Source organism: Sphingopyxis sp. P8, assembly GCF_020622175.1.
In the GTDB taxonomy this organism is placed as follows: domain Bacteria; phylum Pseudomonadota; class Alphaproteobacteria; order Sphingomonadales; family Sphingomonadaceae; genus Sphingopyxis; species Sphingopyxis jiangsuensis.
In genome coordinates this window covers 1,660,001-1,707,918 of sequence record NZ_JACNMK010000001.1, presented here as the reverse complement: position 1 = coordinate 1,707,918, position 47,918 = coordinate 1,660,001, and the positions used below count along the sequence as shown (strand labels likewise).

At 65.7% G+C, this 47,918-nt stretch carries 41 protein-coding genes (1 of these 41 cut by a window edge); 24 read left to right on the top strand and 17 right to left on the bottom strand.

Annotated elements, in window-relative coordinates; translation table 11 throughout:
• Positions 1 to 216: transposase (locus H7692_RS08425; RefSeq protein WP_227340029.1), on the bottom strand; the 216-nt coding region annotated here is incomplete at its 3' end.
• A 188-nt stretch (positions 217 to 404) separates the two neighbouring features.
• Here H7692_RS08425 and H7692_RS08420 point away from each other — a divergent pair.
• The 7 genes from H7692_RS08420 to H7692_RS08390 all read left to right on the top strand — a co-directional run bounded on the left by H7692_RS08420 (position 405) and on the right by H7692_RS08390 (position 14,635).
• A complete protein-coding gene (locus H7692_RS08420; RefSeq protein WP_201928776.1) occupies positions 405 to 1,016 on the top strand; it encodes a TetR/AcrR family transcriptional regulator in 612 nt (203 codons plus the stop codon).
• 376 nt (positions 1,017 to 1,392) lie between these two features.
• Positions 1,393 to 2,661: an efflux RND transporter periplasmic adaptor subunit gene (locus H7692_RS08415; RefSeq protein ID WP_222135380.1), complete on the top strand. Its 1,269-nt coding sequence runs from the start codon at positions 1,393 to 1,395 to the stop codon at positions 2,659 to 2,661.
• Between the two features lie 130 nt (positions 2,662 to 2,791).
• Entirely contained in the window at positions 2,792 to 5,974 is a 3,183-nt protein-coding gene (locus tag H7692_RS08410) for an efflux RND transporter permease subunit (protein WP_222135381.1), read from the top strand.
• 11 nt (positions 5,975 to 5,985) lie between these two features.
• Positions 5,986 to 7,395, top strand: coding sequence for an efflux transporter outer membrane subunit (locus tag H7692_RS08405; protein ID WP_227340028.1), 1,410 nt, complete (start codon positions 5,986 to 5,988; stop codon positions 7,393 to 7,395).
• A gap of 144 nt (positions 7,396 to 7,539) precedes the next feature.
• Positions 7,540 to 8,898: a hypothetical protein gene (locus H7692_RS08400; protein WP_222136335.1), complete on the top strand. Its 1,359-nt coding sequence runs from the start codon at positions 7,540 to 7,542 to the stop codon at positions 8,896 to 8,898.
• 163 nt (positions 8,899 to 9,061) lie between these two features.
• The gene (locus H7692_RS08395; protein ID WP_222135383.1) at positions 9,062 to 13,777 is read left to right on the top strand and encodes an NAD-glutamate dehydrogenase; all 4,716 of its coding nucleotides are present in this window, start codon (positions 9,062 to 9,064) and stop codon (positions 13,775 to 13,777) included.
• Complete coding sequence (locus tag H7692_RS08390; RefSeq protein ID WP_222135384.1) at positions 13,778 to 14,635, top strand: ATP-grasp domain-containing protein; 858 nt, start codon at positions 13,778 to 13,780, stop codon at positions 14,633 to 14,635.
• On the opposite strand, the gene H7692_RS08385 is transcribed toward H7692_RS08390, so the two are convergent.
• The 8 genes from H7692_RS08385 to H7692_RS08350 all read right to left on the bottom strand — a co-directional run bounded on the left by H7692_RS08385 (position 14,620) and on the right by H7692_RS08350 (position 22,742).
• Positions 14,620 to 14,925, bottom strand: coding sequence for a ribbon-helix-helix domain-containing protein (locus tag H7692_RS08385; protein ID WP_201928783.1), 306 nt, complete (start codon positions 14,923 to 14,925; stop codon positions 14,620 to 14,622). The genes H7692_RS08390 and H7692_RS08385 overlap by 16 nt on opposite strands.
• Complete coding sequence (phbB, locus tag H7692_RS08380; protein ID WP_201928784.1) at positions 14,867 to 15,589, bottom strand: acetoacetyl-CoA reductase; 723 nt, start codon at positions 15,587 to 15,589, stop codon at positions 14,867 to 14,869. The genes H7692_RS08385 and phbB overlap by 59 nt, the downstream gene beginning before the upstream one ends.
• An 83-nt stretch (positions 15,590 to 15,672) precedes the next feature.
• A complete protein-coding gene (locus tag H7692_RS08375) occupies positions 15,673 to 17,325 on the bottom strand; it encodes a DUF1963 domain-containing protein (protein WP_222135385.1) in 1,653 nt (550 codons plus the stop codon).
• A gap of 96 nt (positions 17,326 to 17,421) precedes the next feature.
• Positions 17,422 to 18,417 (bottom strand): ferrochelatase, encoded by a 996-nt coding sequence (gene hemH, locus H7692_RS08370; RefSeq protein ID WP_222135386.1) that lies wholly within the window; start codon positions 18,415 to 18,417, stop codon positions 17,422 to 17,424.
• The gene (locus H7692_RS08365; protein ID WP_222135387.1) at positions 18,414 to 20,702 is read right to left on the bottom strand and encodes a xanthine dehydrogenase family protein molybdopterin-binding subunit; all 2,289 of its coding nucleotides are present in this window, start codon (positions 20,700 to 20,702) and stop codon (positions 18,414 to 18,416) included. Before H7692_RS08365 ends, hemH begins: the two co-directional genes overlap by 4 nt.
• 47 nt (positions 20,703 to 20,749) lie before the next feature.
• Complete coding sequence (locus tag H7692_RS08360; protein ID WP_222135388.1) at positions 20,750 to 21,346, bottom strand: hypothetical protein; 597 nt, start codon at positions 21,344 to 21,346, stop codon at positions 20,750 to 20,752.
• A complete protein-coding gene (locus H7692_RS08355) occupies positions 21,343 to 21,765 on the bottom strand; it encodes a CoA-binding protein (protein ID WP_222135389.1) in 423 nt (140 codons plus the stop codon). Before H7692_RS08355 ends, H7692_RS08360 begins: the two co-directional genes overlap by 4 nt.
• Positions 21,766 to 21,767: 2 nt before the next feature.
• Entirely contained in the window at positions 21,768 to 22,742 is a 975-nt protein-coding gene (locus tag H7692_RS08350; RefSeq protein ID WP_314816677.1) for an Mrp/NBP35 family ATP-binding protein, read from the bottom strand.
• A gap of 90 nt (positions 22,743 to 22,832) precedes the next feature.
• Between H7692_RS08350 and hflK the strand changes: the two genes are divergently transcribed.
• The 6 genes from hflK to H7692_RS08320 all read left to right on the top strand — a co-directional run bounded on the left by hflK (position 22,833) and on the right by H7692_RS08320 (position 29,097).
• Complete coding sequence (gene hflK / locus H7692_RS08345) at positions 22,833 to 23,993, top strand: protease modulator HflK (RefSeq protein ID WP_222135390.1); 1,161 nt, start codon at positions 22,833 to 22,835, stop codon at positions 23,991 to 23,993.
• A complete protein-coding gene (gene hflC / locus H7692_RS08340) occupies positions 23,993 to 24,844 on the top strand; it encodes a protease modulator HflC (protein WP_201928791.1) in 852 nt (283 codons plus the stop codon). Before hflK ends, hflC begins: the two co-directional genes overlap by 1 nt.
• 134 nt (positions 24,845 to 24,978) lie before the next feature.
• Positions 24,979 to 26,475, top strand: a complete 1,497-nt coding sequence (locus H7692_RS08335) for a trypsin-like peptidase domain-containing protein (protein WP_227340026.1) — start codon at positions 24,979 to 24,981, stop codon at positions 26,473 to 26,475.
• A 116-nt stretch (positions 26,476 to 26,591) separates the two neighbouring features.
• A complete protein-coding gene (locus H7692_RS08330) occupies positions 26,592 to 26,960 on the top strand; it encodes a VOC family protein (protein ID WP_201929083.1) in 369 nt (122 codons plus the stop codon).
• Positions 26,961 to 27,032: 72 nt separating this feature from the next.
• Positions 27,033 to 28,637 (top strand): helicase HerA-like domain-containing protein, encoded by a 1,605-nt coding sequence (locus H7692_RS08325; RefSeq protein ID WP_201928793.1) that lies wholly within the window; start codon positions 27,033 to 27,035, stop codon positions 28,635 to 28,637.
• Between the two features lie 10 nt (positions 28,638 to 28,647).
• On the top strand, positions 28,648 to 29,097 hold the full coding sequence (locus H7692_RS08320) for a hypothetical protein (protein ID WP_222135394.1): 450 nt from the start codon (positions 28,648 to 28,650) through the stop codon (positions 29,095 to 29,097).
• Positions 29,098 to 29,163: 66 nt separating this feature from the next.
• Here the strand turns inward: H7692_RS08320 and H7692_RS08315 are convergent, their stop codons facing one another.
• Both H7692_RS08315 and queF read right to left on the bottom strand, forming a co-directional pair.
• Positions 29,164 to 29,574 (bottom strand): acyl-CoA thioesterase, encoded by a 411-nt coding sequence (locus tag H7692_RS08315; protein ID WP_201928795.1) that lies wholly within the window; start codon positions 29,572 to 29,574, stop codon positions 29,164 to 29,166.
• Between the two features lie 45 nt (positions 29,575 to 29,619).
• Positions 29,620 to 30,090 carry a preQ(1) synthase gene (gene queF, locus H7692_RS08310; protein ID WP_201928796.1) on the bottom strand — a complete coding sequence of 157 codons (471 nt, stop codon included), beginning with the start codon at positions 30,088 to 30,090 and terminating at the stop codon, positions 29,620 to 29,622.
• A gap of 127 nt (positions 30,091 to 30,217) precedes the next feature.
• Between queF and H7692_RS08305 the strand changes: the two genes are divergently transcribed.
• The 4 genes from H7692_RS08305 (at position 30,218) to H7692_RS08290 (ending at position 35,171) form a co-directional block, all read left to right on the top strand.
• A complete protein-coding gene (locus H7692_RS08305) occupies positions 30,218 to 31,537 on the top strand; it encodes a hypothetical protein (protein ID WP_227340025.1) in 1,320 nt (439 codons plus the stop codon).
• Positions 31,538 to 31,741: 204 nt separating this feature from the next.
• Positions 31,742 to 32,584 (top strand): 3-mercaptopyruvate sulfurtransferase, encoded by an 843-nt coding sequence (gene sseA, locus H7692_RS08300; RefSeq protein WP_201928798.1) that lies wholly within the window; start codon positions 31,742 to 31,744, stop codon positions 32,582 to 32,584.
• Positions 32,585 to 32,646: 62 nt separating this feature from the next.
• Positions 32,647 to 33,858: a cystathionine beta-lyase gene (gene metC / locus H7692_RS08295; RefSeq protein ID WP_227340024.1), complete on the top strand. Its 1,212-nt coding sequence runs from the start codon at positions 32,647 to 32,649 to the stop codon at positions 33,856 to 33,858.
• On the top strand, positions 33,858 to 35,171 hold the full coding sequence (locus H7692_RS08290; protein ID WP_227340023.1) for a mechanosensitive ion channel family protein: 1,314 nt from the start codon (positions 33,858 to 33,860) through the stop codon (positions 35,169 to 35,171). The genes metC and H7692_RS08290 overlap by 1 nt, the downstream gene beginning before the upstream one ends.
• A 15-nt stretch (positions 35,172 to 35,186) precedes the next feature.
• On the opposite strand, the gene ppa is transcribed toward H7692_RS08290, so the two are convergent.
• Both ppa and H7692_RS08280 read right to left on the bottom strand, forming a co-directional pair.
• Entirely contained in the window at positions 35,187 to 35,723 is a 537-nt protein-coding gene (gene ppa, locus H7692_RS08285; RefSeq protein ID WP_201928801.1) for an inorganic diphosphatase, read from the bottom strand.
• Between the two features lie 99 nt (positions 35,724 to 35,822).
• Positions 35,823 to 37,751, bottom strand: a complete 1,929-nt coding sequence (locus H7692_RS08280) for a M61 family metallopeptidase (protein ID WP_227340022.1) — start codon at positions 37,749 to 37,751, stop codon at positions 35,823 to 35,825.
• 94 nt (positions 37,752 to 37,845) lie between these two features.
• Between H7692_RS08280 and hisS the strand changes: the two genes are divergently transcribed.
• Positions 37,846 to 39,126: a histidine--tRNA ligase gene (hisS, locus tag H7692_RS08275; protein ID WP_227340021.1), complete on the top strand. Its 1,281-nt coding sequence runs from the start codon at positions 37,846 to 37,848 to the stop codon at positions 39,124 to 39,126.
• A 35-nt stretch (positions 39,127 to 39,161) separates the two neighbouring features.
• Here hisS and H7692_RS08270 read toward each other — a convergent pair whose 3' ends face one another.
• Complete coding sequence (locus tag H7692_RS08270) at positions 39,162 to 39,485, bottom strand: GIY-YIG nuclease family protein (RefSeq protein ID WP_227340020.1); 324 nt, start codon at positions 39,483 to 39,485, stop codon at positions 39,162 to 39,164.
• A gap of 71 nt (positions 39,486 to 39,556) precedes the next feature.
• Between H7692_RS08270 and prfA the strand changes: the two genes are divergently transcribed.
• The 5 genes from prfA (at position 39,557) to H7692_RS08245 (ending at position 45,696) form a co-directional block, all read left to right on the top strand.
• Positions 39,557 to 40,624 carry a peptide chain release factor 1 gene (gene prfA, locus H7692_RS08265; protein WP_227340019.1) on the top strand — a complete coding sequence of 356 codons (1,068 nt, stop codon included), beginning with the start codon at positions 39,557 to 39,559 and terminating at the stop codon, positions 40,622 to 40,624.
• 124 nt (positions 40,625 to 40,748) lie between these two features.
• Positions 40,749 to 41,564, top strand: a complete 816-nt coding sequence (prmC, locus tag H7692_RS08260) for a peptide chain release factor N(5)-glutamine methyltransferase (protein WP_227340018.1) — start codon at positions 40,749 to 40,751, stop codon at positions 41,562 to 41,564.
• A 255-nt stretch (positions 41,565 to 41,819) separates the two neighbouring features.
• On the top strand, positions 41,820 to 42,626 hold the full coding sequence (locus H7692_RS08255) for a DUF4167 domain-containing protein (protein ID WP_222135399.1): 807 nt from the start codon (positions 41,820 to 41,822) through the stop codon (positions 42,624 to 42,626).
• 77 nt (positions 42,627 to 42,703) lie between these two features.
• Entirely contained in the window at positions 42,704 to 44,122 is a 1,419-nt protein-coding gene (locus tag H7692_RS08250; RefSeq protein WP_222135400.1) for a DUF4139 domain-containing protein, read from the top strand.
• A gap of 59 nt (positions 44,123 to 44,181) precedes the next feature.
• A complete protein-coding gene (locus tag H7692_RS08245) occupies positions 44,182 to 45,696 on the top strand; it encodes a DUF4139 domain-containing protein (protein ID WP_222135401.1) in 1,515 nt (504 codons plus the stop codon).
• A 9-nt stretch (positions 45,697 to 45,705) separates the two neighbouring features.
• Here H7692_RS08245 and H7692_RS08240 read toward each other — a convergent pair whose 3' ends face one another.
• Together H7692_RS08240 and H7692_RS08235 are read right to left on the bottom strand one after the other, a co-directional pair.
• Positions 45,706 to 46,101 carry an acyl-CoA thioesterase gene (locus H7692_RS08240; protein WP_201928808.1) on the bottom strand — a complete coding sequence of 132 codons (396 nt, stop codon included), beginning with the start codon at positions 46,099 to 46,101 and terminating at the stop codon, positions 45,706 to 45,708.
• Positions 46,091 to 46,399, bottom strand: coding sequence for a hypothetical protein (locus H7692_RS08235; RefSeq protein WP_201928809.1), 309 nt, complete (start codon positions 46,397 to 46,399; stop codon positions 46,091 to 46,093). The genes H7692_RS08240 and H7692_RS08235 overlap by 11 nt, the downstream gene beginning before the upstream one ends.
• Before the next feature lie 127 nt (positions 46,400 to 46,526).
• On the opposite strand from H7692_RS08235, the gene H7692_RS08230 reads away from it, so the two are divergent.
• Positions 46,527 to 46,952: a CBS domain-containing protein gene (locus H7692_RS08230; RefSeq protein ID WP_201928810.1), complete on the top strand. Its 426-nt coding sequence runs from the start codon at positions 46,527 to 46,529 to the stop codon at positions 46,950 to 46,952.
• On the opposite strand, the gene H7692_RS08225 is transcribed toward H7692_RS08230, so the two are convergent.
• Positions 46,937 to 47,918 carry the 3' portion of a lipopolysaccharide biosynthesis protein gene (locus H7692_RS08225; protein ID WP_222135403.1) on the bottom strand. Its footprint extends 536 nt past the window's final position, so the window shows 982 of its 1,518 coding nt (coding positions 537-1,518); its start codon lies beyond the right edge, outside the window; the stop codon is at positions 46,937 to 46,939. The two genes, H7692_RS08230 and H7692_RS08225, sit on opposite strands and share 16 nt — an antisense overlap.

Genomic DNA, 47,918 nt, shown 5'->3' with positions numbered 1-47,918 from the left:
GATGCCTTTGTCGCTCCACCGCTTCCAGCGATTATAAAGCGTCTTCGCCGGGCCATACTCCCTCGGCGCATCGCGCCACCTGAGCCCATTGCGGTTGACGAAGATGATCCCGCTCAAAACCCGTCGATTATCGACCCGCTCGCGGCCATGGCGTTTCGGGAAATACGGCTGAAGACGCGCCATCTGCTCGTCCGTCAGCCAGAATAAATCGCTCAAATTCAGGCTCCTTCGTGGCCGCCTGAATCACAGCGGCCTGATCAAATCAATGGGTCCTGACCCTAAAATGCTGAATTAAAACATATCTGTCCGATGAATGTGATTCCGGCTCGGGTGCGTGAGTGCCGCGCGGGCGCGTGGTCTGTCCACTGGACAATCGCGGGCACCCTACATATATACCACCCGTTATGGAAGTAGAAGCTCCTGCCATTCCCAAGGGTCGGCCGCGCGAATTCTGCGTTGACGCAGCGCTGGCTGCGGCGCTGCGCGTGTTCTGGACCAAGGGGTATGAGGGCACGTCGATGAACGACCTGACCGAGGCGATGGGGATTACCAAGCCCAGCCTCTATGCGGCGTTCGGAAACAAGGAAGCGCTCTTCAACAAGGCGCTCGACCTTTATGAGCGCGAAAAGGCCGATTATATGCGCGCGGCGCTCGAGGCTCCGACCGCGCGTGGTGTCGCCGAGCGGTTGATGTACGGCGCGCTCGACATGCATTGCTGCCCCGACAATCCCGGCGGCTGTTTGGGCGTTATCGCCTCGGTCGCCTGCGGGTCGGAGGCCGAATGTATTCGCGATGCCGTGCTTGCGCGCGGTGCCGCCGCGAAGCGCGCGATGCTCGATCGCTTCGAACAGGCCAAGGCAGACGGCGACCTGCCGCCCGACGTCGAGCCCGAAGGGCTCGCCGCGCTGCTTACGGCGATCAACCAGGGCATGGCGGTGCAGGCGGGCGCCGGCGCGACACGCGCCGAACTCGAACGACTCGTCGAAACCTGCCTCAAGCTGTGGCCGGGACGCTAGAAGAAAAATTTTTACCGCTCGGTATGAAATGCCCTTGACGGTTTCGCTCCCCGTTAATATACCATCCAGTACATAAAGGCTCTCCCCCCGGCTGGCCGTCTTGTGTTTTGAAACGCAAGGCGGCCGGCGAAGGTCTGCCTCGACAATATTGCCTGTGAAGACGTTGCTCGCCGGTTCGCGGACATGCGTCTTTGCCTGCGGCCAATACAGACAGCCCGGGGCAACCGGGCGACGTTCGGGCAGGGCGCGCCCTGTCCGCCATCAAAGAGGATTGCCGACAAGGAATGGGATCGGGGGCGTGCGCCTTCGGTGTTTGAAGCGTGCGCGCCGTGCGGTGTGCGCGACGTGAATCGACAGACAGTGAAGAGGCATCGCCATGACCGTCCATACGCCGATCGAAAAAGTCGACCCCGCCGACGCGCAGGTCCGCCGCGACCTTCGCGACCTGCTCCACCCGCATCGCAAGCGGCGGGCGCTGTGGTTCGGCGCTTTGCTGGTTGTCGCTGCGGGCGCGTGGTGGCTGCTGCGTGCTGCGCCGCCGCCGGCTGTCGCAATGCCCGCACCCGTACTGACCGTCGCTACGCCGCTGTCGCGCGAGGTGACGTTGTGGGACGACTATATCGGCCGTTTCGAGGCCAGCAATTCGGTCGAGGTGCGCCCGCGGGTGTCGGGCGCCGTCACTGCCATCCATTTCACCGACGGACAGATCGTCCGCAAGGGCCAGCCGCTCTTTACTATCGACCCGCGTCCGTTCCGCGCCGCACTTGCCGAAGCGAATGCCGCGGCCGCCAGTGCGCGCAGCGACCTTGCGCTTGCGCGGCTCGAACTGGAGCGCGCGAGTCGTCTCGTCGACGTCGAGGCGGTGTCGCAGAGCGAGATCGACCGGCTGCGCGCGCGTGTGCAGGCGGCTAATGCTGCACTTGCTGCGGCGAATGCACGCATCGCAGCGCGCGCGCTCGATGTCGAATTTGCGACCGTGCGTGCGCCGATGAGCGGCCGCATTTCCGACCGTCTGGTCGATTCGGGCAACCTCGTCTCGGCGGGCGATGCGGGGGGTACCTTGCTCACCACGATCAATGCGCTCGACCCCATCTATTTCACCTTCCAGGGTTCCGAAGCCTTGTTCCTCAAGACCAAGCGCGAGGGCGGCGACAGGAATGCGACGGTCGAGGTGCGGCTTCAGGACGAAAACGACTATCGCTGGAAGGGCCGCCTCGATTTCACCGACAACGGACTCGACCCGCGCTCGGGGACGATCCGCGCTCGCGCGCGCTTCGACAATCCCGACCTTTTCCTGACCCCCGGCATGTTCGGCAACATGCGGCTGTCGACCGGCCAGACCACGCGTGCGCTGCTCGTTCCCGCCGCCGCCGTGCAGACCGACCAGGCGCGCAAGATCGTCTATGCTGTCGGCAAGGACGGAACGGTCGCGGCCAAGCCGGTCGAGACCGGACCCGACATCGATGGGCTGCGGGTTATTCGCTCGGGTCTGACGCCAACCGACCGGGTGGTTATCGCCGGCTATCAGTTTGCGCAGCCCGGTACGAAGGCGGCGACAAAGGCCGGAAAGATCGTAGCAGCGGCACCGAAGCAGGTGGCCGATGCCAGCGAGCCGGTGTCGTCGCAGGCAACGTTTGCGAGGTAGTCATTCGTCATCCCGGCGAAGGCCGGGATCTCAACGGAGCATTGATCGTCCACGTCCAGATCCCGGCCCTCGCCGGGGTGACGGGAGGATTTGAGGCGCCAACTTTCGAATATCAGACAGGGGCTCTCCCATGCGCCTATCACGCTTCTTCATCGACCGGCCGATCTTTGCGGCCGTCATCGCGGTGATCATCACCATCGTCGGCGCGGTCGCCTATATCGGGCTTCCGGTGTCGCAATATCCCGACATCGTCCCGCCCACGGTGACGGTGCAGGCGAGCTATCCGGGCGCTTCGGCCGAGACGGTTGCCGACACGGTCGCAGCGCCGATCGAGCAGGAAATCAACGGCGTCGACAATATGCTCTATATGAGCAGCCAGTCGACCGGCGACGGCAATGTCACGATCACGGTCACCTTCAAGACGGGGACCGACCTCGATGCGGCGCAGGTGCTCGTGCAGAACCGCGTCGCGATCGCGACGCCGCGGCTGCCCGAAACAGTGCAGCGGCTGGGCGTGGTAACGCGCAAGACTTCGCCCGACTTCCTGCTGATTGTCAACCTGGTGTCGCCCGACAAGTCGCTCGATCGCGCCTATATCTCCAATTACGCCCTCACCCAGCTCCGCGACCGGCTCGCGCGCCTCGACGGCGTCGGCGACGTGCGGCTTTTCGGGTCGCGCGACTATGCGATGCGCGTGTGGATCGACCCCGGCCGCGCCGCCGCGCTCGACCTGACCGCAGGTGAGATCGTCGCGGCATTGCGGCGCGAGAATGTCCAGGTCGCGGCGGGCACGTTGGGCCAGCCGCCCTTTGCGGGCGGCAGCGACTTCCAGCTCAACGTCGAAACGCAGGGGCGCCTAGCCGATCCCGCCGAATTCGCCAATGTCGTGATCCGCAGCGATGCCGATGGGCGACAGGTGCGCGTATCCGACGTTGCACGCGTCGAACTCGGCGCGGCGGATTATAACAGCAATACCTATTTGTCGGGCGATCCGACCGTGATCCTCGCGACCTTCCAGCGGCCGGGGTCGAACGCGCTTGCCGCCGCGCAGGCGGTCGAGGCCGAAATGGAAGCGGCGTCGAAAAGCTTTCCCAAGGGCCTCGAATATCGCGTCATCTATAACCCCACGGAGTTTATCGCCCAGTCGATCGACGCGGTGATGGACACGCTGGTCGAGGCGGTATTCCTCGTCGTCATCGTCATTTTGGTTTTCCTGCAAAAATGGCGCGCGGCGATCATCCCGGTGCTCGCCATTCCCGTGTCGCTGATCGGGACCTTCGCAGTGCTTGCGGCGGTCGGCTATAGCCTGAACAACCTTTCGCTTTTCGGGTTGGTGCTTGCGATCGGGATTGTCGTCGACGATGCGATCGTCGTCGTTGAAAATGTCGAGCGCAATCTGGAAAAGGGCATGTCGGCGCTCGAGGCGGCGCGCACCTCGATGGACGAGGTGTCGGCGGCGCTTGTCGCGATCGTGCTCGTGCTCTGCGCGGTGTTCGTGCCGACGCTGTTCCTCACCGGCCTGTCGGGCGCTTTCTATCAGCAGTTTGCGGTGACGATCTCGACCGCGACGATCATCTCGCTGATCCTCTCGCTCACCCTGTCGCCGGCGCTTGCCGCCATCCTTCTGAAGCCGCACGCTGCGCCGAAAGAGGAAAATGCGATGCTGCGCGCCGTCCACCGCGCGGGCGATGCGTTCAATCGCGGCTTCGAACGGACGGCCGCGGCCTATGCGCGCCTGACCGCGCGGCTCGTGCGCGCGCCGAAGAAGGTGATGGCGGCCTATGCTGCGCTGATCGCCGCGACGGCGGGGCTGTTCTGGGCGACGCCGACGGGGTTCATCCCGGCGCAGGACCAAGGCTATTTCCTGGTCGTCGCCAAGCTTCCCTCGGGCGCGTCGGTCGAACGCACCGACGCGGTGCTGCAGAAGGTGGCGCAGCGTGTGCTTCCGGTCGAAGGCGTGCTGGGATCGGTGATGCTCGCGGGCTTCGACGGCCCGTCGCAGACGCTCGCGCCCAATTCGGCCGCCGCCTATTTCCCGCTCAAAAGCTTTGAGGAGCGCAGGAAGCTCGGCGTGACGCTTGACGAGATCATCGGTCAGGCGCGGGCGAACACTGCCGACATTACCGAGGCGCAGATCGTCATCATCCCGCCGCCGCTGATCCAGGGGATCGGCTCGGCGGGTGGCTATCGCATGGTCGTGCAGGACCGCGGCGGGCACGGATATGCCGAACTCGCCAAGGTGTCTGGCGACCTTATCGGCAAGGCGAACGGAACGCCGGGGCTGATGAACGTCTTCACCTTCTTCGACCCGACCAACCCGCGTGTCTATGCCGACATTGATCGCGCCAAGGCGAACATGCTCGGCGTTCCGCCCGAACGGGTATTCGAGGCGCTGCAAGTCTATCTGGGCTCGGCGTTCGTCAACGACTTCAACCTGCTCGGGCGCACCTATCGCGTTACCGCACAGGCCGACGCACCCTATCGCCAGACGGTGTCCGACATCGCCAATCTCCATACCCGGTCAAATTCGGGCGCGATGGTGCCGATCGGTTCGGTCGCCAATTTCGAGGACCGCACGGGGCCGTATCGCGTGACGCGCTATAACCTCTTCCCCGCGGTCGAGATCGACGGTGACACCGCCCCCGGTTCGTCGTCGGGCGCCTCGCTCACGTCGATGGAAAAGCTTGCGTCGGAAACACTGCCCGCGGGCTTTGGCACCGAATGGACCGGTATCGCCTTCCAGCAGAAGGCGGCGGCGAATACGGCGGGGATCGTGTTTGCCTTGGCGGTCTTGTTTGTCTTCCTCGTGCTCGCGGCCCAATATGAAAGCCTCGTGCTGCCGCTCGCGATCATCCTGATCGTGCCAATGTGCCTGCTCGCGGCGATGATCGGCGTGAATCTGCGCGGCATGGACAATAATGTCCTGACGCAGATCGGGCTCGTCGTCCTGATCGCGCTGGCGGCGAAGAATGCGATCCTGATCGTCGAGTTCGCCAAGCAGGCCGAGGAGCAGGACGGGCTGTCGCCGATCGAAGCGGCGGTGCGCGCGGCCCGCGACCGCCTGCGCCCGATCCTGATGACGAGCTTTGCTTTCATCCTCGGCGCGGTGCCGCTGCTCATCGCGAGCGGAGCGGGCGCCGAGCTGCGGCAGGCGCTCGGCACCGCGGTCTTCTTCGGGATGCTCGGCGTGACCGCGTTCGGGCTGATCTTCACCCCGACCTTCTATGTCGTCTGCCGCGCGCTCGGCGACTGGATCGCGCAGCGGCGCGGCGGACGCGGCAGCTCGGCCGCACTTCCGGTCGCGGCCGAATAAGGAGAATGACGATGACCCTCCGCACTCTCGCCGCCGCCGCTTCGGCGCTCGCGCTCGCCGCCTGCGCGGTCGGTCCCGACTATAAGGCACCGCAATCGGCCTCTGCCCCCGCCGCAACCGGGTCGTTCGTTGCGGCGAGCAGCCCGGCGGTGTCGCTGGCGCCGGTCGCAGCCGACTGGTGGCGTCTCTACGACGACCCCGTGCTCGACGGCCTCGTCCGCGACGCGCTCGCCGCGAATACCGACGTGCGCGTCGCGGTCGCCAACATCGCGCGCGCGCGCGCTGGATTGCGCGGCGCCGGTGCCGACCGCCTGCCGCAGGGCCAAATTGGCGCTGGCGCGCAATATGGCCGCAGTCCCGAAGCCCAGCGCGCGCCGGGCGCGCCGCGCGAGGATTGGGCGGTCGATGTCGGCATCGGCGTGTCGTATGAGGTCGATCTCTTCGGTCGCGTGAGCCGCTCGGTCGAGGCCGCGCGCAGCGACCTTGCCGCTGCCGAAGCCGATGCCGAGGCGGTGCGCGTCGTCGTCGTCTCCGACACGACGCAGGCCTATGCCGATGCGGCGTCGGGCGCGGCGCGGCTCGGCGTCGCGCGCCGCATCGTCGACCTGCTCGACCAGCAGGTGAACCTTACCGATCGTCGGAAGGAGGCGGGCCTTGCCACCGGGCTCGACCTTGCGCGCATCGCGACGTTGCGCGACCAGCGCGCTGCCGACATTCCGGCGATCGAGGCCGAGCGCCAGGCCGCGCTCTTCCGCCTTGCGACCTTGACCGGCCGCACGCCGTCCGAACTGCCCGCTATCGCCGGCGAACGGGCGATCGGCCTCGAGATCACCGACCCGATCCCAGTCGGTGACGGGGCGGCGCTGTTGAAGCGTCGCCCCGACGTCCGCGCCGCCGAACGCCGCCTCGCCGCCGATACCGCGCGCATCGGCGTTGCGACCGCCGATCTTTATCCGCGCATCACGCTCGGCGCGTCGGCGGGATCGACCGGATCGGGCTTCGGCGACGTGTTCGGCGGCGGACCGCTGCGCTGGTTGCTCGGCCCGCTCATCAACTGGGCCTTCCCCAATCAGGAACCCGCGCGAGCGCGCATCGCGGCGGCGGAGGCGGGGACGCAGGCGTCGCTTGCGCGCTTCGACGGGACGGTGCTGCGCGCGCTCGAAGAGACCGAGACGGCACTCTCCTCCTATGCCCGGTCGCTCGAACAGCGGCAGGCGCTACGCGCCGCGCGCGACCAGTCCGAACGCGCGGCGCGCATCGTGCGCGCCAAGCGGGCAGAGGGCGCAGCCGACTCGCTCGAATGGCTCGATGCCGAACGCACCTTTGCCGAGGCGGAGGCGGTGCTCGCTGCGCAGGACGCGCAAATCTCGCGGCGCCAGATCGCTTTGTTCCGCGCACTTGCCGGCGGCTGGTCGAGCTGATCGCCAGCGCTTCGACAGTCCGCGCTTAATCGCCGCGACGCGCGCGCTACTCGCGGGCTGAGCGACCTCGCGGGTCATCGTTTACGCCAACTTTACCACTCCTGTTGCATGACATTTGCGAATGTTTGCGACTGGGGATGAATGATGGACAGCATGCGCGGGCTGGTTTCGGGCAGCCACGGCCAGGAGGACGCAGCCATCGACGCCCCGCCGATGGTGGGAGTCGACGAACGGCGGATGCAGGTTCGCGCCTATAATTATTGGGCGTCGCTGCTGGGCGATCGCGCCTATCCCTCGGTCGAGGACCTCGACCTCGAAGGCGCCGATTTCGGCGGCAATGCCGTGCTGCTCGATTTCACGCAGGGCATCGAAAATCCGGGAATATCCTTCCTCGGCTACCGGCTTCGCGACGAATCGCAAATCGACGAAGACGTCAATTACATCAACCAGATACCCGGGCGCTCGCTGCTGTCGCGGCTGACCGACCATTATCTCCAGATCATCGCGAACCGCGCGCCGATCGGATTCGAAGCCGAATTCGTCAACGATCGCGGCACCACCATCATGTATCGCGGCATCCTGCTGCCCTTTTCGTCCGACGACGATACGATCGATTTCATCATGGGCGTCATCAACTGGAAGGAAGCCGTCGCTTCCGACGTCGATGCCGAACTGCAATTGTCGGTCGAACAGGCGCTACGCGCCGCGGCGCCGCTCTCTGCCCCCGTTCCGGTGTGGGCCGACGGCCCCGACTCCGAACATATCGACGATGACGCGGGGCCCGGTTTCGCCGCGCTCGCCGACGATAGCGATGCCGACGAAGCCATGCTGCTGACCGAAACCGCCGAAGATGCGGTTGCAGAACCGGTGGCGGACGATGCGGAAACCGAACCCGGCGACGACGCCGGCCTTGCCGACTGGCTTGCCGCGGCGCGCGAAACCGCCGAGCGCGCGGTCGCCGCCGACAGCCGCAGCCGCACCGCGCTCTATCGCGCGATCGGCATGGCTTGGGATTTCGCGCTGGTCGCCGAACGGCGTCCCGACGACTATGCCGAACTGCTCGACGATGCGGGATTGAAAGCACAGGACCGCGCGCCGATGACGCCGATCGTCAAGCTCGTCTTTGGCCCCTCCTATGACAAGACGCGCCTTGCCGAATATGCCTGCGTGCTCGGCCATGCAAAAGACGAGGGCGTCGGGCGCGGCGAACTGGCGTCCTATCTCGACAGCTATCCGGGCGGACTCAAGGGCGTCGTCAAGGATGTTCGCGCGCGCCGCAAACCGTCCGACGCCAAGGTCGACGACGAAGCCGTCCTCGATGCGCTTCGCAGCGCACAGCCGGCGTTGATCCTCGAACATGAGGCGGGCGAGGCCGAGTTTGTGGTGCTGATTGCGCGCGCGATGCCCGGCGGCCATATCGGAATCGTCGCGAAGGCGGCCGACGACAAGGCGCTCGTCGCGCGGCTTGCGAAGAAGGCGATCCCGATCGCCCCCGCGCCCTGACGCGACCGCGTAACAGACAATCCTAAAGTTGAAATATTTTTACGCGGTGTCGCTCGCAGGGACTTGAGCCGCGCGCGTAGCAGGAGCATAGGGGCCAGACCGAACGGGGCTGCCGATCGTCGGTAAAAGCCCCGTCACACCTTGGTTCGGGATGCGTCACCCTATGCCCCAGAATGAGTCCGATACCGCCGAAGTCGAAGCCTCGGCGCCAGCCACCGATGTTCCCGCAAAAATTGCCAAAGCCTTTGAAGCCGCGCTGAAAGGCAGCGCGCTGCCCGGCGAAGGCGACGACCTCGGCAAGACGGCGCTCGCCGAAGCCGGTGTTTTCGTTGCGCGTGCTTCGCTTGCTCGGGCAAAGGGGCAACCGTCGCTCCTCCTTGAACCGATCGAGGCTGAGGGGACCGACCGCCGGATGCGCCTTGCCGTCGTGAACGACGACATGCCCTTCCTTGTCGATTCGACCTCGCAGATTGCCGGCGCGCAGGGGCTGGTCGTGCATCGCATCCTCCACCCTGTCGTTTCGGTATCGCGCGACGACGCCGGGCGATTGGTCGATGTCGACGCGAAGAAGATGTCCGATCCTGCCCGCGAATCGGTGATCTATATGGAGCTTGAGCGCGGTGACGCGCGCGCGCGACGGCGTCTCCTCAATGCGCTTCAATCGGCACTTGCAGATGTCCGCGCGGCCGTGTCCGACTGGAAGGCTATGCGGGCCGCGATGCTCGCCGACGCTGCGATGCGCTGCGAGGACGAAGGGGCAGAGTTGCTGCGCTGGTTCGAAGGCGGGGCGATGACCCAACTCGGCCACGAATGGCGGACGCGGGACGGCGAGGCGCAGGATGCGCTCGGCGTGGCGGCGTCGGCCGACGGCGAACTTCTGTCGCCGGCCGGGCTCGAGGCGGCATTTAAATGGTTTGAAAAAGGCGGGAAGGCTCCGCTGCTCATCAAGTCCAATCGTCTGTCGTCGGTCCATCGGCGCGTCCTGCTCGATCTGGTCATCGTCCCCGAAATGAAGGGGAAGGCGATCGAACGTCTGTCGATTCACGCAGGCCTGTGGACCAGCGCCGCGTTGTCGGCGCGTCCCGACAAGGTGCCCGTGCTGCGTGCCGCGCTCGACGCGCTGATGGCCAAGTTCGACTTTGATCCGACCGGCCACGCGGGCAAGGCGCTGGCGCACGCGCTCACCGCGCTGCCGCACGACCTCCTTATTGCCTTCGACGCCAAGTCGCTCGAGGATCTCGCGCTGACGTCGATGTCGATTACCGACCGGCCGCGCCCGAAGCTGGTGACGGTGCGCAGCGCGCTCGGCCGCCATTTGTTCGTCTTTGTCTGGTTGCCGCGCGACGAGGTGTCCACCGGCCGCCGCCTTGCGGTCGAATCGATGCTGGTGCGCGAGGCGCGCGCGGGCGTGATCGGCTGGACGATGGTGCTCGAGGACGGAGGCGCGGCGCTGCTCCGCTTCACGCTCGACCTCAGGAGCGGCGGGGTCGTCCCCGACGCCGATGCGCTCAACCTGCAACTCGAACAGATGGTGCGCGGCTGGCAGCCAGAGGTCGAGGGCGCGCTCGCGCGGCGCGGCGATCCGGCGCGTGCGGCGGCGCTTGCGTCGCGATTTGCGCCGCTGTTTCCGCCCAATTACCGCAACCTGTATAACCCTGAGGAAGCGGCACGCGACATTTTGCGGCTGCGCGATCTCGACGCCGACAAGCCGCGCACGGTACGGCTTGCGCGCAAGAGCCTCGACGGCGACGACCGTCTGCGGCTCAAAGTCTATAGCGCGGTCGGCCCGCTCGCCTTGTCCGACGTCGTCCCCGCGCTCGAACATTTCGGCTTCGAGGTGCTCGAGGAGATCCCGACCGTCCTCGGCACCGGACGTCCTGCGGGCGACGACGCCGACAGCGAGCCCCCGATCGTCATTCATGACTTCACGCTGCGTATTCCGGCGTCGGTCGACGAAAAGGCGTTGCTGCCGCACGCCGAGGTTATCGAGCAGGCAATCGTCGCGGTGCTCGATGGCGCGGCAGAGAATGACGCGTTCAACGAGCTGGTGCTCGTCACGCAGACCGAGCCGCAGGCGATCGTCTGGCTGCGCGCCTGGTTCCGTTACCTGCGTCAGGGCGGTTCGGCCTATGGGATGGACACCGTCGTCGCCGCGTTGCGCCACGCGCCCGCGCTGACGAACGCGATGATCGCGCGGTTTCGCGCATTGCATGACCCGGAAGCGCACGACCAGGCTCGCGCCGCGGCGCTCGAGGCTGAAATCCAGACGGGCTTTGCGGGCATCAAGGCGATCGATGACGACCGTATCCTGCGGTTGTTCAACGCGGTCATCGGCGCGACGCTGCGCACCAACGCCTTTGCGCCCGCCGCCGCCGAGGCGCTCGCCTTCAAGATCGACTCGAGCCAGATTCCCGGCCTGCCTAAGCCGCTTCCGTGGCGCGAAGTGTGGGTCTATTCGCCGCGCGTCGAGGGCGTTCACCTGCGCGCCGGCCCGGTCGCGCGCGGCGGGCTGCGCTGGTCCGACCGGCGTGACGACTTCCGTACCGAAATCCTCGGGCTGATGAAGGCGCAGCGCGTCAAGAACGCCGTCATCGTGCCGACCGGCGCGAAGGGCGGCTTCTATCCCAAGGCGCTGCCCAGCGTGGTCGAAAATCGCGATGCCTGGTTCGCCGAGGGGACCGAATGCTATCGCATCTTCATCCGTTCGCTGCTGTCGATCACCGACAATATCGTCGGCGGCAAGGTCGTGCATCCCGCGGGCGTGACGATCCTCGACGGCGACGATCCCTATTTCGTGGTCGCCGCCGACAAGGGAACCGCGACCTTCTCCGACGTCGCGAACGGTCTTGCGATGGAACGCGACTTCTGGCTCGGCGACGCCTTCGCAAGCGGCGGGTCGAAGGGCTATGACCACAAGGCGATGGGCATCACCGCCAAGGGCGCGTGGGTTTCGGTCCAGCGCCACTTCGCCGAAATGGGCATCGATGTGCAGAGCGACACGATCCGCGTCGCGGGCTGCGGCGACATGTCGGGCGACGTGTTCGGCAACGGCATGCTGCTGTCGAAGGCGATCAAGCTCGTCGCGGCGTTCGACCACCGCCATATCTTCCTCGACCCCGACCCCGATCCGGCGAAAAGCTGGAAGGAACGCGCGCGCATGTTCGCGCTGCCGCGGTCGAGCTGGGACGATTATGACAAGAAGCTGATCTCGAAAGGCGGCGGGGTGTTTCCGCGCAGCCAGAAAAGCATTCCGCTGACCCCCGAAGTCAAGGCAATGCTGGGGGTCGACGTCGATGCGACGGACCCGAGCACGCTGATCTCCGCCATCCTCAAGGCACCGGTCGACCTCCTCTGGTTCGGCGGTATCGGCACCTATGTGAAGGCGGCGAGCCAGAATAATGCCGAGGTCGGCGACCCCGCAAACGATGCGCTGCGCGTCGATGCCGAGGATCTGCAAGTCAAGGCGATCGGCGAGGGCGCGAACCTTGGCGTCACGCAGGCGGCGCGCATCGCCTTTGCGGCGAAGGGCGGGCGGATCAACACCGACTTCATCGACAATAGCGCCGGCGTCGATTGTTCGGACAATGAGGTCAATATCAAGATCGCACTGAATCGCGAGATGGTCGAAGGGCGTCTCGGTCAGGAGGATCGCGACGCGCTGCTGGTGCGGATGACCGACGATGTGTCGGCGCTCGTACTCGAGGATAACAGGCTTCAGGCGCTCGCGTTGTCGATTGCCGAAAAGGGCGGCGCGGCGGCGGTTCCGTCGCTCGTGCGGATCATGGAGACGTTCGAGGCAGCGGGTCGGCTCGACCGCAAGGTCGAGGGGCTCGCGGTCAACGACGATCTGCTCCGCCGCTCGCAGGAAGGCCGCGGGCTGACGCGCCCCGAACTCGCGGTGCTGCTCTCGACCGCCAAGCTCGCGCTGCAGGACGCGATCGAAGCCAGCGACCTTCCCGACGATCCCGCTCTTGCAGCCGACCTCGCCGCTGCTTTCCCTGCGGAAATGCAGCGCGACTTTGCCGGGGCGATCGAGGGCCACCAGCTACGCCGCGAAATCATCGCGACCAAGCTGGCGAACCGTATCGTCAACCGCATGGGTATCGTCCATCCGTTCGAACTGGTCGAAGAGGAAGGCTGCGCGCTCGGCGACGTCGCTTCTGCCTTTGTCGCGGTCGAGCGGCTGATGGGGATGCAGGCCATCTGGTCAGCACTCGACGCCGCGGCGATCGACGAGGCGATCCGCCTGTCGCTTTTCGGCCAGGCCGCTTCGGCGATGGCCTCGCAAATGGCCGACCTGCTGCGCGTTGCGCCCAGCGGCGCCCAGCCTGGACCGCTCGTTGCGCGGCTCGCACCGGGGGTCGAGCGTCTCACCGCGCGAGTCGACAGCCTGCTCGGCGAATCGGTGCGCCGCCAGTGGGAGGTGCTCACCCAGCAATTGCTCGAAGCGGGGGCGCCGGACGCGCTCGCGGCGTCGGTCGTGCGGCTGTTCAAGCTCGACGGCGCGATCGGCATCGTCGATCTTGCCGAACGGCGCGGCGACGACGAGGTTTCGGTGACGCACGCCTTCACCCACCTCGGCGAAGCTTTGGGGCTCGACTGGGCGCAGACGCTGGCCGCGCATATGAGCCCGAGCGACCCGTGGGAGCGGCTGCTGGTCAACAGCCTTGCGCGCGACTTCCAGCAGATGCGGCTGACCTTCCTCGGCAGTTTACCTGGGGGTGAACTCGACGCGGCGGTAACGCAGTGGCTTGCCGAACACGCCCCGCGCGTCGCGCAGTTCCGCGGTACGATCGACCGTGCGCGCACGATCGCCAGCCCCAATGGCGCGATGCTTTCGCACATTGCGGGGCAGGCGCGCGGGTTGCTGGGGCGGTAGGTGCCCTACCAGCCGCGCGTCGCGATCCTCGTCCCGGCGCCTGACTATCCCGAGAACTGGCGTCCGGCCTTTGCGCGCAAGGCCGCGGCGCTGAACGGCGCAGGGCTGGCGGTCGACGAGCACGTCTGGACCGCGCCGGGCGATCTGGCGGGTTTCGACCTTGTCCTGCCGCTTTTCGCCTGGGGTTACCAGCGCGATGTCGCGCGCTGGTATGAACTTCTCGGCGATTTCGAGGCTTCTGCGCGGCACGTTATCAACCCTGTCGCGCTCCTCCGATGGAATAGCGACAAGGCCTATCTGCGCGATCTGGAAGCCAAAGGCGTCGCAATCGTTCCCACGGTCGAGGTCGCAGCGCTCGACGATGCGGCGCTCGACGCCGCGCGTGTGGTGTTGGGTGGGGAGGAGGTCGTGATCAAGCCCGCGATCTCGGGCGGCGCCGACGGGACGCACCGCCTCGGCCCCGGCACTCCGATTCCGGTCGATGCGACGGGACAGCGCAGGCTCGTCCAGCCGATGATGCGCGGCGTGCTCGACAGCGGCGAGTTTTCGCTTTTCTATTTCGGCGGGCGCTTCAGCCACGCGGTCGTCAAAAGGCCTGCCACCGGCGATTTTCGTGTTCAGGAACAATTTGGCGGTCGCGAAACGGCATGGGAGGCGAGCGCCGAAGCGCACGCGCTCGCCGACGCCGCGCTCGCTGCCGCACCCGTCGCCCCGGTTTATGCGCGGGTCGACATGGTCGCCGACGGTGCGGGCAGGCTTCACATCATGGAGCTCGAACTGATCGAGCCCTCGCTTTTCCTGCATCATGCGCCCGACAAGGGCGCGGCCTTTGCCCGCGCGATCTACGCCGCGCTCTGACCGGCGCGGCGCTGCCACAGCCATTGGCGGATTGCCGAGGTGAGGTTGGGCGGCACGTCGGCGTCCATGCGGTCGACATCGATCCTCGCGACGAGTGCGTTGACTGGCAGGCCGAGCCGCTCGGCCTCTACCTCCAACGCACTCCAGAACATCGGCTCAAGACTGATCGAGGTCGGATGCCCGGCAATGGTGACCGAGCGCTTTACCGGGGGGTGAAGGCCGCCCGGCACCTCAATACATATGCTGCCCACCGTTGATCGACATCGTCGATCCGGTGACGAAGCCCGCATCCTCGCTGCACAGAAAGGCGACGCCGCGCGCGATTTCCTCGGCGTGGCCAAGGCGGCCGACCGGGATTTTCGCGACGATCTTTTCGAGCACTGCAGCGGGCACCGCTGCGACCATGTCGGTGTCGATATAGCCCGGCGCGATTGCGTTGACGGTAACGCCCTTCTTCGCGCCTTCCTGCGCGAGCGCCTTGGTGAAACCGTGGATGCCCGATTTTGCGGCGGCATAGTTGACCTGGCCGTACTGCCCCGCCTGCCCGTTGATCGACCCGATGTTGACGATGCGCCCCCAACCGCGCTCGACCATGCCAGGGAAACAGGCTTTCGCCATGTTGAAACAGCCGCCGAGGTTGACGCGCATCACGTCGTCCCAATCGGAATGGCTCATCCGCGCGAGCGTGCCGTCGCGGGTGATGCCAGCATTGTTTACGACGATGTCGACCGGGCCGACCTCTTCGGTCACCCGCGCGCAGCCGTCGAGGCACGCCTGATGGTCGCCGACGTCCCATTTAAACGCCTTGATCCCGGTGCGCTCGGAAAACTCGCGCGCCTTTTCGTCATTGCCGCCATAGTTGGCGACGACGGTGACTCCCATGTCCTTGAGTGCGAGGCTGATCGCCTCTCCGATCCCGCGGCTGCCCCCGGTGACAATTGCAACGCGTGTCATGAATCAATCTCTCCCAGTCCGTTTCATCCTGATTAGGACGGGGCCAAGGGAGCAGCAAGTTGACCGGAACGTCAACCGCAATGCTATTCAGCGCGGCGCAGCATCCTGACGCGGGAAAAATTGCCCGCAGCCAGGTCGGATTTTCGGATCGCGACGATTGCGCCATTCCCTGTCGCAGCGCTGCGGTTGAAAAGTGCGCTGGCGGGAAGATGCAACAGAATGGCGTCGAAGTCGGCATCGAAACTGGGAACAAAGCCGCCGGCTCTTCCGCCCAGCACGACCGTCTCGGCCGCGACCATTCGCTGCCATTCGGGCTCGAGTGCGGCGCGCAGCGGTTCGGGGAGTCGATTGCGATCGGCGCACCAGGCGTGTTTCGCATGATCGGCTAGCAGCGCCCGCCAGTCGTCGACCCACAGATCGGCGGCCGGATGGTGACGCGTGAGCGGCAGTTCGAGCGTTTCGACCAGATCCTCGCCGGTTTCTGGGTCGGTGTGCGTGACGACCTCGTTCCAGCGGATCGTCTGCAGCCCCTCCATCACCGCCGTAGCCCCCGCGGCGGTGAAGCTGCCCTGTCCAGCGCTTTCGCGCACGACGGCGATGATTTCGCGGATGCGCGCGTCGGCGGACCGGTTGGCGACCGCGGCGTCTGCGACCGCCTGCGCCAGCTCGTCGCTGGCATCGGCGGGCGCCACGCCATCGACGTCAAGCCGGTCGCGCCGGCTTTCGAGAAGGCCGATCATCGCCGTCAGGCTGTCCCAGTCGAAAGGGTGGAAGGCAGGATCGGCAACGTCATAGGCTTCGGTGCTTGCGTCGGCGACGTCCGAACACAGCGCCACGTGTCCGTTGACCTGATCGATGGGCCATTCGGGGAATGCGCGGCGTGCAAAGCCCCCAAGGCCGGGTCCGGGCGGCGACCAGAACGCGCCGACCGGGTGCGGCGGATCGCGCGGCGGACCATCCTCGGCAAGATGGAGCACCGCAGGTGCTCCGCTGTCGGGATTGGCGAAAAAGGCGAGCCAGCCCGAGCGGGGGCCGACGCCGTCCCAGATCATCGGTGGCAATGCGGCGCAGGAAATCTGTGCAAGGAAATCGCCCTCGCGACCGTCGACCTTCGGCCACTCCATCGTTTCAGGGAGGCGGGGGCGCCCGCCGAGCCAGCTGTGAATCGGCGCGTCGCCGTGCGGCGGGAAGCGCGGCGCGAAAGTGGCCGAAGTTGCCGCGCAGCGTTCAGGCGTGGGCAGGTTGGCCGCAGCTTCTGCCTGTAGCGCCACCGCCTCGATCAGCTCATCGGCGGGCACTTCGGGCGCAGCGGTTGTTTCCGACCCCTCTTCGCTGAGGGCGGGAGCCGGAATTTCCGGTTCGAAGGCCGAGGAAACGTAGGCAACCGCCGGCTCGACCGGCGACGGGTTTTCGGTGACTTCCCGGGCAGTCGCAGCGGTGTCGGCGGAAGAAGCGGTGCCGGGTTGTGGTGCGTCGTCAAATTCGGCTTCGGGAAGCGGGGCAAGCGGCGCCGAGCCGCTGACGCGGGCCAGCCGTGCCGGGGCGATTTCCACCTCTTCGACGTCCGGATCCCGGCGCCGCAACTTTGCCAAACCGCCCCCTATGCCGAGGCGCGGAGCTTTGGGCCCTGCATGCTCGACCTTTGGCCTGCGAAACCACCAGACGAGCAGGACGACCGCGAGAAAGGCCAGAGTGAACAAGGCGAGCCGCAAGGCCGCCGCTTCGATGTCACTCATTCATTGATCTCCAGACCTGTCCAGCAGTCGCCATTCCGGCGCCATACCGGATCAGTCTAGATCAAGGTTCTAAACAGCAGGTAAGCGACAGGCCGGTTAGAGCCAGCCTGAAAGTTCGCGCCGGACGAGGTTTTCGAGCATCGTCATGCCGTCGCCGCTGTCGTTAAGGCACGGGAGATAGGCGAATTTCTGCCCGCCCGCCGCGACAAATTGTTCGCGCCCGCGGATCGCAAGTTCCTCCAGCGTTTCGAGGCAGTCGGCGGAGAATCCAGGCGCCACGACAGCGACGCTTTTGCCTTCACGGCCGAGCGCCTCGATCCGTGCGTCGGTCGCGGGTTCGAGCCATTTGGCGCGCCCGAAGCGCGACTGGAACGCGACTTCGACCGGGCGGCCGAGCGCTTCGGACAAAAGTCGCGCCGTCTTTTGGCAATGGCAATGATAGGGATCGCCCAAATGCAGTGTGCGCTCGGGCATGCCGTGAAAACTCGCGAGCAGCACGTCGGGAGCGAAATCGAGCGCCGCCAGCTGCGCCCGAACCGAGGCGGCAAGCGCCGCAATATAGGCCGGGTCGTCGTGATAGGGCGGCAAATAGCGCAGCGTCGGTTGCCAGCGCAGCGTCGCGAGATGCGCGCCGACCGCGTCGACCACGGTCGCGGTCGTCGCGGCACAATATTGCGGATAGAGCGGCGCGACGAGGATGCGGCGGCAGCCTGCGGACATCAGCACGTCGAGCGCGGATCCGATCGCGGGCTCGCCGTAGCGCATGGCGTGCGCCACGCGGATGTCCGGGCCGAGCATCGTCTGCAGCGATGCCGCTTGCGCCTGCGTCACCGCGGCAAGCGGCGATCCGGCATCGGTCCACACCTGTGCGTAGGCGCGCGCCGATTTTCGTGGGCGCGTCGTCAGGATGATTCCGCGCAGGATCGGTTGCCACAGGAGTGCCGGGATTTCGACGACGCGGCGGTCGGACAGGAACTGCTTGAGATAGCGGCGCACCGCGCGCGGCTCGGGCGCATCGGGCGTGCCGAGATTGACGAGCAAGACGCCGACCTGCGACGGCGTGACGGGAGGATGGCCGGACGGGAGCGTCATAGCGGATGCGCCGACAGCGGCAGGCGGCGGATGCGGCGGCCGGTTGCGGCGAACATCGCATTGGCAATGGCCGGGGCGACAACCGGAACGCCGACTTCGCCGAGTCCGCCGGGGTCGCGGTCGCTGTCGACAAATTCGACGATGATCTCGGGGCATTGCGAAAGGCGCGGCAGGCCGAGCTGGTGGAGCTTGCGCGCGGTCGCGACGCCGCCTTCATAATCGGTGGTCGCCCCGACCGCGGCGGCGAGGCCGAAGACCAGCCCGCCCTCGACCTGCTGGCGCGCGACCGCCGGATTGACGAGGCGCCCCGCGTCGACCACCGCCACAAGCTGTTCGACCTGCAACCCCCTGTCACTCTGCCGTGCGGTCGCCATCAGCGCGATGTGGCTGCCGCGCATCGAATGGCAGGCAAGGCCTTGCGCCGTGCCGGCAAGCCCGCCCTCCCAGCCGCCGAGGCTGGTTACGGTCAGCAGGCAGCGTGCGAGCAAGGGCGCATCGCCGAGCATTGCCATGCGATAGGACAGGGCATCGGTCCCGGCGCGCGCCGCGAGTTCGTCGATGAAACATTCGGTGAAAAAGGCAGTGTAGCTGTCGGCATTGCCGCGCCAGCGCGCCGTCGGCAGGCCGATGTCGGCAGGACAATGATCGACGGCAAAATGCGGAATCGCATAGCGCGCGGCCGCCCCCTCGACCGCGGCGGCATCCGGGCGCCCGACCGAGGCGCGCTGCGCTTCGTCGGCGGGCCTGTTGTCGAACAGGCGCGCGCGGACTTCATGGTTGGTCGACGGAACGGCGATGCGCGTGACCAGTGCGTCGAGACCCCCGGCGGCGTTGAGCGTCGCGGACAGTTTCGCCCGCGCCGGTGCGCGCGGGGCGACGCGCATGATTTCCTCGGCGCGCGACCAGGCGAGCTGGACCGGCCGCTTTATCTCGCGCGCGATGATCGCCGCCTGCACCGCGACACTATGGTCAAGGCAGGCGTCGAACGAGCCGCCCGCCATCATCGGAAACAGCGTCACCGCATTTTCGGGCAGGCCGGTCGCGCGTGCGATGGCGTCGCGGCACTGCGTCGGTGCCTGCGTCGCGACCCAGACGCGGATGCCGTCGCCGTCGGGTGCAGCGGTCGCGGTGCGCGTCTCGATCGAGGCGTGGAGCGCCGGGGCGACAAGAAATTCGGCAGTCAGTTGCCGCCGCCCCTCCATTGCTTCGGCGACGTCGCCCTTGCTCGCGACACGATAGCCGTCGCCGTCCAGCGCCGCGACCAGCGCTGCATCGATCATATCGTTCGAGATCGGCGCGCCTTCGGTTTCGAATGTCGGCGCAAAGCGGTCGAGCGCGCGGTTCGCCGCCCACCAGTTGCGCGCGACCGTCGCGATCCAGCGCTCGTGCGTGACGATATGGAGCAGGCCCGGCGACGCCATCCCCGCCTTGCGGTCGATCGATTTGAGCCGCGTCGCGCCAAGCGGCCCCTGACGGATCGCGGCGTACACCATATCGGGAAGCCGGATATCGCCGGCGTAATTGGCCGATCCGTCGATCTTGGCCGGAAGGTCGAGCCGCGTCAGTTCCTTGCCGTAGAGCGGATCGGCGCTGCTGGCGCGATAGACGGGTTCGGCTGGCGGATCGAGCGTCGCTGCCTCGGCGGCGAGGTCGCCGAAGCGCAACCGCTTGGTGCCGAGCGTGACGAATCCGTCCTGCGTATCGCATTCTTCCCAATCGGCATCCCAGCGCCGCGCCGCCGCCTTCATCAGCAAGGCCCGCGCCTGCGCCGCAGCGTCGCGGCACGGCCCTTCGAACATCCGCACCGACGACGAGTTCGCGGTAAGCATGACGGCGTTGCGCACCGCCCATTCGCGGCGCACCCACGACCGCACATCCTGCACGGCGTCGGGGACGCCGCTGCGCGGGGTGAAGGTCGCGCTGTCCTCGTCGACGAGCAGGGTGTTGGCATAGATCGGGCTGATCGGCGCGGTCTCGACCGCGATCGTGCGCCAATCGGCGCCGAGCTCGTCGGCCATGATCTGCGGCAGCAGCGTGGTGACGCCTTGGCCCATCTCGCACTGTGGGACGATCGCGCTGATATGGCCGTCGTCGCCGATCTTCAGAAAGGCGTTGAAGACATGCTCGTCGGGCGCGGCGGTGAGGTTCGGGCCGTAGGCGCGCGGCCATAGTGCCCATGCAACGGCAAGCCCGCCCGCGGCGGTTGCGCCGACGAGGATCGAACGGCGGCTGACGTGCGGCAGGCGCGTCTTGCCTTTCCCAACCTTGTCGCGGATGCCGGTCATGCCCGCTGCTGATAGTCAGCGCGAGTCGGCGTGGCAAAGCCTTTCGCTCACCAGCCCCAGGGTGCCGGCGGCGGCGCGACGGGCTGACTATAGTCGAAGGCGACACGGAACAGGCGGCCCGCGCGGCGCAGCTCGTAAACATAGCCGGCGTCGGTCGTCTCGATCGCCCAGACATTTGTTGTCGATACGCTGCGCCCCGTTCGTTCGAACAGTTCGATCGACTCGGCATCCACCGGAAATTCTTGCCGGATTGCGCTTTCCGGCGTCAGCGTGTCGCCACCATACATCGTTACCTCGTCCGCGCTGCCGTCGGCGTGGCGATGGTCGTGCTTCAGCCGGAGGCCCGTCGCGGTTCGCGTGACAATCCATGTGCGCGAACGATCCCAGCCGCCGTCATCGGCCATCCCCGCGATGTGAAAGGGGATTTCGATGCGGTCGGGGGTGCAGCGGCGGACATGCATCACCATTTGCTTCCCCCGCATCGCGGCGTCCGCCTCCTGTTCCGAAACGAGCTGGCCGGCATAAGCCTTGCCGCAATGGGCCGTCAGTGCCGCAAAAAAGGCGTCCTGCGGGTCGGTCGCCGCTTGCGTCGACGCGCAACCGGCAAGGCCGACGGCAGTAGCGAGGAGCGCGATGAACCTCAACGCAGGAGCCCGAGCCGCGGAATTTCGACCTTGGGGCAGCGGTCCATTACGACGGTCAGTCCGGCTTTTTCCGCGCGCCCGGCCGCCGCTTGGTTGACGACACCCATCTGCATCCACACGGCCTTGGCACCGTGGACGATCGCTTCGTCGACCACGCCGCCTGCGGCTTCGCTGTTGCGAAAGATGTCGACGATCTCGGCGGGCGGTTCGACGTCGGCGAGGCTCGCGACGACGGGGGCGCCGTGGATTGTCGATCCGGCATGGCCGGGGTTCACCGCGATCACATCATGCCCCTGCGCGACGAGGAAGGCGAGGACGCCGTTCGACGGACGCGCGGGATTGGGCGACGCGCCGACCACCGCGATGCGGCGCGACTGTCCCAGCAGGTCGCGGATTTCGCCTTCGTCGTTGATCGCCATATTCAGCCCTTTCGTGCGTCCAGCCAGTCCGCGACCTTCGCGGCTATCGCATGGAACACCTCGCCCTGCGGGTCGGTTCCGGCCGCCGGGGGCACGCCGCCGTCGCTGGCGAGGCGGATGCCCATCGACAAAGGAACACGGCCGAGGAAGGCAATATCCATCTGAGCCGCCGCTGCCTCGGCGCCGCCGCTGCCGAAGGGGTCGCTTGTTTCGCCACAATGCGGGCAGGCATAGCCCGCCATATTCTCGACCAATCCGATAATCGGAACGTCGGCCTGCTCGAAAAAGCTGATCGCGCGCGTCGCATCCATCAGCGCGAGGTCCTGGGGAGTCGAAATGATAACCGCCCCTGCGGGTTTGTGTCGCTGGATCATCGTCAACTGGACGTCGCCGGTGCCGGGGGGCAGGTCAACAACCAGCGTGTCGATCTCGCCCCAGCTCGCATCGACAAGCTGCTCGAGCGCCTTGCCCGCCATCGGGCCGCGCCACGCGATCGCCTGTCCCGGCGCCGCGATCTGCCCGGTCGAGAGCATCGGCACGCCATAGGCATTGGGGACGGGAACCAGCTTGGGCCCGCGCGCCTCCGGCTTGACGCCTTCGCTGTCCATCAGGCGTGGCTGCGAGGGGCCATAGATGTCGGCGTCGACCAGCCCGACCTTCACCCCGCGCCGCTGAAGCGCGACCGCGAGATTCGCCGCGAGCGTCGATTTGCCGACGCCGCCCTTGCCGCTGCCGACGGCGATCAGCGTCAGCCCCTTGCGCTCGGCGGTCATCGCGACGCGTACCGCGGTGACGCCCGGCCTTGCGAGCATCGCGTCGCGAAGTTTGTCCTCAAGCGGTTTGCGGTCGCTTTCGGCAAGCCCCGTAACGTCGAGGATGATGGCGAGCGTTCCGTCTTCGTCGAGGAAGCGCAGGCCCGAGGCGCGGCCGCCGGTCAGGTCGGCCGCGATGCTGGCAAGGGGAGCGGTATCGGTCATGTCCCGCGCAGATAGGCATGGTTTGCGCGATTGCCACCCATTTTCGCTTGCCCCCCTGTTAATCGCGCGCGTCCTCCCTATAAAAGCAGCATGAGCAACGATAATGAAGGCAGTATGAGACGCCGCGCGCCAGAGGGCTTGCGGCAATTTTTCCATCAGATCAGCCAGATGGCCAAGAGCCCGTGGGGGAGCGGCCCGAAGGGTGGCGGTGACGACAAGGGCGACGACGACGGCAAGCGGCCCGGCCCGCGCAACCCGTGGGTGACGCCCGATCCGATCGACATCAGCCGCGGCCGCAAGCCGCGCGGTCCCTCGGCGCTCGACGAGCTGCTCCGCAAGGGGCGCGGCGGCTTCGGCGGCGGCGGATCGGGCGGGGGCGGCGGCCTCAACTTCGGCGATTCGGCGCGGATGTGGAAATGGGTCGTCGGAGCCGTCATCCTCATCTGGATCGCCTTCACGTCCTTTCACATTGTTCCGCCCGAGAAAGAGGGCGTCGTCACCCGTTTCGGCAGCTATACGCGGACCGTCCCGCCGGGGGTCAAGCTGACCTGGCCTGCGCCGATCGAGCGGATTCGGCTGGAGGATGTGCGGGCGATCCGCACGATGGCGATTGGCTCGCCCAATGCGACCGACGAGAATTTCGTCCTGACGCGCGACCAGAGCATCGTAGATCTCGCTTATGAGGTTCGGTGGTCGGTACGCGATCCCGAGCTGTTCTTCTTTCAGCTTGCAGATCCTGAAGGCACGATCCGCGAAGTTGCCGAAAGCGCTATGCGCGCGACCGTCGCCAATTTCGACCTCGTCCAGGCGATCGGCCCCGGCCGCGTCGAAATCGAAGCGCAGGTGCAGCGCCGCATGCAGGAATTGCTTGATCAATATCGCGCCGGCGTGCTGATCCAGGGCATCGCAATCCGCCAGGTCGACCCGCCGAGCCAGGTCGATGAGGCGTTCAAGGAGGTGACGGCGGCGCGGCAGGAACGCGAATCGGCGATCAACCTTGCTCGTGCCTATCAGCAACAGGTGCTGGAACGCGCGCGCGGCGACACGGCGGCGTTCGACAAGATCTACGAACAGTACCGGCTTGCGCCTGGCGTGACGCGCCAGCGCCTTTACTATGAAACGATGGAGCAAGTGTTGTCGAACGTCGACAAGACCATTGTCGAAGCGCGCGGGGTGACGCCCTATCTGCCGCTCGATCAAGTTCAGCGCCGGATAACGGCGGTGCCCGACGCGCCGAAGGGAGGCCAGTGATGTTTCGATCGCTTTTGGCCAATCCGGTCCGGTTGCTTGTTGCCGGCGTCGCCCTGCTCGTCATCCTGTCGCAGACGCTGGCCATCGTGCCCGAAGACCGGCAGGCGCTGATTCTGCGCTTCGGCGAGATTCAGGGGACGGTAAACCGTTACAAACCGAACGAGGAGTTCGGCGAGTCGGGTGCCGGTCTGGCGATGCGGATGCCCTTCGTCGACGGCATCCAATTTATCGACAAGCGCATCCTCGGCATCAACATGGAACGCCAGCAGGTGCTGTCGACCGACCAGCAGCGGTTGCAGGTCGATGCCTTTGCGCGTTTCCGCATCACAAATCCGGTGCGCATGTACACCGCGATCCGTACCGAAGAGCGGTTGCAGCAACAGCTGGCGACGATCCTCGGCTCGTCGCTGCGTAACGAGCTTGGCAAGCGCACTTTCGCGACCTTGCTTTCGCCCGAACGCGGCGCGGTGATGGACAATATCCAGGTCGCGCTGAACCGCGAGGCACAGAAATATGGCGCCGAGATTATCGATGTGCGGATCAAGCGCGCCGACCTCCCGCTGGGGGCGACGCTGGAGGCCGCATACAACCGCATGCGCACGGCCCGACAGCAAGAGGCGATAGCGATCCGTGCCGAAGGGCAAAAGGAAGCGCAGATCATCCGCGGCAGCGCGGACGGCGAGGCCGCGCGCATCTATGCCGAAAGCTTTGGCAAGGATCCCGAATTTTACGACTTCTACCGCGCAATGCAGAGTTATCGACAGACCTTCCTCGGTGAGAACAACCAGGGCGGAACGTCGATCATCCTGTCGCCGGAAAATGAATATCTGAAACGTTTTCGCGGGAACTGATGCCGACATCGACGATGAACGGTTCGTGCAAGAGCCGTTCATGTTCAAATGGCGTTCAGCCGCAGGGCGCCAGATAACCGGCGCCGGGGTCCGCGGGTTTCCGTAAGATTCGTAAGAGAAGAGGATTTGCGATCGTGCGTTATGTTTATGGCATCACTTCGGCTTTGCTGGTCGGTGGCTCGGCGCTGGCGCTGGTCACCCAGTCGCCCGTCGGCGCCCAGGTCGCGCAAAATGAGTCGAGCGAAATCGCGCGCGCCGTCCCCCGGTCGGGCGCGCCCGAAAGCTTTGCCGACCTTGTCGAGCAGCTTCAGCCTGCCGTGGTCAATATCTCGACCAAGCAGGAGGTGACGCTCGGCGTCCGCCTCAATCCCTTTGCCGGAACGCGCGAGCCGATCACGCAGGAACAGCAGGGCGGCGGATCGGGCTTCCTGATCTCCAGCGACGGCTATATCGTCACCAACAATCATGTGATTTCGGGCGGCCCGCGCGGCGAGGCGGTCAACGAGGTCACGGTGACGCTGACCAACCTCAAGGAATATAAGGCGAAGATCGTCGGTCGCGACGCCGCGTCCGACCTTGCGCTGCTCAAGATCGAGGCTTCTGGCCTGCCGTTCGTCAAATTCGCCGACAGCAGCCGGGCTCGCGTCGGCGACTGGGTCGTCGCGATCGGCAATCCGCTCGGCCTCGGTTCGACGGTCACGGCCGGGATCATCTCGGCGGTTCAGCGCAACATCGGGCAGGGCGGCGCCTATGACCGCTATATCCAGACCGATACCGCGATCAACCGCGGCAATTCGGGCGGCCCGCTGTTCGACCTTCAGGGCAATGTCGTCGGCATCAACAATATGCTGATCTCGCCCGTCGGCGCGAATATCGGCGTGAACTTCGCCATCCCCGCCGAAGCGGCGATTCCGGTCATCGACGCGCTGCGCGCTGGCGAGCGTCCGCAGCGCGGCTATCTGGGCGTTGCGATCGGTCCGGTGAGCGAGGATATGGCCGACGCGCTCGGGCTGCGCAAAGATCGCGGCGAATTGATCCAGCGCGTCGAAGAAGGGCAGGCCGCTGCCAAGGCCGGACTGCGGCGCGGCGACGTCGTGACCAAGGTCAACGGCAGGGAAGTGACGCCGCAGCAGACGCTGTCCTACATCGTCGCCAACATCAAACCCGGGACGCGCATCCCGCTCGAGGTGGTTCGCGACGGCAAGACGATCACGCTCAACGTTGTCGTGGGAACGCGGCCGCCCGAGGAAGAATTGGCGGGCAGCAATTTCGACCCCGAAGCCGAACAAACGCTTCCGGACGATCCGGCGGGCAGCGGCGACCAGGCGGTGCAGGAGCGGCTCGGAATGGCGGTTCAGACGGTCACCCCGGACATTGCACGCGCGATTGGCGTCGACACCGCCACCAAGGGACTGGTCATCGCAGCGGTCAGCGGCAGCAGCGATGCGGGCCGCAAAGGCCTGCGCCGCGGTGATGTCATCCTTAGCGCAAACGACAAGCCCGTCGCCTCGGCCGACGCGCTCGCCGCCGTCGTCGAAGAGGCGAAGCGCGCGGGCCGCGGAGCGGTGAAGCTCGAGATCCTGCGTCGCGGCGTGCCGCCGGGGTTCATTGCGATTCGCATCGCGGGCTAAGGCCGGTCGATATTGATGAAGGGCGCCGCGCCGGATTCCGGGCGGCGCCCTTTTTCATTTGCGAGCAACGCACGATGTTCCTATTATGTTCCGATAGGTGAGTCGGGAGAATGACGATGATCGGATATGTGACGCTGGGCACCAACGACCTTGCCAAGGCCGCGCCCTTCTATGACGCGCTGACCGCCGAACTTGGCGTGCCGCGGATGATGGAATTCGACGGGTTCATCGCGTGGGGCAAGGAAGGCGGGGGTGCCGGTATCGGCCTGACCAAGCCGTTCGACGGCAATGCGGCGACGGTCGGCAATGGCGTGATGGTCGCGCTTGCGGCGAAGGACAAGGAACAGGTCCAGCGGCTCTACGACATTGCGCTCGCCAATGGCGGCACCTGCGAAGGCCCCCCGGGACCGCGCGGCGACACTTTCTACGCTGCCTATTTCCGCGATCTCGACGGCAACAAGCTCAACGCCTTTGTGATGGGCTGACGAAGGGCGCCGCCTTGATTTCCTGACCCTCCGCTCTAGACCCTGGTAGACAGGACAGCGGAGGAGACGGGCGTGAGCAACGGCGGCGAAGCGAGCGAAATCTATATCGGCCTTGGCGGCGGCGGGGCGGCGGACGGGCCGCGCCAGTCGCTCGTGCTCAAGCGCGCGAACCGTCACGGCCTCATCGCCGGCGCGACCGGAACCGGCAAGACGGTGACGCTGCAGGGGCTTGCGGAAAGCTTTTCGGCGGTCGGCGTCCCGGTTTTCGTGGCCGATGTGAAGGGCGACCTGTCCGGCATGGCGATGGCGGGCAGCCCGACCGCCAAGACGCACGAACCCTTTTCAAAACGCGCCGCCGAAATCGGTGACGGCGATTGGGTCTATCGCGACAATCCCGTGATCTTCTGGGACCTGTTCGGCGAGCAGGGCCATCCGGTGCGCACGACGATCTCCGAAATGGGGCCGCTGCTGCTCGCACGGCTGATGGGACTCAACGAGACGCAGGAAGGCGTGCTGAACATCGTCTTTCGTTTCGCTGACGAACAGGGAATGCTGTTGCTCGACCTCGAAGATTTGCAGTCGATGCTGGCCTATACGTCTCTTCATGCCGCCGATCTGACCGCCAAATATGGCAATGTGACGAAGGCGAGCATTGGCGCGATTCAGCGTCAGCTGCTGACGCTCGAAACTCAAGGAGGAGCGCAGTTTTTCGGCGAACCGGCGCTTGAGATCGATGATATGATGCAGTGCGATGAACAGGGGCGCGGCTATATAAACATACTCGCCGCGGACAAGCTGATGGCGAGCCCCAAGCTTTATGCGACTTTTCTGCTGTGGCTGCTCGCCGAAATGTTCGAGACGCTTCCGGAAGTCGGGGACCCCGAAAAGCCCAAGCTGGTCTTCTTCTTCGACGAAGCCCATCTGTTGTTCGACGATGCCCCCAAAGCACTGATCGACAAGATCGAACAAGTCGTGCGGCTGATACGTTCAAAGGGGGTGGGCGTCTATTTCGTCACGCAGAATCCCATCGACGTGCCCGAAGAAGTCGCCGGCCAGCTTGGCAACCGGGTCCAGCATGCGCTGCGCGCATTCACTCCCCGCGATCAAAGGGCGGTCAAGGCCGCCGCAGACACGTTTCGCCAGAATCCAACGGTCGATGTGGCGCGCGCGATCACCGAATTGAAAGTTGGCGAAGCGCTGGTTTCGCTGCTGCTGGCCGACGGTGCGCCGTCGCCGGTCGAGCGCACCCTGATCAAGCCGCCTTGTTCGCGCGCCGGTCCCCTGACCCCTAAAGAGCGTGCGATCATCCAGTCGATCTCGCCGATCGAAGGCAAGTATGACACGCGGGTCGATCGAGAAAGTGCCGAAGAGGTCATTGCACAGAAATCGCTCGACGCTGCCGCTACCGCCAATGAAGTAGCCGAAAAGGGGCGTGAGGAGGTCGGCAAGCGCGAACGCAAGAGCACGAGTATATGGGGCAAAGCCGCGAAACGCGCCGCCAGTGCGGTCGCGGGATCGGCGGCATCGATTGCTGCGGCAGCGGTTCTTGGAAAGAAGTCGCGATCCGATCCGATGCGCAACGCTGCAACTTCGGCGGCAGGGTCGGTGGCTACCGATCTCGGCGGGCCAATGGTTGGGCGTTTCGTCCGCAATCTTATCGGCGGACTGATGCGTTGACTTCGCCAAGATGACCGAATCCGACTCTGCATTAATGGAAGCGAGCCTTGCCGCCGTCGGCGCGGCAGGCATCGACATCCGTCATTCACTCTTTGCGAGCTTCTTCGCGGCGTTTCCGGAGCGCCGCGCGACCTTCATCTCGGTCGATGCGGCTTCGCGGCGGATGACCGACGAAACGCTGCAGATGATGCTGGGACTCGCGCAGGGGGAGGCGTGGGTGTGGCCGCTCGTCGCCGAGCTGGTTTTTACCCATCGCAGCTACGGGTCGCTGCCGATCGCCGAATATGACGCGTTCATCGACATGACCATCGCCGAGCTAGGCGCCGCTGCGGGCGCCGAATGGACCGCCGACAGCGCCGCAGCCTGGCAGCGCCACGGCGACGCGCTGAAGCAGATGATCCGCAGGGCGCGCGCCGAATGGTCCGAGGCGATGCCGGCGGGGGCGCCCGCGCCGGCCTGACCCCGCGCGCGCCGAAGCGGGCTTCGTGGGCAGGTTCAAGCGCCTGCCGGGCCGCTTCGCTGCCGCCTAGGCCTTTTCGCCGGGAAAGAAGCGCGCGATGACGTCGCCGGCGAGCCGCGCCGGACGGAGCGTGTCGGCGTCGAGGCAGCACCAGCTCGACTTGACCTCGGCGAGTACATCTTCCCCGCGCTTGATGATGGTTTCGTAAAAGGCGCGCGCGCCCTGGACCTTTTCGAGAATCACCGTCGCGATGACCTGATCGTCAAGAAAAGCCGGGCGGCGATAGGTGATCTCGTGCTTCAGCGCGACCCACAGATGCTGCGCCACCGCGTCGGGAGGCGCGATCTTGCGCCAGTGGGCGAGCACCGCCTCCTGCACCCAGCTCAAATAATGGGCGTTGTTGACGTGCCCCATGAAGTCGATGACCTCGGGTCCGACGGTGATGTCATGGTCATGGGGAAGCGATGCAGCCGTCATATCGCTTACACTAATGTCAATATTTTGTGACGGAAAAATGAATCTTCATCCTCGCCCGCGATAGGGCGCGACACCTTGATCGGGGAGCCACAATCCTGCGGGCGGCGGGCCCGACTGCCAGAAGACGTCGATCGGGATGCCGCCGCGCGGATACCAATAGCCGCCGATGCGCAGCCATTGCGGCTGCATCTCGTCGAACAGGCGGCGGCCGATGCCGACGGTGCAATCCTCGTGAAAGCCCGCATGGTTACGGAACGCGCCGAGGAAGAGCTTGAGGCTCTTCGATTCGACGATCGTATCGCGTGGTGCATAGTCGATGACGAGGTGCGCGAAATCGGGCTGGCCGGTGACCGGGCACAGCGAGGTGAATTCGGGAGCGGCGAAGCGCACGAGGTAAAGCTCGCCCGCGCGCGGGTTCGGAACATAGTCGAGCACCGCCGCCTCGGGCGAGACAGGCAGTTCGCTCGACTGGCCGAGATGTTTGGGCGCAAGCGGCGTTTGGCTGGAATCACTCATGGCTTTCGTCTAGTGCGGCGCGCGGCCGATGTCATCGCCGTTGATGGCGCAAGTGGCCGCGGCCGGGTTCAGCGCCAATTCAGCGGCGAGGACGCGGTATCGCATGTTGGATTTGCAATTTGGAACGATGGTGCGAGTCAAGCAATCGATAAGCAGGGTGGCGCATGTGTCGCTGGCGGCGATGGTGGCCGCGGCAGGATTGGCCAGTCCCGGCCTTGCGCAGGATGCGGAGGCACCTACTCCCACACCGGCCCCCGCGCCCGGGCGGTCGATCGACTTCCGCCTGCCGCCCGCGAACGATGGCCGCGCGTCGGGGGTTCAGGGGCCGTCGGACAACGGCTTGCCGCCGCTGGCGCCGGGCGAGCGGCGCGGCCTGCCGACACCGGCGCCGAGCCCGACTCCAGCGCCGCCGCGCGCACCCGTTGTCGTGCCGACCCAGCCCGAGCCAGCGCCGTCCACGACAACGCCGCCGCCGTCGGCCGACAGGTCTGCGGTATCGCGGCCCGCTGCGCGCGGAGCGCCTGCACCCGCTTCGAGCGCCGCGCCGCCGCCGACCGCGCCGTCGATTCCCGATCCCGCTGTGCCGCCGCCGCTCGAAACGGACCTTCAGCCGGAAGCCGAACCGTCGCGGTCCGTTTCCGACGACGAGGTGCTTGTCGAACAGCCGGTCCCGACGAACGACGGCGGAGCGACGCCCTGGTGGGCGTGGATGCTCGCGGCGCTGGCAGCGGTCGGCGCGGGGCTGTGGTATTGGCGCCGCCGCCCGGCGCTGGCCGGCGATGCGCCGGTTGACGAGCCAGCGATTGCGGAAAAGCCCGTTGCACCGCCGCAGCGCGCAGCGGCTCCGCCACAAGCGCCTTCGCCGGAACCGACGCCCGCGCGCCTCGCACCACCGCCGCGTCCGGCGTCGACGCTGGTGACGCGTCCCTTGGCCGAGCAACGCGCGCAAGTGTCGCTCGAACTCGAAATTCGCAGCATCCAGATCTTGCCCGATCGCGTCGAAATCGGCTTTGCTCTGACGATTGCCAACAGCGGCACGCTCGCCGCGACGGGCATGATGATTCGCATTGCGGCGGGGCAGGGATCGGCGATGCAGGAAGGCGTGCTCGCCCGCTTCTTCGATGGTGCGGGCGGCAGCATGTTGCGCGACGATATGGTGATCGAACCGGGTGCGAGCGACAGCGTCAGCACCGAAATCGCACTGCCGCGCGCGGCGATCGAGCCGCTGATGATCGCGGGCAAGCCGATGCTGGTTCCGGTGATGGCATTCGATATCACCTATCATTGGGACGGTCCCGGCGACGCTTTTGGCCAGCAAGCGGAAACCTTCGTCCTCGGGCGCCTTGGCGACGCCACCGACAAACTTGCGCCGCTGCCGCTCGACCGCGCGAAGCACAAGGTCGAGCGGCCCGCCGCGCGCGCCACCGCAATGCGCCGCATCCAATAGGCGCCGGTTCAAGCGATCGGGGATGTTGTCCCCTTTCGATCCGCTTTTCTGTTGCGGTGCAACATCGTCTGGGGCAGGACGCGTCCGTGCTTGAAAAGAAGCACGGTGGGGCATAGGCTTGGACTTCCCCGGGAAAGCAGAGCCACAGCAGGATGGCCGGCGAAGGGACAGGCAGTTTCCAACCGGTCGCAACAGGAGCATGACATGGACGCCTTGGTCTCAACCGACTGGCTGGAACGCGAACTGGGGGCATCGGACCTGCGGGTGGTCGATGCGACGAAATTCATGGCCGGGACGGACCGCGATGCGCGCGCCGAATATGAAGCCGGACACATTCCGGGCGCGGTGTTCATGGACCTTGCCGAGCTGACCGATGCGTCGAGCGACATCGACAATATGGCGCCGCCTCCCGAAAAATTCGCGAGCCGCATGCAGTCGTTGGGCCTCGGCGACGGCAGCCGGATCGTCATTTACGACGACAGCCCGCTCAAGAGCGCAGCGCGCGCCTGGTGGCTTCTCAAGCTGTTCGGGGCGCATGATGTTGCGCTGCTCGACGGCGGGCTCGCCAAATGGAAGGCCGAGGGCCGGCCGCTCGAAATGGGCAAGCAGGCGCTGCGCCACCGCCACTTCACCGTGTGGCGCGACGCCAAGGCGGTTCGCACCAAGGAACAGGTGCTCGAAAATCTGGCGCTCGAAACCGAGCAGCTTGTCGACGCGCGCCCCGCCGCGCGCTTCACTGGCGAGGATCGCGACCCGCGTCCGGGCGTCGCGCCAGGTCATATTCCGGGGTCGCGCAGCTTGCCGCACAGCGACCTGTTCAACGCCGACGGAACGTGGAAGCGTGGCGACGAGTTGAAAGCCGCCTTCGACGCCGCGGGCGTCGACTTCGACCGACCGCTCGTCGCGACGTGCGGGTCGGGCATGACTGCGACGGTCGTCGCCTTTGGCGCGCATCTTCTCGGCAAGGAAGATGTTGCGGTCTATGACGGAAGCTGGTCCGAATGGGGCGCCGATCCGGCGACCCCCAAGGCGACGGGCGGCGCCTGATCGCCGCCGCGCTATCGGGGCTGGCGACTGGCTTTTGCCCCGATTCCCGCTAACAAGGTGGGATGAACGACAGCGACGACGACAGCCTCCGCCCCGCGACCAAGCTTGTGCAGGGTGGACGGCGCGCCGAATGGACGGGCGATCCGCGGCTCGGCGGCGCTATCGTCAATCCGCCGGTGTGGCGGGCGTCGACGATCCTTTACGACAATATCGCGGACATGAAGGCGCGCGGCCATGCGACGCACGACAAGCTTTATTATGGGCGGCGCGGGACGCCGACCGTCTGGGCGCTCGCCGATGCGCTGACCGCGATGGAAGCTGGGGCGGAGGGCACGCTCCTGTATCCCTCGGGTGTCGCAGCGATAGCGGGGGGGCTGCTCGCGCTGCTGTCGCCCGGCGATCATTTGCTGATGGTCGACAGCGCCTATGAACCGACGCGCGCTCTGTGCAACGGATTGCTCGCGCGGATGGGCGTGCGAACGAGCTTCTACGACCCGCTGATCGGCGAGGGCGTCGCCGATCTGATCGAGCCGGACACGAAGCTCGTCTTCCTCGAATCGCCGGGCAGCCTGACCTTCGAGGTGCAGGATGTGCCCGCGATCACGGCGGCGGCGCGGGCACGCGGCGTCGCGACGATGCTCGACAATACCTGGGCGACGCCGCTCCTCTTTCCCGCGCTCGCGCATGGCGTCGATGTCGCGATGATGAGCCTAACCAAATATGTCGGCGGTCATTCGGATGCGATGATGGGCAGCCTGACCGCGACCAAGGCGCTGTGGCCGCGGCTACGTCAGGGCGCCTATCAGCTCGGGCAGGCGGTGTCGCCCGACGATTGTGCGCTGATGCTGCGCGGGCTGCGCACGCTCGACGTGCGGATGGAACGGCACGGCGCGAACGCGCGCGTGATCGCCGATTGGCTCGCGGGCCGGCCCGAGGTGGGCCGAGTGCTGTGCCCTGCGCTTCCTTCCGACCCCGGGCACGCGATCTGGTCGCGCGACTTTTCCGGTGCGAGCGGCTTGTTCGGCTTCACGCTGAAGGGGGCCGACGATGCGGCACGTGCGCGCTTCATCGACGCGCTCGACCTTTTCGGCATCGGGTTCAGCTGGGGCGGCTATGAAAGTCTTGCCGTGCCGAGCGATCCGGCGTCGATCCGTAGTGCAACGAAGTGGAGCGACCCCGACCCGCTGGTACGGCTGTCGATCGGGCTCGAGGACCCGTCGGATCTGATCGCGGACCTCGGCCGCGGATTTGCGTCCATGAAGGGGAGCGGCTGATGGACGAGCTCATTACACGCATGGGATTCCCCAGCATTGCCGAGGCGCAGTTCGCCGAGCTGGGTATTGCCGCCGCAATCGCGGGTGCCGCGCTCCTCGCCGGTTGGATCGCGCGGCGGCGGCTCGGGCCGCGACTGGCCGACTGGATGCACGGACGCGATATTCAGGCGCGGGGACCGCTCACCGAAGCGACGCCGACTCTGCTCGGCTGGCTCGTCGCGCTGCTGATCGTTGCCATTGGCTGGGCGGTCTGGCCGTGGGATCCCTATGCACGGCTCTTGCTCGGTGCCGTGGCGGCAATCGCGGCGGCGGCGGCGGTGCGTAATATTGTCCGCGGTGTCGGACTCGGTGCGGGACCAGCTCTCGCGGCGGCGGCGGTCGCCTTTGTTGCATTGTTGTCGAACGCGGTCGGCGGGCTGACCCTGCTGCAGGAACGGCTCGATGCCGTGGGCTTTACCGTCGGGCGGATGAATCTCTCGCTGCTGACGCTCATCAATATCGCGCTCACCATACTCGCGCTTTTCCTGCTTGTACGAATCGGCAACCGCATCGTGCGGCGCGTCGTGCGCGGCGGCGGCGGGCGCGATCTCGATGCAACGCAGCAGTTGCTCGTCGAAAAGATCGCCGGCGTCGCCATCGTCATCGCCGCCTTTTTTGTCGGCATCGACCTGCTCGGAATCGACCTCACCGCCTTTGCTGTCTTTTCGGGCGCTCTCGGGCTTGCGGTCGGTTTCGGGCTGCAAAAGACCTTCGGGAATCTGATCGCGGGGATCATCCTGTTGATGGACCGCTCGATCAAGCCGGGCGACGTCGTCGTTGTCGCCGATGCGGTGGGGCGCGTGAACAAGATCGGCGTGCGCGCGGTGTCGGTCATCACGCGCGACGGCAAGGAGCATCTGGTTCCCAACGAACTGCTGATGACCGAGCGGGTCGAGAATTGGAGCTATTCGAATCGCGAGGTGCGCGTGCGGCTCGCGGTCGGGGTGAGCTATGACGCCGACATCCGGCTGGCGCAAAAGCTGATGCTCGATGCGGCTGACGAGGCGCCGCGCGTGCTCAAAAGCCCCGCGCCGGTTTGCTGGATCACCGGCTTCGGTGACAGCAGCGTCGACCATGAACTGCGTTTCTGGATTTCGGACCCCGAAGGCGGGCTCGGTAACATCCAGGGCGACGTCTATCTGCGCATCTGGGACAAGTTCAAGGAGGCGGGGGTCGAGATACCCTATCCGCAGCGTGACCTGCATGTGCGGACGCTGCCCAAGGAAATGCCCGCCCCGGCGCAGCCGAAGCGGGCATCGAAAAAGGCGGACTGACGGCCGCGCGGCCGGTCAGAAACCCTTGGCCTTGGCGCGCTCGATGCATTCGAGGATGATGCGCTTCGCCTCATCGACGTCGCCCCAGCCCTGAAGCTTGACCCACTTGCCGGGTTCGAGATCCTTGTAGTGGCCAAAGAAATGCTCGATCTGCTGGAGCACGATCGGCGGCATGTCGGTGTAGCTCGCGACATCCTTGTAATAGGGAAAGGTCGAATTGACGGGGACGCAAAGCAGCTTTTCGTCGCCGCCGCCGTCGTCCTCCATCTTGAGCACGCCGATCGGGCGGCACTTGACCACCGCGCCCGCGACGACGGGCGAGCGCGCTACGACGAGCGCGTCGAGCGGATCGCCGTCCTCGCCCAGCGTGTGCGGGACAAAGCCGTAATTGGCGGGATAGCGCATCGGCGTGTGGAGGAAGCGGTCGACGAACAATGCCCCCGACGCCTTGTCGAACTCATATTTCACCGGCTCGCCGCCGATGGGAACCTCGATGAGGACGTTGAGGCTGTCGGGCGGGCTGTCGCCCGCCGGGATCAGGTCGATGCGCATGGGAGAATCCTTTGGTTCTGATTATTGCGCGCGCCTTTAGCGCCGGACGGCGCGTAAAGTCGAGGCCTAGCGTGCCCCCTCCCGCTTGCGGGAGGGGATTTAGAGTGCGCGTTTGGGCGCGAGCAGTCGGTCGATCCAGTCGGGGCCGTCGCCGATTTTTTCGAGGTGCGGCCAGCGCAGCCCGCCATGATAGGCGATCTCGATCGTGCGGTAGCGTCCGTCGCGCTCGACGATCAGCCGCACCGGGGTCTTGCCGTCGGCGGCCGCGCGAATCGCCGCCTCGATCCGCTCGCGGCTATAGCTCATCCCGTCGACCGCTATGATCTTGGTGCCGTTGACGATGTCGGCGCGAAAGGCGGGGCCGTCCCACAAGATGCTGCCCGCGACGCCATTTCTGTCGATCGTGAGGCCGAGCGAGTGAACGAGGTCGGCATTTTTCGATTTCGACATGCGTTCGCGATCATAGGCGTTCGGCTTGTCGCGCCAGACGAGACGATAACCCGCGCGTTCGATGCCGCCGGTCGGCGCAGGTTGCCCGGCAACCTGCATACGCTCGCGCAGGAAGGTCGCCCAGTCATGGGGATGGACGGCGGTCAGCGTTGCGACGACTTCGTCGAAATCATAGCCCTTCTGCCCCCAGTCGCCGTCGCGCCCGCCGAAGAAGATGCGCGCGAAATCGTCGAGGCTCTTGCGGTCGCGCGTCGCGGTGCGGATCAGCATGTCCGCTTCGAGCCACATCAGCGACCCCTCGTTGTAATAATCCTCGGTCCGTGTGGCGCTGGGGAAGGCGCGCGGTTTGCGCGCTGCAATGATCGGATCGTGCGTCGTGTCCTCGACCGAGCGCCATGCGCGGCCGGGCTGGACGCTGTAGAAAGCGGCGTTGGCTGCCCATTCGCCGAGAATGACCTCCTTTGACTGCATCCCCGAGCGGCCGGCCAGGACGAGGTCCCAGAAACTTGTCTGCCCTTCATAAACCCAGAGCAGATTGTCCTGCATCGGCGTGCGATAGTCGGGGGTCCAGAGCTTTTCTGGGCGGCGATATTTGCCGTTCCAGCTGTGGACGAGTTCGTGCGGGAGAAGCCCGCGCGCGGTTTCATTCTCGTCCCATTTGGTGAAATAGTCGGGGTCGCGGCTGTTTTCGCTGCTGCGATGATGTTCGAGCCCGATCCCGCCGAGTTCGTCGGTCAGCGCGAGGAGGAATTCATAGCGATCGAAAGGCCGCGTGCCGAACAGCGCGACCGCTTCGGACACGAGCGCGGCGTGGCGCGCGATATGGTCGGGGCTCGCCTCCAGATATTTGGCCTCGTCGGCGACGACGTTGAGCGTGACATTGTGGCCGAGGTCCCATTTGCGGAAATGCTTGCCGGCGAACATCGGGCTGTCGACGAGAGCCTCGTAATTGGTCGGCGCATAGCTGTAGCGGTTGCCCGCGACCTTGAGGCCGTCGAGCGCAGCGACGCCGGTCCAGCCGTTGGGGAGCGTCACGTCGAGCTGCACCGGGATCTGCCGGGTGAAATAGCCGGCAGGATAGAAGCTCACCTGTTCCCACTGCAGGTTCATCATCGCCGGGGTGACGACGATTCGCCCCTCGCTGCTGCGCGTCGGCGACAGGAATTCGAAGGCGATGTCGATGCTCTTGACGCCTGCGGGCACGTCGATGTCGAACGCATAGACGTCGGTCGGCTGGCGCGTCCATGCGAGCGGCTTTCCGCCCGCGGTCGCGCGGAAGCCCGCTACCTCTGCAATCGCGCCGCGCGGGGCGTGCTTGCCGGGGAGCCATTCGGGATACAGCAACGTCAGCTTGCCTGGCTTTGCCACCGGAATCGTTTGGCGCACGCGATAAATGCCACGCGCGACGTCGGTCGCGTCGACGCGAAGCTGTATCGTGCCAGGATAAGGCTTGTCGGCCGGCAACGGGATGACGTGCGGCTGGACGACCGGCTGCGGCCGGCTGTTGCCGGTCTGTGCGGTAGCGGGAACGAAAAGGACCGCGGCGATCGCGGCCGCGACGATATGTGCTTTTTTCATGGCGAGCGTTCCTGCCGCGAAAAGCGCGCGGCGTCCAGCGCAGGCGTGCGACGGCGCTTTGCCTTTCGCCCAAAAGCGATTAGACGCCGCGGCCATGAGCAAGGACAAGCCCGCGAAAATCCCCACGCCGCAGCCGGTGCGCGGCACACAGGACATGCTCGGCGATTTCGCCGACCGCTTTGCGCATGTTGTCGAGACGTTCGAGCGGGTGCGCCGGCTTTATGGCTTCAAGCGCGTCGAGGTGCCGGTGATCGAGCCGACCGCGGTGTTCGCGCGGAGCCTGGGCGAGACGACCGATGTGGTGTCGAAGGAAATGTATTCGTTCGACGATCGCGGCGGCGATTCGATCACCTTGCGGCCCGAGTTCACCGCCGGGATCGCGCGCGCCTATATCACCAACGGCTGGCAGCAGTTCGCGCCGCTGAAAGTGGCGACGCACGGGCCGCTGTTCCGCTACGAGCGCCCGCAGAAGGGGCGCTATCGCCAGTTCCACCAGCTCGACGCCGAGGTGCTGGGGAGCGACAGCCCGCTCGCCGATGCCGAGTTGCTTGTCTTTGCCGACCAGCTGCTGAAGGAATTGGGCATCGCCGAGGGCGTGATCCTGACGCTCAACACGCTGGGCGATGCGGCGAGCCGCGACGCGTGGCGCGCCGCGCTGGTCGAGCATTTCATGGGCCATCGCGGCGATTTGTCGGAGGACAGCCTCGCGCGGCTCGACAAGAATCCGCTGCGCATCCTCGACAGCAAGGACCCGCGCGACCGCCCCATCGCCGACAGCGCGCCCGACATCGACGCGTTCCTGACGAGCGAGGCGCAGGACTTCTTTGGCGCGGTGACCGCGGGGCTCGACGCCGCAGGGGTCGCGTGGGAGCGCAATGCACGGCTGGTGCGCGGGCTCGACTATTATCGCCACACCGCGTTCGAGTTCGTCACCGACCGATTGGGCGCGCAGGGCACGGTGCTCGGCGGCGGACGCTATGACGGGCTGATCGAAAATCTCGGCGGGCCGCCGACCCCGGCGGTCGGCTGGGCCGCGGGGATCGAGCGGCTGGCGATGTTGGTGGACGGTGTAGGCGATTATTCTCTCGACGTTGTGATTGCCTTGGAAGACGATCGGGCGTTCACATTTGCCCAATCAGTCCTCGCCACGCTCCGCGGCGAAGGGATTTCTGCCGACATTGTAGCGACCGGCTCGCCGAGAAAGCGATTCGACAAAGCCGCGAAGATGAACGCTAAATCGATTCTAAGCCTGGTTTATCGCGAAAGTGAAGACCGCCCCGGACGAGGCATTCGGGGGCCGAACGAGCTTGTAGAAAGAATCGACCAGCTTCTCATTTCTCGTCACCCTGAACTTGTTTCAGGGTCCATGGCCTGAGGCCGTGCGATTGGGCCATGGATGCTGAAACAAGTTCAGCATGACCTTGTACTAATAGGCTCGGCAATCCCCCACTTTACGGCAAGATCTTCCCAATTGGGGTTTCCGGATTCAATCAGGTTTATCTTCCATCGGCGGTGCCACCGCTTCAACTGTTTCTCTCGGGCTATGGCGCCGGTCATGTCATCGAAAAACTCGGCATGAACGAGACGAAAGACCCGATATCGACTGGTAAAGCCGGGGACCGTTCCCGACCGATGCTGCCAAACGCGCACGACCAGGTCCGATGTGACGCCGATATAAAGCGTGCCTCGCTTCTGGCTGGCAAGAATATAGGTGCAGGGTTGCCGCGACCGCATCTAGGCCTCTATGCGGCGCCATGGATGCTGAAACAAGTTCAGCATGACGAGTTTGCACTGTTCTGGACTAGATGACCCACGTCTCCGAAAAACAGATCGACGCCATCATCGAACGCCATGCCGCGTTGCAGGCGCGCATGGCGACGGGGGATATGGCGCCGGCCGACTTTGTCGCGGCCTCGAAGGAATTTGCCGAGCTCGAACCCGTCGCCACCGCTGCCCGCGAAGTGGTGCGGTTGCGCGAGGAACTCGTCGCACTCAACGAAATGCTCGCCGATCCCGAGATGAAGGCGATGGCCGCCGAGGAAATCGCCGCGATCGAGGATGCGCTTCCCGCCGCCGAACATGATCTGGCGGTCAAGCTGCTCCCCAAGGATGTCGCCGACGAGCGCGCTGCGATGCTCGAAATCCGCGCGGGCACCGGCGGCGACGAGGCGGCGCTGTTCGCGGGCGACCTGCTGCGCATGTACAGCCGCTTTGCCGACACACAGGGGTGGAAGGTCGAAATCATCTCCGCCAACGAGGCCGAGGTGGGCGGCTACAAGGAAGTCGTCGCGTCGGTGAAGGGGCAGGGCGTCTTTGCCAGGCTGAAGTTCGAGAGCGGCGTGCATCGGGTGCAGCGCGTCCCCGTCACCGAAAGCGGCGGGCGCATCCACACGAGCGCCGCGACCGTCGCGGTGCTGCCCGAGGCCGAAGAGGTCGACGTCGCGATCAACGACAATGACCTCAAGATCGACATCTATCGCGCGAGCGGCGCGGGCGGGCAGCATGTCAACACGACCGACAGCGCGATCCGCATCACCCATATCCCGACGGGGCTTGTCGTCATCCAGCAGGACGAGCGCAGCCAGCACAAGAACCGCGCAAAGGCGATGCAGGTGCTGCGCTCGCGCCTCTTCGACCTCGAACGCACGAAGCGCCACGATGCCGAGGCGTCGGCGCGCAAGGCGATGGTCGGATCGGGCGACCGGTCCGAACGCATCCGCACCTATAATTTCCCGCAGGGGCGCGTGACCGATCACCGCATCAACCTGACGCTCCACCGCCTGCCTGAGATATTGGAGGGGGCGATGGACGAACTGATCGACGCGCTGATCGCCGAAGACCAGGCGCAGCGGCTGGCGGGATTGGGTGACTGAGCCCTTCAATTCCGTTCGCATCGAGCGAAGTCGAGATGCCCCTCGGGACGACCATATGCCACAGGGTGTCTCGACTTCGCTCGACACGAACGGAATGAAGCGTGGGTGATTGAGTGTGAGCGAAGTGGGCGATAGCATTCGCGCCGCGGCGCAGCGGCTTTCAGCGGTCTCCGAAACGCCGCGGCTCGATGCCGAGCTGTTGATGGCGCATGCGCTGGGGGTCGAGCGCGACCGCTTGCTGCTCGATCCGTCGCGTTTCGCCGTGCCCGCCGCTTTCGACGCGTTCGTCGCGCGGCGGATGGCGCACGAGCCCGTCGCCTATATCGTCGGCTATCGCGATTTCTGGACGATCCGGCTTGGCGTCGGGCCCGGCGCGCTGATCCCGCGACCCGACAGCGAAACGCTGATCGAGGCTGCAGTCGATCATTTCGGGCAACAGACGCCGAAGCGGGTGCTCGATCTTGGTACCGGGCCGGGCACGCTGCTGCTTGCCGCGCTTGCCGAATGGCCAGAGGCGAGCGGCGTGGGCGTCGATGCCAGCGCCCAAGCGCTCGCCTATGCGCGGGGCAACGCCGAGGCACTGGGCTTTGATGAGCGCGCCGAGCTGCGGCAGGGCGATTGGGCGGCCGGGATCGACGAAAGATTCGACCTTATCCTCTGCAACCCGCCCTATATCGGCGAGGCGGAACCGCTGATGCCCGACGTGCGTGCGCACGAGCCCGTTTCGGCGCTGTTTGCGGGCACCGACGGACTCGACGATTATCGCCGCGTCGTCCCCGACCTGCCGCGCTTGCTCGCGACGGGCGGCGCGGCCGTGCTTGAAATCGGGGCCACGCAACATATCTCGGTACGGAGGCTGGCCGAAGATGCCGGCTTCGCCGTCGCTTGCCGCAAAGACCTTGGCGGTCGCGACCGCGCCCTCATTTTGACAATCGCTTGACGGCGGCCCGCCAAAAATCGCTTGGTTTCGTCGCAAAAGCGCGTTAGGGCAGGGGTACAGGCCTGATCAGGGTCCCTTTGGCGGTGCACGCACCGATACTGGTCCGGCGGGTCTGCTTCCCATTTACGATGCTTGTGCAGGCCGTTGCGCCTGAACGGGCGGTAGAGGGCAAGGCCGCGCGTGAGGCGCGGGTGCGACGCGCACGGTGGCGCGTTCGGCCAAAGGGGTTGGCATAGCTTAAAGCTTTTCGACAGGATGTCTCAGTTGAACATGAACAACCGGCAGAGCGGTCGCCGTCGCGGTCGCAACAACAGCAACAACAATCGGTCGCAGTCAGGCGGACGCGGTGGCGTCGACCAGGCCAACCGCATCGACAGCCGCGCGCGCGGCAACGCAGCGCAGATGATCGAGAAATATCGCAACATGGCGCGCGATGCGCAGCTTGCCGGCGACCGGGTGCAGACCGAATATTATCTCCAGTTCGCCGACCATTATTTCCGCGTCGTCAGCGATTTCCGCGCACGGCAGGAAGAAAAGGCCGCGCAGAGCGGTCAGGATCGCAGCCACGACCGCCAGCGCGAGATTCGCGGGGTCGAGGACTTCGACGGCCACGACGACAGCGATCTCGACACCGATAGCGGCAGCGAAGACAATGACGGCGATGCGCGCGGCAATCGCGACCGGCGCGACCGCGACGACGACGATAGCCGCGGCAACCGCCAGCAGCAGGGTCGCGGCGACCGCGGCCGCCGCAATCGCGATTCGGATCGCGCCGAGGCGAAATCCGACGACGATAGCGAGGAAGCCGCTTCCGACGAGGAACAGGCTCCGGCACCGCGCGCTCCGCGCCGCGGACCCCGACGCGCCCGCGCGGCCGAAAAGGACGATGGCGATGCCGGTATCGACACCGCCGTCCTGCCGCCCGCGATCGGCCGCACCGACCGCACCAACGACGAAGCCGCGGATAGCGAGACGGACGAGGCTCCCGCAGCCGCGCCCAAGGCGCGCCGTTCGCGCCGCACGCTCGCGCCGCGCGGCCCCGGGGTCGAAGCCGCCGAGTAACATCGCGTTTTCGCGCTGGTTTTTGAATCGGGCATGACCTAGCCTCGCCGCGGACAGGTTTCGCGGGGAGGGACGGGATGCGTGCGCCGATATTGGCCGCTGTTGCGGCGGGTCTGATTGCAAGTCCGGCAGCGGCGCAAACCGCGTCGCAGGGCAATGCGCAGGGCGAACTCGCCGTCACTATCTATAATGGCGGGCAATCGCTGGTGCAGGATGTCCGGCAGATCCGGTTCCCCGCCGGGCGATCGCGGCAGGAATTTCCGGACGTATCGGCGCAGATCAGGCCGCAGACCGTGTCTTTTGGCGCCGCCGATACGGCGATCGTCGAGCAGAATTTCGACTATGACCTGCTGTCCCCCAATGCCTTGATGCAAAAGGCGGTGGGAGAGACGGTCACGCTCCTTCGAATCAATCCCGCCACCGGTGCCGAAACGCGCGAGCGCGCGAAGGTGCTCGCCGTCAACGGCGGCGTGGTGCTCCAGATCGGCACGCGGATCGAGATATTGCGCGACGACGGCTTGCCCGTGCGCGTGATTTTCGATTCGATCCCGCCGAATCTGCGGGCCAAGCCCACGCTTTCGATCACCGTCGACAGCAATAGCGCGTCGATGCGGCCGGCAACATTGTCTTACCTGACCGGCGGGCTGGGCTGGGCGGCCGACTATGTTTCGCTCTATGACGAAAAGGCGGGAACGGTCGACGTCCAGGGCTGGGTCACGCTGACCAATACGACCGGAACGACCTTCGAAAATGCGAAAACGCTGCTCGTCGCGGGAACGCCGTCGGGGGGCGTTGCCAATAATGTTCGGTCGGGTCGCTATCGTCCCGTGCCGACCGCTCCGGGCACTCTGCGGAGCGCGGGCACGGAAACGGCCCCGCGCGAACAACTCGGCGACTATTATCTTTACCCGCTGCCCGAGCGCACGACGATTGCCAATGCCCAGACGAAACAGGTCAGCTTCCTCGACGTCGCGCGGGTTCCAGCCCGGAAAATCTACGAATTCACCGTGGACGGGTTCAACAATATGACCGAGCCCGCGAGCGCGGCGAGCGTCATCAAGTTCAGCTCAAGCCGCGAGGGCGGTCTTGGCGACGCACTGCCGGCGGGTACGGTGCGTTTTTATCAGCGCGATCTGCGCGGCGATCCCCAATTCATCGGCGAGAGCAGGATCGGCCACACGCCGATGGGCAGCGAATTGGGACTAAAGACCGGCGATGCCTTTGACGTGAAGGTCAAGGCGACGGTCGTATCGCGCGAGCGCCGCACGCCGACCATCTGGCGCAGCGCGATGTCCTATCTGGTCACCAACGCCCGGTCGCAGCCGATCACGCTCGACCTCGTCCAGCGCGGACTCGACTGGTATTGGAGCGAAACGCGCATCCTGTCGGAGAGCCAGAAGAGCGAACGGCTCGACTCCGATGGTACGCGCTGGCGCGTCACCGTGCCGGCCAACGGCGAGACGACGATCACCGCGACCTTCGAAACGCGCTATTGATCCGGCGGGCGATGCGTTGGGCCGCGCCTCTGTTGCTGCTCGTTGCCCCGGCGTCGGCAATGGCCGCACCGGTTGTCACATCGACTGCACCCGACTCCGTCTCGGTCAGCGTGTTTCGGGACCCCGACCGCGACGAGGGCGGCGAAATCGACCGCGACTGGCTGAACGGCTTTGCCCTGATTTCGGAGACGCGCACGCTCGACCTTCCGGCCGGCGAATCGGTCGTGCGGTTCGAAGGGGTGGCTGAGGGGATGGTTGCCGTGTCGGCGATCGTCACCGGCCTGCCCGGCGGCGTCGTGCAGAAGAATCGCGATGCGGCGCTGTTGTCTCCCGCGAGCCTGCTCGACGGCACGCTCGGCAATCGCGTCCATCTGCGGCGGACGAAGCGCGCGACCGGCGACGTTACCGAAGAAGAAGCGATCATCCGCTCGGGGCCGGCGGGCGCGGTCGTGCTGCAGACGTCGGCGGGCTTCGAGGCGCTGCGTTGCACCGGGATTCCCGAATCGCTCGTCTATGATGGCGTACCGAAAGGGCTGACCGCCAAACCGACGCTCTCGGTGACGACGCGCAGCCCGGCGGCGCAGCGCGTGACCGCGACATTGACCTATTTGTCGACGGGGTTCGACTGGGCGAGCAATTATGTCGCGCGCGTGGCGCCGGGCGGCAAGACGCTCGACCTTTTTGCATGGTTGACCGTCGCGAACAGCAATGGCGAGAGTTTTGCCGACGCCAGCCTGTCGGCATTGGCAGGCACGCTGAATGTCGAACGGGATTTCGACGAGCTCGTCGAATCGCCGCTGACCCCGCGGCTCAATCTGACCTGTTTTCCCACCGGCAGCGGGCGCTACGGCCAACCGCTCCTCTCCCCTCCGCCACCCGCGCCTGCCATGGTCGGCTACGCCGATGAAGGGGCCGAGAATATCGTCGTCACCGGCATGCGTCTTCGCCAGGCGAAGGCGTCGTCTCCGGTGGCGGTTGTCGCCGAGCAGGAAGATCTGGGCGATCTGAAACTCTACCGCGTGCCGATTCCCGTCACCGTTGCGGCCAATGGGCAAAAGCAGGTGGCTTTGCTGATCAAGGACGATGTGCCGTTCGCGACTATCTATCGTCTGCGCGTTGATGTTGACGATGAATTCGACGACGAGGCGGCCGAAATCCTGTTGCGGATGGAGAATAAGAAGAGCCAGAAACTCGGCATTCCGTTGCCGAGCGGACAGGTCGCGGTGTTCGAACAATCGCACGGGATGGAATTGCTGGCTGGCGAAGGCGCGATTCGCGACCATGCGATCGGCGAACGCGTCGACATTGTCATCGGGGAAAGCGGCCAGGTGCGCGTGGCGATCGAAAATTACGCTACGCCAGGCAAGGATCGGCACAGCTACCGGGCGACCGTGTCGAACGCGAATCCCTATGCCGTCACCTTTGAACTCGGATTCGACTATCATGAGGATGGACAACTCGATTCGCGCCTCCGCAAGTTGCCGCGCAAGGATGGCCTGCCGACCTGGACAGTGCGTGTCCCGGCCAATGCGACGCGCCGCTTCGACTATCGGGTCCGCGCGAGCGGGGGATAGGTTGCTCGATCAGGCAGGCGGCAGCGCGCGCGGACGGTGATTCTCGTCGAGCGCGACGAAGGTGAACAGGCCTTCGGTGACCTTGACCTCGGTCTCGCCGCGGTCGCGCGTTGCGATCACTTCGATGCGAATGCCCATCGAAGTGCGTCCGCGCCGCTCCACATGGGCATAGACCGAAATGATATCGCGCAGCAGGATCGGCGCGATGAACTCCATTGCCTCGATTGCTACGGTGGCGGTCGCCCCCTGTGCCACGCGCGCGGCGACGATGCCGCCCGCGATGTCCATCTGGCTGAGCACCCAGCCGCCGAAGATATGGCCATTGCTGTTGATGTCCGCAGGGGCCGGCACGACGCGCAATATCGGATCGGGGCGCGAGGGGAGATTTTGCACATTATCGGTCATGATTCATATCCGGGTCGTCTTCGAAGGGGTCTTCGATCGATTCGTCGTGACCGCTGCCGCTCGACAAAAAGACGAGCCCCATCAGCGCGGCGCCGAGCAAGACCGACAAGCCGACCCCCGCCGCCGTCGCAATAATCATGTGGATCGTCAGCGCGTCGCCCATCGTCAGGCGAAGCCAGCCGAGCGCGCAAACGACGGCGAGAAAAGACACGAGCGCCATGCCGCGCATCAGGCGGCGATAGCGTGCCCAGGCGACCTTTGACGTATTGCTGTCGTCGAGGGGGGAGCGTTTGACCATGCGCGCTTCCATGAACCATGCTTCCGGGCACGCCAAGCACGAAAGCGGCAGCGTCGATTGTTTCGCACCGCGCGCGAATCATGATAGTCTTACGCGACAACAGGCAGAATTTGGGGAGCGGTAAGCGATGACGATCGGAGCGATTCTTCACGGGCGGACCGGCGCAATCATTTCGGCGCGCAAGGACGACACGGTACGTGCGGTGGTCGATCTGCTCGCGCAGCATCGCATCGGTGCCGTTCCCGTTCTCGAAGGTGATTCGATCGTCGGCATTTTTTCGGAGCGCGACCTGGTCCGCCTGATGTCTTCCTATGGTCCGGGCGCGCTCGACCGCAGCCTCGACGATGTCATGACCAAAACGCCGGTGACGTGCGATTCGTCGATGGCGGTGATGGCCGCGCTGTCGCAAATGACGCAGCGGCGGATTCGTCACCTGCCGGTGGTCGACGACGGCAAGCTCGTCGGCTTCGTCTCGATCGGCGACCTTGTTAAATATCGGATCGACAAGATCGAGGCCGAAGCTGCGGCGATGCGCGACTATATCGCGTCCTGAACCGGCGGTCGGCGGCGAATCACGAGGCGCGACACTTCGGCAATCGCTTCGCGCTCGAGCAGCCAGAGCAACGCCGCGTAAAGCGCGACGCCCATCGCAACGAGCAGCGCGAGCCGAATCGGCGCCGCCCAGCCAAGTGCCCCGAGCGACTGTTCGGCCACCCCCACGCCTATCGCCATAACAAGGGCGGGGGCCAGTCCCGGCAGCATCGCGCGCCCGATATCGAGCAGCGACACGCCGATGAGCGGCGCCGAAAGCCGCGCGGTGACGATGAGCAGCAATGGCGCGGCGACAAGCCACGCCCACGCGATTCCCTCCAGCCCCCAGTTCGCGCCGATCAGGAAGGCGGTCGGAAATATGAACGCACCGCCCAGCGACGCGAACATCGACAGCGACGGCTTGCCGAGCGCATTGTTCACCGGCGCGAAGAGGATCTGCACCGTCATCACGAGCAGCGCGAGCGACAGAAGCTGGATATAGGGTGCCATGCCCAGCCATTTGGTGCCGAACAGCGTTTCGACCATCGGCGCGGCGACCACCGCGAGCCCGCAATAGAAGGGCGCGGCGACGAGTGTCAGCAGCCGCACCGTCTTGAGAAAGCTCCATTGGACTGCGGCGAGGTCGTGCTTGATTCGCGAATAGGCGGGAAAGGCGACCTCGTTGAGCGGGGGTACGAACTTCGCCATGAAAATCTGCGCGAGGAACAGCGCCTCGGCATAGAGGCCGAGCGCATGCGGTTCGAATCGGCTGCCCGCGATGAAAATGTCGGACTGGCTTTGCACCAGCCAGAAGAACTGGCTGAACAAAACCGCCGAACCGAATCCGACAATCTGCCCGCAACCGCGAAAATCGAAACTCGGCCAGACGAGCAGGCGTGCGGCGATGGTGAGGCCTAGTGCGCGTGTCCAGAAGAGCGCGATCGGCGCGTAGACAAGCGTCCACACGCCATAGCCCGCAAGCGCACAG

Bases quoted from the DNA above. Each gene is read 5' to 3' on its own strand.
- H7692_RS08405 (WP_227340028.1), top strand. From the start codon at position 5,986: ATGACCCTCCGCACTCTCGCCGCCGCCGCTTCGGCGCTCGCGCTCGCC.
- H7692_RS08235 (WP_201928809.1), bottom strand. From the start codon at position 46,399: ATGGTCAAACGCTCCCCCCTCGACGACAGCAATACGTCAAAGGTCGCC.
- H7692_RS08255 (WP_222135399.1), top strand. From the start codon at position 41,820: ATGTCTCAGTTGAACATGAACAACCGGCAGAGCGGTCGCCGTCGCGGT.
- H7692_RS08270 (WP_227340020.1), bottom strand. From the start codon at position 39,485: ATGCGGTCGCGGCAACCCTGCACCTATATTCTTGCCAGCCAGAAGCGA.
- hflC (WP_201928791.1), top strand. From the start codon at position 23,993: ATGTTTCGATCGCTTTTGGCCAATCCGGTCCGGTTGCTTGTTGCCGGC.
- H7692_RS08375 (WP_222135385.1), bottom strand. From the start codon at position 17,325: ATGAGTGACATCGAAGCGGCGGCCTTGCGGCTCGCCTTGTTCACTCTG.
- ppa (WP_201928801.1), bottom strand. From the start codon at position 35,723: ATGCGCATCGACCTGATCCCGGCGGGCGACAGCCCGCCCGACAGCCTC.
- H7692_RS08320 (WP_222135394.1), top strand. From the start codon at position 28,648: ATGACCGAATCCGACTCTGCATTAATGGAAGCGAGCCTTGCCGCCGTC.
- hemH (WP_222135386.1), bottom strand. From the start codon at position 18,417: ATGACGCTCCCGTCCGGCCATCCTCCCGTCACGCCGTCGCAGGTCGGC.
- prfA (WP_227340019.1), top strand. From the start codon at position 39,557: ATGACCCACGTCTCCGAAAAACAGATCGACGCCATCATCGAACGCCAT.
- hflK (WP_222135390.1), top strand. From the start codon at position 22,833: ATGAGCAACGATAATGAAGGCAGTATGAGACGCCGCGCGCCAGAGGGC.
- H7692_RS08230 (WP_201928810.1), top strand. From the start codon at position 46,527: ATGACGATCGGAGCGATTCTTCACGGGCGGACCGGCGCAATCATTTCG.
- H7692_RS08290 (WP_227340023.1), top strand. From the start codon at position 33,858: ATGGACGAGCTCATTACACGCATGGGATTCCCCAGCATTGCCGAGGCG.
- H7692_RS08395 (WP_222135383.1), top strand. From the start codon at position 9,062: ATGCCCCAGAATGAGTCCGATACCGCCGAAGTCGAAGCCTCGGCGCCA.
- H7692_RS08245 (WP_222135401.1), top strand. From the start codon at position 44,182: ATGGCCGCACCGGTTGTCACATCGACTGCACCCGACTCCGTCTCGGTC.
- phbB (WP_201928784.1), bottom strand. From the start codon at position 15,589: ATGACACGCGTTGCAATTGTCACCGGGGGCAGCCGCGGGATCGGAGAG.
- hisS (WP_227340021.1), top strand. From the start codon at position 37,846: ATGAGCAAGGACAAGCCCGCGAAAATCCCCACGCCGCAGCCGGTGCGC.
- H7692_RS08315 (WP_201928795.1), bottom strand. From the start codon at position 29,574: ATGACGGCTGCATCGCTTCCCCATGACCATGACATCACCGTCGGACCC.
- H7692_RS08410 (WP_222135381.1), top strand. From the start codon at position 2,792: ATGCGCCTATCACGCTTCTTCATCGACCGGCCGATCTTTGCGGCCGTC.
- H7692_RS08305 (WP_227340025.1), top strand. From the start codon at position 30,218: ATGGTGCGAGTCAAGCAATCGATAAGCAGGGTGGCGCATGTGTCGCTG.
- H7692_RS08355 (WP_222135389.1), bottom strand. From the start codon at position 21,765: ATGGCGATCAACGACGAAGGCGAAATCCGCGACCTGCTGGGACAGTCG.
- H7692_RS08280 (WP_227340022.1), bottom strand. From the start codon at position 37,751: ATGAAAAAAGCACATATCGTCGCGGCCGCGATCGCCGCGGTCCTTTTC.
- H7692_RS08240 (WP_201928808.1), bottom strand. From the start codon at position 46,101: ATGACCGATAATGTGCAAAATCTCCCCTCGCGCCCCGATCCGATATTG.
- sseA (WP_201928798.1), top strand. From the start codon at position 31,742: ATGGACGCCTTGGTCTCAACCGACTGGCTGGAACGCGAACTGGGGGCA.
- H7692_RS08415 (WP_222135380.1), top strand. From the start codon at position 1,393: ATGACCGTCCATACGCCGATCGAAAAAGTCGACCCCGCCGACGCGCAG.
- H7692_RS08350 (WP_314816677.1), bottom strand. From the start codon at position 22,742: ATGACCGATACCGCTCCCCTTGCCAGCATCGCGGCCGACCTGACCGGC.
- metC (WP_227340024.1), top strand. From the start codon at position 32,647: ATGAACGACAGCGACGACGACAGCCTCCGCCCCGCGACCAAGCTTGTG.
- H7692_RS08250 (WP_222135400.1), top strand. From the start codon at position 42,704: ATGCGTGCGCCGATATTGGCCGCTGTTGCGGCGGGTCTGATTGCAAGT.
- H7692_RS08385 (WP_201928783.1), bottom strand. From the start codon at position 14,925: ATGCGGGCTTCGTCACCGGATCGACGATGTCGATCAACGGTGGGCAGC.
- H7692_RS08420 (WP_201928776.1), top strand. From the start codon at position 405: ATGGAAGTAGAAGCTCCTGCCATTCCCAAGGGTCGGCCGCGCGAATTC.
- queF (WP_201928796.1), bottom strand. From the start codon at position 30,090: ATGAGTGATTCCAGCCAAACGCCGCTTGCGCCCAAACATCTCGGCCAG.
- H7692_RS08330 (WP_201929083.1), top strand. From the start codon at position 26,592: ATGATCGGATATGTGACGCTGGGCACCAACGACCTTGCCAAGGCCGCG.
- H7692_RS08400 (WP_222136335.1), top strand. From the start codon at position 7,540: ATGGACAGCATGCGCGGGCTGGTTTCGGGCAGCCACGGCCAGGAGGAC.
- H7692_RS08365 (WP_222135387.1), bottom strand. From the start codon at position 20,702: ATGACCGGCATCCGCGACAAGGTTGGGAAAGGCAAGACGCGCCTGCCG.